Annotated in this window: 51 protein-coding genes (2 of these 51 cut by a window edge); 24 read left to right on the forward strand and 27 right to left on the reverse strand. The window is 72.1% G+C overall.

The genetic code is table 11. The features are described 5' to 3' along the window. Positions 1-133: the 3' end of an FxSxx-COOH system tetratricopeptide repeat protein gene (gene fxsT / locus AB0B20_RS21240; protein WP_357472730.1), read on the forward strand. Its footprint begins 4,136 nt before the window's first position; the window shows 133 of its 4,269 coding nt (coding positions 4,137-4,269); its start codon lies off the left edge, out of view; the stop codon is at positions 131-133. A gap of 49 nt (positions 134-182) precedes the next feature. On the opposite strand, the gene AB0B20_RS21245 is transcribed toward fxsT, so the two are convergent. After that, positions 183-2,021 carry an HEXXH motif domain-containing protein gene (locus AB0B20_RS21245; RefSeq protein WP_357472733.1) on the reverse strand — a complete coding sequence of 613 codons (1,839 nt, stop codon included), beginning with the start codon at positions 2,019-2,021 and terminating at the stop codon, positions 183-185. Between the two features lie 25 nt (positions 2,022-2,046). Beyond that, positions 2,047-2,226, reverse strand: coding sequence for a hypothetical protein (locus tag AB0B20_RS21250; RefSeq protein ID WP_354869538.1), 180 nt, complete (start codon positions 2,224-2,226; stop codon positions 2,047-2,049). Positions 2,227-2,344: 118 nt separating this feature from the next. On the opposite strand from AB0B20_RS21250, the gene AB0B20_RS21255 reads away from it, so the two are divergent. Further along, entirely contained in the window at positions 2,345-3,364 is a 1,020-nt protein-coding gene (locus AB0B20_RS21255) for a hypothetical protein (RefSeq protein ID WP_357472736.1), read from the forward strand. Between the two features lie 7 nt (positions 3,365-3,371). Here the strand turns inward: AB0B20_RS21255 and AB0B20_RS21260 are convergent, their stop codons facing one another. Both AB0B20_RS21260 and AB0B20_RS21265 read right to left on the reverse strand, forming a co-directional pair. Continuing rightward, on the reverse strand, positions 3,372-4,481 hold the full coding sequence (locus tag AB0B20_RS21260; protein ID WP_357472739.1) for a Xaa-Pro peptidase family protein: 1,110 nt from the start codon (positions 4,479-4,481) through the stop codon (positions 3,372-3,374). A 9-nt stretch (positions 4,482-4,490) separates the two neighbouring features. Next, entirely contained in the window at positions 4,491-5,303 is an 813-nt protein-coding gene (locus AB0B20_RS21265; protein WP_357472741.1) for an FUSC family protein, read from the reverse strand. A gap of 116 nt (positions 5,304-5,419) precedes the next feature. Here AB0B20_RS21265 and AB0B20_RS21270 point away from each other — a divergent pair, with 116 nt between their 5' ends. The 9 genes from AB0B20_RS21270 (at position 5,420) to AB0B20_RS21310 (ending at position 15,664) form a co-directional block, all read left to right on the forward strand. After that, positions 5,420-5,800, forward strand: coding sequence for a YccF domain-containing protein (locus AB0B20_RS21270; protein WP_357384592.1), 381 nt, complete (start codon positions 5,420-5,422; stop codon positions 5,798-5,800). A gap of 357 nt (positions 5,801-6,157) precedes the next feature. Continuing rightward, a complete protein-coding gene (locus AB0B20_RS21275) occupies positions 6,158-6,880 on the forward strand; it encodes an FkbM family methyltransferase (protein ID WP_357472835.1) in 723 nt (240 codons plus the stop codon). Between the two features lie 228 nt (positions 6,881-7,108). Then, on the forward strand, positions 7,109-8,179 hold the full coding sequence (locus tag AB0B20_RS21280) for a LacI family DNA-binding transcriptional regulator (RefSeq protein WP_357384591.1): 1,071 nt from the start codon (positions 7,109-7,111) through the stop codon (positions 8,177-8,179). A 116-nt stretch (positions 8,180-8,295) separates the two neighbouring features. After that, a complete protein-coding gene (locus AB0B20_RS21285; protein WP_357384590.1) occupies positions 8,296-9,972 on the forward strand; it encodes an ABC transporter substrate-binding protein in 1,677 nt (558 codons plus the stop codon). A gap of 87 nt (positions 9,973-10,059) precedes the next feature. Then, the gene (locus tag AB0B20_RS21290; protein WP_357384588.1) at positions 10,060-11,166 is read left to right on the forward strand and encodes an ABC transporter ATP-binding protein; all 1,107 of its coding nucleotides are present in this window, start codon (positions 10,060-10,062) and stop codon (positions 11,164-11,166) included. Next, positions 11,163-12,140: an ABC transporter permease gene (locus tag AB0B20_RS21295; protein ID WP_357384586.1), complete on the forward strand. Its 978-nt coding sequence runs from the start codon at positions 11,163-11,165 to the stop codon at positions 12,138-12,140. Before AB0B20_RS21290 ends, AB0B20_RS21295 begins: the two co-directional genes overlap by 4 nt. 3 nt (positions 12,141-12,143) lie before the next feature. Continuing rightward, a complete protein-coding gene (locus AB0B20_RS21300) occupies positions 12,144-13,208 on the forward strand; it encodes an ABC transporter permease (RefSeq protein WP_357384584.1) in 1,065 nt (354 codons plus the stop codon). Next, entirely contained in the window at positions 13,205-14,212 is a 1,008-nt protein-coding gene (locus AB0B20_RS21305) for an ABC transporter ATP-binding protein (protein WP_357472744.1), read from the forward strand. Before AB0B20_RS21300 ends, AB0B20_RS21305 begins: the two co-directional genes overlap by 4 nt. A 39-nt stretch (positions 14,213-14,251) precedes the next feature. Further along, entirely contained in the window at positions 14,252-15,664 is a 1,413-nt protein-coding gene (locus AB0B20_RS21310; protein WP_357472747.1) for a GH1 family beta-glucosidase, read from the forward strand. Between the two features lie 32 nt (positions 15,665-15,696). Here the strand turns inward: AB0B20_RS21310 and AB0B20_RS21315 are convergent, their stop codons facing one another. After that, positions 15,697-16,941: an ROK family transcriptional regulator gene (locus AB0B20_RS21315; protein WP_357384578.1), complete on the reverse strand. Its 1,245-nt coding sequence runs from the start codon at positions 16,939-16,941 to the stop codon at positions 15,697-15,699. Between the two features lie 142 nt (positions 16,942-17,083). Between AB0B20_RS21315 and AB0B20_RS21320 the strand changes: the two genes are divergently transcribed. After that, on the forward strand, positions 17,084-18,457 hold the full coding sequence (locus tag AB0B20_RS21320; protein WP_357472750.1) for a glycosyl hydrolase family 18 protein: 1,374 nt from the start codon (positions 17,084-17,086) through the stop codon (positions 18,455-18,457). 45 nt (positions 18,458-18,502) lie between these two features. Here the strand turns inward: AB0B20_RS21320 and AB0B20_RS21325 are convergent, their stop codons facing one another. Beyond that, positions 18,503-19,981 carry a M1 family metallopeptidase gene (locus AB0B20_RS21325; protein WP_357472753.1) on the reverse strand — a complete coding sequence of 493 codons (1,479 nt, stop codon included), beginning with the start codon at positions 19,979-19,981 and terminating at the stop codon, positions 18,503-18,505. 82 nt (positions 19,982-20,063) lie between these two features. Between AB0B20_RS21325 and sthA the strand changes: the two genes are divergently transcribed. Further along, positions 20,064-21,467 (forward strand): Si-specific NAD(P)(+) transhydrogenase, encoded by a 1,404-nt coding sequence (gene sthA, locus AB0B20_RS21330; RefSeq protein ID WP_357384572.1) that lies wholly within the window; start codon positions 20,064-20,066, stop codon positions 21,465-21,467. A 135-nt stretch (positions 21,468-21,602) separates the two neighbouring features. On the opposite strand, the gene AB0B20_RS21335 is transcribed toward sthA, so the two are convergent. Genes AB0B20_RS21335 through AB0B20_RS21360 form a run of 6 tightly spaced genes read right to left on the reverse strand, consistent with a single transcriptional unit; the run spans position 21,603 to position 28,805 of the window. Beyond that, positions 21,603-23,390 (reverse strand): gamma-glutamyltransferase, encoded by a 1,788-nt coding sequence (locus tag AB0B20_RS21335; RefSeq protein WP_357472756.1) that lies wholly within the window; start codon positions 23,388-23,390, stop codon positions 21,603-21,605. A 10-nt stretch (positions 23,391-23,400) separates the two neighbouring features. Continuing rightward, the gene (locus AB0B20_RS21340) at positions 23,401-24,435 is read right to left on the reverse strand and encodes an ABC transporter ATP-binding protein (protein WP_357472759.1); all 1,035 of its coding nucleotides are present in this window, start codon (positions 24,433-24,435) and stop codon (positions 23,401-23,403) included. Continuing rightward, the gene (locus tag AB0B20_RS21345; protein ID WP_357384656.1) at positions 24,432-25,409 is read right to left on the reverse strand and encodes an ABC transporter ATP-binding protein; all 978 of its coding nucleotides are present in this window, start codon (positions 25,407-25,409) and stop codon (positions 24,432-24,434) included. The genes AB0B20_RS21340 and AB0B20_RS21345 overlap by 4 nt, the downstream gene beginning before the upstream one ends. Positions 25,410-25,444: 35 nt before the next feature. Next, complete coding sequence (locus AB0B20_RS21350) at positions 25,445-26,326, reverse strand: ABC transporter permease (protein ID WP_357384566.1); 882 nt, start codon at positions 26,324-26,326, stop codon at positions 25,445-25,447. Next, positions 26,323-27,267: an ABC transporter permease gene (locus AB0B20_RS21355; protein WP_357384564.1), complete on the reverse strand. Its 945-nt coding sequence runs from the start codon at positions 27,265-27,267 to the stop codon at positions 26,323-26,325. The genes AB0B20_RS21350 and AB0B20_RS21355 overlap by 4 nt, the downstream gene beginning before the upstream one ends. Continuing rightward, positions 27,267-28,805, reverse strand: coding sequence for an ABC transporter substrate-binding protein (locus AB0B20_RS21360; RefSeq protein ID WP_357384562.1), 1,539 nt, complete (start codon positions 28,803-28,805; stop codon positions 27,267-27,269). The genes AB0B20_RS21355 and AB0B20_RS21360 overlap by 1 nt, the downstream gene beginning before the upstream one ends. Before the next feature lie 178 nt (positions 28,806-28,983). Between AB0B20_RS21360 and AB0B20_RS21365 the strand changes: the two genes are divergently transcribed. Continuing rightward, complete coding sequence (locus tag AB0B20_RS21365) at positions 28,984-30,612, forward strand: acyl-CoA dehydrogenase family protein (RefSeq protein ID WP_357384560.1); 1,629 nt, start codon at positions 28,984-28,986, stop codon at positions 30,610-30,612. A 66-nt stretch (positions 30,613-30,678) separates the two neighbouring features. On the opposite strand, the gene AB0B20_RS21370 is transcribed toward AB0B20_RS21365, so the two are convergent. Continuing rightward, positions 30,679-31,233: a GNAT family protein gene (locus AB0B20_RS21370; RefSeq protein WP_357384558.1), complete on the reverse strand. Its 555-nt coding sequence runs from the start codon at positions 31,231-31,233 to the stop codon at positions 30,679-30,681. A gap of 34 nt (positions 31,234-31,267) precedes the next feature. Here AB0B20_RS21370 and AB0B20_RS21375 point away from each other — a divergent pair, with 34 nt between their 5' ends. Then, positions 31,268-32,476: a MalY/PatB family protein gene (locus AB0B20_RS21375; protein WP_357472763.1), complete on the forward strand. Its 1,209-nt coding sequence runs from the start codon at positions 31,268-31,270 to the stop codon at positions 32,474-32,476. Positions 32,477-32,506: 30 nt separating this feature from the next. Here AB0B20_RS21375 and AB0B20_RS21380 read toward each other — a convergent pair whose 3' ends face one another. Further along, positions 32,507-33,085, reverse strand: a complete 579-nt coding sequence (locus AB0B20_RS21380; RefSeq protein WP_357384554.1) for a DinB family protein — start codon at positions 33,083-33,085, stop codon at positions 32,507-32,509. Between the two features lie 96 nt (positions 33,086-33,181). Between AB0B20_RS21380 and AB0B20_RS21385 the strand changes: the two genes are divergently transcribed. Further along, positions 33,182-34,180, forward strand: coding sequence for a WYL domain-containing protein (locus AB0B20_RS21385; RefSeq protein WP_357472766.1), 999 nt, complete (start codon positions 33,182-33,184; stop codon positions 34,178-34,180). Positions 34,181-34,196: 16 nt separating this feature from the next. On the opposite strand, the gene AB0B20_RS21390 is transcribed toward AB0B20_RS21385, so the two are convergent. Together AB0B20_RS21390 and AB0B20_RS21395 are read right to left on the reverse strand one after the other, a co-directional pair. Continuing rightward, entirely contained in the window at positions 34,197-34,508 is a 312-nt protein-coding gene (locus AB0B20_RS21390; RefSeq protein ID WP_357384550.1) for an NIPSNAP family protein, read from the reverse strand. A 43-nt stretch (positions 34,509-34,551) separates the two neighbouring features. After that, complete coding sequence (locus AB0B20_RS21395; protein ID WP_357384548.1) at positions 34,552-35,343, reverse strand: TetR/AcrR family transcriptional regulator; 792 nt, start codon at positions 35,341-35,343, stop codon at positions 34,552-34,554. 224 nt (positions 35,344-35,567) lie between these two features. On the opposite strand from AB0B20_RS21395, the gene helR reads away from it, so the two are divergent. Further along, positions 35,568-37,739: an RNA polymerase recycling motor ATPase HelR gene (gene helR / locus AB0B20_RS21400; protein WP_357472769.1), complete on the forward strand. Its 2,172-nt coding sequence runs from the start codon at positions 35,568-35,570 to the stop codon at positions 37,737-37,739. Between the two features lie 40 nt (positions 37,740-37,779). On the opposite strand, the gene AB0B20_RS21405 is transcribed toward helR, so the two are convergent. The 3 genes from AB0B20_RS21405 to AB0B20_RS21415 all read right to left on the reverse strand — a co-directional run bounded on the left by AB0B20_RS21405 (position 37,780) and on the right by AB0B20_RS21415 (position 40,513). Beyond that, positions 37,780-38,589 (reverse strand): ABC transporter permease, encoded by an 810-nt coding sequence (locus AB0B20_RS21405; RefSeq protein ID WP_357384544.1) that lies wholly within the window; start codon positions 38,587-38,589, stop codon positions 37,780-37,782. Further along, positions 38,586-39,554, reverse strand: a complete 969-nt coding sequence (locus tag AB0B20_RS21410) for an ATP-binding cassette domain-containing protein (protein WP_357472773.1) — start codon at positions 39,552-39,554, stop codon at positions 38,586-38,588. Before AB0B20_RS21410 ends, AB0B20_RS21405 begins: the two co-directional genes overlap by 4 nt. Positions 39,555-39,631: 77 nt before the next feature. Beyond that, positions 39,632-40,513 (reverse strand): alpha/beta hydrolase, encoded by an 882-nt coding sequence (locus tag AB0B20_RS21415; protein WP_357384540.1) that lies wholly within the window; start codon positions 40,511-40,513, stop codon positions 39,632-39,634. A 97-nt stretch (positions 40,514-40,610) separates the two neighbouring features. Between AB0B20_RS21415 and AB0B20_RS21420 the strand changes: the two genes are divergently transcribed. Further along, a complete protein-coding gene (locus AB0B20_RS21420) occupies positions 40,611-42,560 on the forward strand; it encodes a BTAD domain-containing putative transcriptional regulator (RefSeq protein WP_357472775.1) in 1,950 nt (649 codons plus the stop codon). Between the two features lie 9 nt (positions 42,561-42,569). Here AB0B20_RS21420 and AB0B20_RS21425 read toward each other — a convergent pair whose 3' ends face one another. Further along, positions 42,570-42,872: a hypothetical protein gene (locus AB0B20_RS21425; protein WP_357384535.1), complete on the reverse strand. Its 303-nt coding sequence runs from the start codon at positions 42,870-42,872 to the stop codon at positions 42,570-42,572. A gap of 43 nt (positions 42,873-42,915) precedes the next feature. Next, a complete protein-coding gene (locus tag AB0B20_RS21430) occupies positions 42,916-43,839 on the reverse strand; it encodes a hypothetical protein (protein ID WP_357384533.1) in 924 nt (307 codons plus the stop codon). A gap of 177 nt (positions 43,840-44,016) precedes the next feature. On the opposite strand from AB0B20_RS21430, the gene AB0B20_RS21435 reads away from it, so the two are divergent. From AB0B20_RS21435 to AB0B20_RS21460, 6 genes are all read left to right on the forward strand, one after another. Then, the gene (locus tag AB0B20_RS21435) at positions 44,017-45,408 is read left to right on the forward strand and encodes a pyridoxal-dependent decarboxylase (protein ID WP_357472778.1); all 1,392 of its coding nucleotides are present in this window, start codon (positions 44,017-44,019) and stop codon (positions 45,406-45,408) included. Between the two features lie 5 nt (positions 45,409-45,413). Continuing rightward, complete coding sequence (locus AB0B20_RS21440) at positions 45,414-45,731, forward strand: hypothetical protein (protein ID WP_357472781.1); 318 nt, start codon at positions 45,414-45,416, stop codon at positions 45,729-45,731. 85 nt (positions 45,732-45,816) lie between these two features. Beyond that, complete coding sequence (locus AB0B20_RS21445) at positions 45,817-46,218, forward strand: YbaB/EbfC family nucleoid-associated protein (protein WP_357472783.1); 402 nt, start codon at positions 45,817-45,819, stop codon at positions 46,216-46,218. Further along, positions 46,205-46,525 (forward strand): type VII secretion target, encoded by a 321-nt coding sequence (locus AB0B20_RS21450; RefSeq protein WP_357472786.1) that lies wholly within the window; start codon positions 46,205-46,207, stop codon positions 46,523-46,525. Before AB0B20_RS21445 ends, AB0B20_RS21450 begins: the two co-directional genes overlap by 14 nt. Continuing rightward, the gene (locus AB0B20_RS21455; RefSeq protein WP_357472789.1) at positions 46,522-47,811 is read left to right on the forward strand and encodes a hypothetical protein; all 1,290 of its coding nucleotides are present in this window, start codon (positions 46,522-46,524) and stop codon (positions 47,809-47,811) included. Before AB0B20_RS21450 ends, AB0B20_RS21455 begins: the two co-directional genes overlap by 4 nt. Positions 47,812-47,825: 14 nt before the next feature. Further along, complete coding sequence (locus AB0B20_RS21460) at positions 47,826-48,299, forward strand: hypothetical protein (protein WP_357384521.1); 474 nt, start codon at positions 47,826-47,828, stop codon at positions 48,297-48,299. A gap of 128 nt (positions 48,300-48,427) precedes the next feature. On the opposite strand, the gene AB0B20_RS21465 is transcribed toward AB0B20_RS21460, so the two are convergent. The 6 genes from AB0B20_RS21465 to AB0B20_RS21490 all read right to left on the reverse strand — a co-directional run. Then, complete coding sequence (locus AB0B20_RS21465; RefSeq protein ID WP_357384519.1) at positions 48,428-49,111, reverse strand: DUF6308 family protein; 684 nt, start codon at positions 49,109-49,111, stop codon at positions 48,428-48,430. Positions 49,112-49,143: 32 nt separating this feature from the next. Next, a complete protein-coding gene (locus AB0B20_RS21470; RefSeq protein ID WP_357384517.1) occupies positions 49,144-51,663 on the reverse strand; it encodes a DUF262 domain-containing protein in 2,520 nt (839 codons plus the stop codon). A gap of 415 nt (positions 51,664-52,078) precedes the next feature. Further along, positions 52,079-52,234, reverse strand: a complete 156-nt coding sequence (locus AB0B20_RS21475; protein ID WP_357384515.1) for a hypothetical protein — start codon at positions 52,232-52,234, stop codon at positions 52,079-52,081. Positions 52,235-52,239: 5 nt separating this feature from the next. Further along, positions 52,240-53,862: a protein kinase gene (locus tag AB0B20_RS21480; RefSeq protein WP_357472792.1), complete on the reverse strand. Its 1,623-nt coding sequence runs from the start codon at positions 53,860-53,862 to the stop codon at positions 52,240-52,242. A gap of 46 nt (positions 53,863-53,908) precedes the next feature. Next, complete coding sequence (locus tag AB0B20_RS21485; protein WP_357472795.1) at positions 53,909-54,655, reverse strand: hypothetical protein; 747 nt, start codon at positions 54,653-54,655, stop codon at positions 53,909-53,911. A gap of 64 nt (positions 54,656-54,719) precedes the next feature. Further along, a protein-coding gene (locus AB0B20_RS21490; protein WP_357472798.1) for a type I restriction endonuclease crosses the window boundary here: on the reverse strand, positions 54,720-57,487 show its 3' portion. 178 nt of this gene lie beyond the right edge of the window; the window shows 2,768 of its 2,946 coding nt (coding positions 179-2,946); the start codon falls outside the window, past its right edge — the gene reads right to left on this strand; it ends in the stop codon at positions 54,720-54,722.

Raw genomic sequence — 57,487 nt, forward strand, 5'->3', positions numbered from 1 at the left:
GGAAGGCCGGGCGCTGCTCGACGAGATCGGCCCGACGTTCCGCCGGACCCTCGGCGACACGCACCCGGCGACCCGCGCCGGTCTGGACCCGACGGTCCGCGGTGACTGCGACCTGGATCCGATGCCGCTGTAGCCCGGGGGTCCACGGTGGCGGTGACGGCCCGCCACCGTGGACTGTGGCGTCAACCCGCGGAGGGTCCCACCCAGGCCGCCAGGTCCACCGGGTCGACGGGCGATCCGGCGCGGAGCAGACGGTGCACGGCCCGGACCAGCTCGGGCCGGCTTCGCAGCGCCTCGGCCGCCGGGGCGAGGCCCAGCGCGGCTGTGGTAAGCCCCAGCCCGGCCCACGCCGACGGGCTGGCCGAGCCGGTCGACAGCTCCGCCAGATAGAGCTCGTGTGCCTGTCCGACCTCACCGGCGGCGTAGGCGAGGTCGGCCGCGGACGCGCCGCTGACCTGCTCGCCGACGCTCGACGGGTCCTTGCGCAACCGCGCGAAGCCCTCCGGGTCGGTGAGCCGCCACAGCAGCAGCACCGCGCGGGTGTCGAGCCGGCGCGCGCCGGCGTCCGCCTCGACCGGCGGCTCCGGGTAGCCGCCGTCCGGGCGGGCGTCACCGGCCTCCCGGGCCGCCGCGAACGCCTGCGCCACCGCCGGGTCGGGACGCCGGTGGTGCAGCCGCCACTGGGCCCGGTGATCGTCCACAGCGGCGTCGGCCGCGGCGAGCACCTCCGCCGGCACCGGCTCGGACCACCAGGTCGCGGCGGTGTCGGCGAGGCCGGCCAGCAGGCGCCGGCCGACGTCGGTCAGCTCGGGCCGGGTCCGCAGCTCCGCCAGGGTCGCGGTGACCTGCCGCCGCCACCTGGCGAACTCGAAGTGCGCCACGGTCCGTGCCGCGCCGCCGGCCACCGGACGGTACGCCCGCCAGAACTCGGTGATTCCCACGAAGGCGTACACGCCCTGGAGGAGACCGCCCAGTGGGCGCGGGTCGTCCCGCCACGGCGCGTACAGCCTGTGCCGCGGCTCGGCGATCAGCAGCGGGGTCAGGTGCAGCAGGCCGCCGAGCTTGATGTGCTGGAACTCGTGGACCAGTGTGACAGCGAGTTCCGGCGCGTCCTCCGGCTCGGAGATGAGCATGCTGCCGAACGCGTCCCCGGCCGACGCGCTCATGGTGCGGAACCGCTCCGCGGGGCGTTGCGGCACCACCGAGAACAGGCCACGGGCGATGGGCGCCGCACGTTCCGGGCACACCCGGACGAGCAGTTCCCACGCCTGGGTGAGCAGTGTCCGCCAGCGGTCGATCGCCGCGACCGTGTCCAGGTCCGGCGGGGTCGGGCTGCGCAGATTCCGGTACGGGTCGAGGAAGTCCAGCCCGACCGTCAGCTCCTGCCCTCCGGCCTCGGCCCGGACGGTGGGCAGCGCGAACCAGCCGTCCGTGCCGCCGCCCGCGCTGTCGAACGCGACCTGGTGGCCGTCCAGCGCGACCGTCGCCTCGCCGTCGGCGGCGGCGACCTCGGCCACCGCCCACCGCTGCCCGGCCGGCAGCACGGCGCCACCGAGCGTCGGCAGCGCGGCGAACCCGTCGCGCACCGGCACCCGTAGCGTGAACGACGGCAGGCCCGCGCGTACGCCGGCCGCGGCCGCGAGCGCGTGCAGGTACCCGAGGTCCACCCAGAGTGGACCCTCGGCGGTGACTGTGGAGCCGCGCAGCCGCCGCAGGACGTAACCGGCCCAGGTGCCGACGTGCGGATGCGCGAGCAGCCGGTCGACGACGGCCGGGGCGTGGCGTTGCGCGGCGACCAGCAGCGCCCAGGCGTCGGCCACCGGCGGCAGCGGACCCGCCGCCTCCGGTGTCTCGGCCACCGCGTCCAGCACGGCGCGCAGTTGCAGGAGCCGCCAGCTGTGCTCGGCGGTCAGGAGCTCATCGACGGTGCCGGCGTCGCCGCCGCCCGCCGCCAGGGCCCCGAAGTGGTGGCGGCCGAGCCGGTGCCGCACCGGCTCGTCCAGCGGCAGCGTGACGGTCATGCGTCCTCCACCCGGACGGCCGAAATCAGTCGAGTCGTTGCGGATTGTAACCACTGGTGATGCTCTCGGGATCGTCGACACGGCGCAGCAGCCGGCCCATGACCGGACCGAGAATCTCCTGGTCAAGCTCAGGAAGGCGGTCCAATGAGACCGCTCCAAGATCGACTAACTCCGAGTCGACGTCGATTGCGTACGGTTGATTCACGGGGAGTCATTATCCATATTGGCGGCCCTCGACAGCGCCCGGCTTGCCGAATCGCCACAACGTGGCGCGACGGCTTTCGGACCATCCCCGGCGAGCGGCGCGGTGCTAGCGTGACGGCGTGGCCACAACCACTGTGGTGTTCGTCCACGGCTTCCTCTCCTCGGACGAGGTGTGGTCGGCCTGGCGCGATCTGATCCGCCGCGATCCCGCGCTCGCCGACGTGGAGACACACGCCTTCCGCTACGCCACGTCGTTGCTGTCCGTGCACCCGCTGCGGCAGGTGCCGACGTTCGACGAGGTGGCCGACGGGCTGCGCACGTTCCTGCGCCACGATCTCGCCGGTTGTCCCCGGCTGGCGTTGGTCACGCACAGCCAGGGCGGCCTGGTGGCGCAGCGGGCCCTGGCCCGGATGCTGACCGACGACGATCCCGACCTGGCCCGCATCCGCCTCCTGCTCATGTACGCCTGCCCGACGGCGGGTTCCGACCTCGGCCTGCCGGCCCGCCGGGTGCTGCTGCGCGCCAACCCGCAGGAGCGGGAACTACGGCCGCTCAACGCCGCGGTGCTCGACGCCCAACGCGCCGTGTTGCACCGGATCGTGCACGTGCCCGAACCGTCGATGCGGGTGCTGGCGTTCGCGGGCGAGAGCGACGCCGTCGTGTCACCGGCGTCCGCCCGCAGCGTCTTCCCGGACACCGGAGTGCTGCCCGGCGACCACTTCGGCATCGTCCGGCCCGACTCCCCGCGGCACCGGTCCTATGTCGTCCTCCGGCAGGCGCTGCTGCACCTGGCCGCCGAGCCGCCGCGGGCGACCGTCGTGCCCGCGCCCCGCACCGCCACCGGTTCGCCGTCGTCCCTGAACGACGGCGAACTGGTCGATCTGCTTCTCGAGGTGCCCGGGATGACCGACCCGGCGTTCCGCGCGCAGGCGTACGCGCGGTTGCCGCCGCGCGTACGCGAGCAGTTGTCCCGGCCCGGGCCGGTCCGGCTGGAACTGCTCGCGGCGCTCGACACGCTGCGCGACTACCGGCACCTGGCCGCCGGCCGGGCGTTCGCCGACGCCCTGGCGGCCCTGGTGCCGGAGCATCCCGTCGTGGCCGAGGTGCGGGAGCGGCTGGTGGCCCTCGACGCGGGGTGACCGGCGGTCACAGCGTGACGAGTTCCGTGGTGGTGGTGTTGAGCCGTCGTACGCCGTCGCCCGTGCAGACCACGATGTCCTCGATCCGGGCGCCGTGCCGCCCGGCCAGATAGATCCCGGGCTCGATCGAGAAGGCCATGCCGGGCTCCATCGGCCGGGGGTTGCCCGTCACCACGTACGGCTCCTCGTGGCCGTCGAGGCCGATGCCGTGCCCGGTGCGGTGCAGGAAGGCGTCACCGAAACCGGCGGCGGCGATGACGTCCCGGGCGACCGCGTCGAGGGCCTCGGCTGTCACGCCCGGCGCGACAGCGGCCACCGCTGCGCGCTGCGCCTCCCACAGCACCGCGTAGTAGTCGGCGAACTCGGCCGGGGCGCTTCCACCGGCGACGTACGTGCGGGTGCAGTCGGAGCGGTAGCCCGACGGCATGGTGCCGCCGATGTCGACCACCACCGGCTCGCCGGCACCGATCGGGCGGTCCGAGGTGCCGTGGTGCGGGCTCGCGCCGTTCGGGCCGGCGGCCACGATGACGAAGTCGACAGCGGCGTGCCCGGCCGCCCGGATCGCCGCGGCGAGATCGGCGGCGACCTCCCGCTCGGTGCGACCGGGGCGCAGCCACTCCCCCATCCGCAGGTGCACCGCGTCGATCGCGGCGCCCGCCTCGGCCAGCGCGGCCATTTCGGCCGGCGACTTGCGGATCCGCATCTCCCGCAGCACGTCGGAGGCGAGCCGCTGGGCCGCGCCGGGCAGCGCGTCGCGCAGCGCGAGGACCTGCTGGGCCCACATCCGGTCGGCCAGGCCGACGGCACGGACCGGGCCGGGCAACGCCGCCCGCACCAGCGGCCACGGGTCGGTGCCGTCGGCGTGGTCGACGATCCGGAAACCGGTGCCGGGCGCGGCCTCGGCGTCGGGGCGTTCCAGCACCGGCACGATCAGCGTCGGTTCACCCTCGGCGGGCAGCACCAGGCAGGTCAGCCGCTCCCCCTCGCGGGCGTCGTAGCCGGTCAGGTAGCGCAGGTCGGAACCGGGGGTGAGCAGCAGCGCGTCCAGGCCCGCCGCGGCGGTCGCGCGTTGCGCCGCGGGCAGCCGCGCGGCGGGGTACAGATCATCGACTCCCACCTCCGCAGATTAACGGGCGTTCGGGTCCGGGCGGGATTCCGCTCGGTGTTCGCAGACGCCGGCCATCCGGTCCGCCTCGATCTTGGTCATGCCGGATGCCTGGAGCAGCTCGCCGACCACGATGAAGAGCTGCGAGGCCACGATCGTGCCGGAGAAGCCGAGGCCGGCCGCCCGCGCCCGGGAACGGGCGATGTCCGACAGCCGCTCCAGCGCCGCCCCGGCCGTCCGCGCGTCACCCGCGGCGAGCGCGTTCGCCGTGGCGGTCAGCTCCTTGGCGAACAGGTCCAGGGTGGGCCCGGCGGCGCGGTGCACCACCCGGACCGGGTTCACCGGCAACAGCAGCAGCGCCACCACCACCGCCACCCCGCCGCCCACCAGCGCGTTCGCCGTACGCGGCACGGCCAGGTCGGGTGCGTTGGGCTCCACGGTGCCGAGCAGCACAGCGGTGCTGCCGGCCTGCACCATCACGGCGCCACTGCCCCTGATCACCACCGCGAGCGAGATGGCGAGGGCGACCACCAGGCCGGTCTGCACCGGACCCGCACCGATCAGCTTGATGATCAGGTCGCCGACCAGCACACCGACGATCACCCCGCCGAGCAGCTCGGCGGGGCGGCGGATCCGGTTGCCGATCGCCGCGGCGATGGTGCCCACAGCTGCCGCCGGTGCGAACAGCGGCTGCGGGTTCTTCAGCAGCGTGCTTGCCACGTACCAGGCCAAGCCGGCGGCCAGGCCGGCCTGCAGCGCCACGATGAAGTACCGGCGCAGCCGCTCGTACGCCTCCCGGAACTCCCGCCGTGCCGCTGGAGCGACGGGGGTCACGGCACCGCCCGCCCGGGCGCCACGGGCACGCCGACTCGGGCTCGATCACGTCCTCCTCTACCCGGCGCTCGCGCCGGTATTCCCGGGCCCTTGCGGACGCGAGGGATCATGGAGTGGTGATCCGCTTTCTGCTGAACCTGCTGTGGCTCGTCTTCGGTGGCGGTTTCGTCCTGGCCCTGGGCTACGGCGTGGCCGCGCTGATCTGCTTCCTCCTGGTCGTCACCATCCCGTTCGGCGTCGCCTCGCTGCGGCTCGCCCTGTACTCGCTGTGGCCGTTCGGCCGCACGATCGTGCCCAAGCCCGGCGCCGGCCTCCCCTCCGGCCTGGCCAACGTGCTCTGGGTGGTGCTGGCCGGCTGGTGGCTGGCCCTGTCGCACATCCTCGCGGGCATCGCGCTCTGCGTGACGATCATCGGCATCCCGTTCGGGGTGGCGAACTTCAAGCTGGTTCCGGCGGCGCTGTGGCCGCTCGGCCAGGAGGTCGTCGAAACCCCGTAACGGCTTCCCGGCGCCAGCGAACGAGGGCGGCTCCTAATGGGCGGGATCCGCGTTCCGGTCACCGTGATCGCAGGAGATCTTGGTACGAGAGGGCCCCCATGCGGGCAGCCCCCATGCGGGCAGCCCCCATGCGGGCAGCCCCCATGCGGGCCGCTTCGTACCAAGATCTCCCAGGCATTGTCATCGCGGGCTCGCATGACGCGCTCAGCGGGCGTGGCACGCCACAACTTCTACTGCATCCTAGGAGGATGGGGTGCTTGCCTCAAGGATACGAATGACGCTCGCGGGGCGGGCTCGCTGGCTAGCGTCGGAGGGGTGCGGGACGGGGTGGTCGAGGCGCTCAGGGCGGACCCGGCGATGGCCGGCCTGCGCCGGTCGCTGGACTTCTACCACGGGGATCCGAAACGCGACGCCGCCCTGGACGCGTTCTACGCCCCGCTGGTCCGCGCCGGTGACCTGGCCTTCGACGTCGGCGCGCACGTGGGCGACCGGCTGGGCAGCTTCCGCCGCCTCGGCGCGACGGTGGTGGCGGTCGAGCCGCAGCCGCTGTGCGCCCGGGCGCTGCGCGAGATCTACGCGGGCGACGGTGCGGTGACAGTGGTGGAGGCGGCCTGCGGGCGTACCGCCGATGCGGTGCGGCTGCACGTGAACTCGGCAAACCCGACCGTCTCCACCGCCTCCCCCGGGTTCGTGCGTGCCGCCGTCGGGGCACCCGGGTGGGCGGACGAGACCTGGGACGCGCAGATCGAGGTGCCGGGGACGACCCTGGACACGCTCGTGGCCGCGTACGGCGTGCCGGCGTTCGTCAAGATCGACGTGGAGGGCTTCGAGGACGCCGTGCTGGCCGGACTGAGCCGGCCGGTCCCGGCGTTGTCGTTCGAGTTCACCACCATCGCCCGCGAGTTGGCCGCGCGCTGCCTGGACCGGCTCACCGCGCTCGGCTTCACCGGTTTCACAGTGGCGCTCGGGGACGAGATGCGGTTCGCGCTGCCGGGCTGGCGCCCCGCGGCCGAGGTGGCCGCGTACCTGCGCGCGCTGCCGGACGAGGCCAACTCCGGCGACGTGTACGCGCGCGCCTGAGCATCCATTTCGGACGACGGCGCGCCCGACGACGAGGCATCGACCCTGCTCATCACCGTGATCGGCAGACCCCCAGCCCGGGCGCTTTTTTCAAGGCTCGAACTTAGTAATACATCGTTATCCATCTGTGATTGACGTGACCGACGCCACTTGGGTTGACTGCCACGGAACCGCTTCCGCAACCGGTTCCGAAACACCCCGCACATCCCTGCGACCCAGGAGCGTCACGTGCCGATCACCATCGCCGACGTGGCCACCCGCGCCGGGGTGAGCAAGACGACGGTCTCCCGGGTCCTCAACGGCAAGGGTGAGGTCCACGTGCGCACCGCCGACCGGGTCCGCGCCGTGATCAGCGACCTCGGGTACGTGCCCAGCGCCCGCGCGGTCGGGCTGGCCCGGGGGCGTACCCGGGTGGTCGGCATGCTGGTGCCGGCGCTGACCTGGCCCTGGATGAGCGAGGTGCTCCAGGGCGCGGCCGACGTGGTCGAGGCGGCCGGCTACGGCATGCTGCTGTTCACCTGCACCCACGGCGACGAGTCGATGCGCCGGTTCGCCTCCCAGGTGTCGGCCAAGTCGTTCGACGGCCTGCTCGTGGTCGAGCCCGAGGGCACGCTGGACTACATCACCGGACTGCACCGCCGCGGCCTGCCGGTGATCCTCATCGACGACCGGGGCCACCAGCCGGGCTTCCCGTCGGTGCGGACCACGAACGAGGCAGGGGCGCGGGCCGCCGCGACGCACCTGTTGGCGCTCGGGCGACGACGGCCGCTCGTCGTCACCGGCCTGCGCCGGTTCGGCTGCACCCGGGAGCGGCTCGCCGGGTTCGCCGGCGCGTACGCCGAAGCCGGCCTGGAGATCGAGCCGGAACGGGTGGTGGAGGGCGACTTCACCGTCGAGTGCGGGCGCGCGGCGGTGCGGCGGCTGCTCGCCGACGGCGTACCGTTCGACGCCGTCTTCGCCCACAACGACCTGTCGGCCGCCGGGGCGTTGCAGGCGCTGCGCAACGCCGGACGGCGCGTCCCGCAGGACGTGGCGGTGGTCGGCTTCGACGACCTCCCGCTGGCCGGGCACACCCACCCGCCGCTGAGCTCCGTGCGCCAACCCCTGCGGGAGATGGGTACGGCCGCCGCCCGGCTGCTCATCGGCCACCTCGCCGGCACCCCGCTACCTGACACCCCGACCGTCATCCCCACCGGCTTCACCGCCCGCGACTCCACCGGCGTGAGCGGGAACGCGAGCGACCCGACCACACAGGACCCGGCGGACACACGGGAGCCGACGGGCGCCCGCGTCACCTGACCCACCCCGCGTACCCGGCGACCGTGCCGGCGGGTCCGCCCGCCGGTGGCACCACCGCACACCCTCCATCCACCACATCCCGCCCGAGGAATGCGGGATTACCGAGGGAGACCTCCATGAGAAGACGGCAACTCCTCGCCCTCGCGCTGGCCGGCGCGATGGTCACCGGCGCCGCCGCCTGCGGCGACAGCCCGAACGCGAACAAGAAGAACGGCCAGGCCGCGACGGTGCTGAACGTCGGCATGCCCAACGGCCCGCAGGCGGAGAACAACAACCCGTTCCTCACCACCTCGGCCGCCGCGTCGCTGGGCTACCGGTGGCAGATCTACGAGCCGCTGATGATGTGGAACCCGGTCAAGCCGGCCGAGCCGTTCAAGCCGTGGCTGGCCACCAAGGCCGAGTGGTCGTCGGACTACAAGACGGTCAAGGTGACCATCCGGGAGAACGCCACCTGGTCGGACGGGCAGAAGGTCACCGCCGAGGACGTCGCGTTCACCTACAACCTGGTGAAGAAGTTCCCGGCCCTCAACGACCAGGGTGTGCCGTACACCGACGCCGTGGCCAGCGGCAACGAGGTCACCATCTCGATGTCCAGCCCGCAGTTCGTCAACCAGCAGAAGGTGCTGTGGCGGGTGCCGATCGTGCCCAAGCACCTGTGGGAGAAGATCGCCGACCCGGCCACCGACCCGGTGAAGCAGCCGGTCGGCAGCGGCCCGTACACGCTGAAGTCGTTCACCCCGGCGACCACGACGCTCTCCGTACGCGACAGCGGCTACTGGCAGGACCCGCCGAAGGTCAAGGAGCTGCGGTACACGTCCTACACGGACAACAGCGCGCAGACCACCGCGCTGGCGAACGGCGAGTCGGAGTGGAGCTTCGTCTTCATCCCGAACTACCAGACCGTGTTCGTGGCCAAGGACCAGAAGAACCACAAGATGTGGGCGCCGCCGGTGCTGGGCATCCACGGCCTCTACCTGAACACCACGAAGAAGCCGTTCGACGACCCGACGCTGCGCAAGGCGATGAACATGGTCGTCGACCGGGCGGACATCTTCACCACCGCCGAGGCCGGCTACTTCCACCCCGAGGTCAAGAGCGTGACCGGTCTGCCCAGCCCGGCCGGTGACTCGTTCATCGCGCCCGAGTACAAGGGCCAGGAGCACAAGGTCGACGTCGAGGGTGCCAAGGCGCTGCTCACCGGCGCGGGCTACAAGCTGGACGGCAACACGCTCAAGGACAAGAGCGGCAAGGCCGTCACGATCCGGCTGACCGACCCGGCCGGCTGGTCCGACTACCAGACCAGCCTGGAGATCGTGAAGGGCAACCTGGCGAAGATCGGCATCGCGGCGACGATCGACAAGGCCAACCAGGACGCCTGGTTCCGCAACGTCGAGCAGGGCAACTTCGAGGCCACGTTCCGGTGGACCGAGTCCGGCGCCACGCCGTACGACATCTACCGGACCGTCATGGACGGCCGTGTGCTCAAGCCGGTCGGCACCGCCTCCCCGGCGGGCAACTTCGGCCGGTTCCAGAGCAAGGATGCCACCGACGCGCTGGTGTCGTACGCCAACGCCACCGACGACGCCACCCGTACCACCGCGCTGGCGACCCTGCAGAAGATCTTCGTCGAGCAGGTGCCGATGATCCCGGTCGGCGCGGACAACATCGGCGGCGCGTACAGCACGAAGAACTGGACCGGCTGGCCGGACGACTCGAACCCGTACGGCGCGCTCCAGCCCACCCAGCCCAACGCGGTCGACGTGGTGCTGCACCTCAAGCCGGCCGCCGGCTGACCCGGTGCCGCCGGTCCGGCCACGATCGCGCGGCCGGGCCGGCGGCGCCCACCCCTCGCTACCGGCAACCCCAGACAGGAATGCGGCATGACGTTGACCGAGAGCGCACCGGCGCCGACCGACGAGGTGGTGCTGGAGGCCGTCGGCCTGACCAAGCACTTCCCCGTCCGCCGGCGGCTGCGTGACCTCCTCTCCCGCACCCCGGCGGTGGTGCACGCCGTCGACGACGTATCGATCGCGTTGCGCCGGGGACGGGTGACAGCGCTGGTCGGCGAGTCCGGCTCCGGCAAGTCCACTGTCGCCCGGCTGCTGGCCCAGCTCTATCCGCGCACCGGCGGCGACATCCGGCTGCACGGCGAATCGACCCGGGTACGCGGCGGGCGACGGTTCCGGGCGTACGTACGCCGGGTGCAGCTGATCCTCCAGGACCCGTTCGCCTCGCTGAACCCGGTGCACACGGTCCGCTACCACCTGACCCGGTCGCTGCGCGTCCACGGCAACGCCGGTACCGGGCCGGACGGGCTGGAGAAGGCGCTGGCCGACCTGCTGACCCGGGTCGCGCTCACCCCGCCGGAGCGCTACCTCGACGCGTTCCCGCACGAGCTGTCCGGCGGGCAGCGCCAGCGCGTCGCGATCGCGCGGGCGCTCGGCGCCGACCCCGAGGTGCTGCTCGCCGACGAGCCGGTGTCCATGCTCGACGTGTCGATCCGCCTCGGCGTGCTCAACCTCCTCCAGGACCTCAAGGACCGGCTCGACCTGGCCATCCTCTACATCACCCACGACATCGCCTCGGCCCGCTACTTCGCCGACGAGACGATCGTCATGTACGCCGGGCGGATGGTCGAGGGCGGCGACAGCGAGACTGTCACCCAGCGGCCGGCCCACCCGTACACCCGGTTGCTCATCGAATCGGCGCCGGACCCGGAGCGGATCACCGGCGCGGGCGGCGACGGCGCGGCGGCGGGCGAGCGGGGCCACGGCGAGCCGCCCAGCCTGATCCGCCCGCCGGCCGGCTGCCGTTTCCACCCGCGCTGCCCGGCGGCGATGCCGCGCTGCGCCACCGACCTGCCATCGCCGATCCCGGTCGACGACGCGCCCGGCCACTGGGCCGCCTGCTGGCTGTACGACGCGGACACGGTGGCGGCCGCGCGGGCCAACGGCGTGACGGCGGCGGGAACGGAGGCGGCCCGGTGAGGTTCCTGCTGCAACGGGTGGCCTTCTACCTGTTCACCGCCTGGGCGGCGATCACGCTCAACTTCTTCATCCCGCGGATGGTCCCGGGCGACCCGGTGCAGTCGCTGATCTCCCGCAACCAGGGCCGGATCAGCGCCGACGCGGTCGCGTCGCTGCGGGTGCTGTTCGGGCTGGACTCCGACAGTTCGCTGTGGGAGCAGTACGTCGCCTACTGGGGGCAGCTCCTGCGCGGCGACCTCGGGCTGTCGTTCACGTTCTTCCCCGCCCCGGTGTCGCAGGTGATCGGCGACAGCCTGCCGTGGACGGTCGGCCTGGTCGGCGTCACCACGATCGTCAGCTTCCTGCTCGGCACCGCGCTCGGCGTCGGCGCCGGCTGGCGGCGCGGCTCGTGGATCGACGGGCTGCTGCCGGCCACCACGTTCCTGTCCTCGATCCCGTACTTCTGGCTCGGACTGGTCGCGATCGCCCTGTTCGCCGGTCCGGGTAGCTTCTTCCCCTCCTCGGGCGGCTACGAGCCGGGGCTGGTGCCCGCGTTCGACGCGTACTTCGTGCCGAGCGCGATCCAGCACAGCATCCTGCCGGCGGCGACCATCCTGGTGTCGTCGATGAGCGGCTGGATCCTCAGCATGCGCAACATGATGGTGACCGTCGCCAGCGAGGACTACATCACCGTGGCGCACGCCAAGGGGCTGTCCGAGCGCCGGGTGGCGCTCAGCTACGCCGCCCGCAACGCGCTGCTGCCGAACGTGTCCGGGTTCGCGCTGTCGCTCGGTTTCATCGTCGGCGGCACGCTGCTCGTGGAGATCGTCTTCTCGTACCCCGGCCTGGGGTTCCAGCTCTTCCAGGCCGTCGGCGCGAAGGACTACCCGCTCATGCAGGGCATCTTCCTGATCATCACGATCTCGGTGCTGGTGGCGAACCTGCTCGCCGACGTGGCGTACCTGCTCCTCGACCCACGGACCCGAAAGAGCTGAACGATGACACTCTCCCCGTCCAGCATCGAGCAGGTCATCCCCGGCCAGGGCGCGATGGCGCAGCCCGCGGCCCGGGCCCGCCGCCGCCGGTTCCGCTTCGTCGCCAACGGCAAGGCCGCGACCGGCCTCGCCGTCCTCGGGGTGTACGTGCTCCTGGCGGTGATCGGGCCGTGGATAGCGCCGTACGACCCGGACGCGCGCAGCGCCGACGTGCTCCAGGCGCCCTCGGCCCGGCACTGGTTCGGCACCACCCACCTCGGGCAGGACATCTTCAGTCAGATCCTGGTCGGCGCGCGCAGCGTGATGGTGGTGGGCCTGACCGCCGGCGTGCTCGCCACGATCCTGTCGATCCTGATCGGCGTGACCGCCGGCTACCTGGGCGGTGCTGCCGACGAGGGCCTGTCGGCGGTGTCGAACGTGTTCCTGGTGATCCCGGCGCTGCCGCTGATCATCATCGTCACGTCTCTCGTCGACCAGGCGAGCGACATGCTCGTGGCGCTCATCATCGGCCTCACGTCGTGGGCGTGGGGCGCCCGGGTGCTGCGCGCCCAGACGCTGTCGTTGCGCCGCCGTGACTACGTGGAGGCCGCGCGCGCCACCGGCGAACGGACCTGGCGGATCATCGGGTTCGAGATCCTGCCCAACCTGACCGCGATCATCGCCTCCGGCTTCGTCGGCACCGTCATCTTCGCGGTGATGTCGGAGATCACCCTGGCGTTCATCGGCGTCTCGTCGATGACGTCGTGGAACTGGGGCACGATCCTGTTCTGGGCCCAGGGACAGCAGGCCCTGGCGCAGGGCGCCTGGTGGTGGTTCGTGCCGGCCGGGCTGGCCATCGCGCTGCTCGGCACCGCCCTCGCGCTGATCAACTTCGGCATCGACGAGTTCGTCAGCCCGCGGCTGCGCACCGGCGGCCGCACCCGGATCCGTACCGCCGACGGTCGGGCCGTCCGCATGCGGGTCGGGTTCACCCCGGTGCTCGCGCCGGTCACCGCCACGGTGCCGATGCGGGCGCGGGGCACCGACGGGCCGCCCGCCGACGCCGACGAGAGAGGGACGCGCGCATGAGCGACCAGGTGCTGGAGATCCGCAGGCTGTGCGTCGACTACGGCGTCGGCGCGGAAGCGGTCCGCGCGGTCCGCGACGTCGACCTGACGCTGCACCGCGGCGAGGTGCTCGGCCTGGCCGGAGAGAGCGGCAGCGGCAAGTCCACGCTCGCCTACGGGCTGACCCGGCTGCTGCCCCCGCCCGGCGTGGTCAGCGGCGGTCAGGTGATCTACCACCCGGCGGACGGCCCGCCCGTCGACGTGCTCACGCTCAGCCCGGCGCAGCTGCGCGAGTTCCGCTGGGCGGAGGCGTCGATCGTGTTCCAGGGCGCGATGAACTCGCTGAACCCGGTGCACAAGGTCTCCACCCAGCTGCTCGACGTGATCCGGGCGCACGACCCCAAGAGCACGGCGACGGGCCGGCTCGCCCGGGCGAAGGAGCTGCTGCGCCTGGTCGGCATCTCCGCCGACCGGCTGGACAGCTACCCGCACCAGCTCTCCGGCGGCATGCGGCAACGCGTCATGATCGCGATGGCGCTGGCGCTGGAGCCGCAGGTGGTCATCATGGACGAGCCGACCACCGCGCTGGACGTGGTGATGCAGCGGCAGATCCTCGGCCAGCTCGCCGAGCTGCGCGACCGCCTCGGCTTCGCGGTGCTGTTCATCACCCACGACCTGTCGCTGCTGGTCGAGTTCTCCGACCGGATCGCGATCATGTACGGCGGCCGGATCGTCGAGGAGGCGCCCGCCGCACGGCTGTACCGGGAGCCGCTGCATCCGTACACCGAGGGGTTGCTGCACTCGTTCCCGGCGCTGCACGGGCCGCGCCGCGAGCTGACCGGCATCCCCGGCTCCCCGCCGGACCTGCGCGCCATGCCGTCCGGCTGCGCGTTCCACCCCCGCTGCCCGAAGGCGTTCGACGGGTGCGACGAGCAGGTGCCGGTGCTCGGCGCGCCGCGCGTCGACGACCCGGCGCGGGCCGTCGCGTGCCGGCTGCACCCGGCAGTCGCGCCCGTGTCCCGCTGACCCGCCCGACACCACCACCCGCTACCCGCGAGGAGAACCATGGACACCGACCTCACCCGCCCGTCGCCGGCCGCCGGTACGGACCCGATCGACACGCTGCCGCCGACCTTCCGGTGGGGGGTGGCGACGTCGTCGTACCAGATCGAGGGCGCGGTGGCCGAAGACGGCCGGACGCCGTCCATCTGGGACACCTTCTGCCGGGTGCCCGGCGCGGTGGCGAACGGCGACCACGGCGACGTGGCCTGCGACCACTACCACCGGATGCCGCAGGACGTCGCGCTCATCGCCGACCTGGGGCTGGACACGTACCGGTTCTCGGTGGCCTGGCCCCGGGTGCAGCCGGGCGGGCGCGGTCCGGCCAACGTGGCCGGGCTCGCCTTCTACGACCGGCTGGTGGACGAGCTGCTCGGCCGCGACGTCGAGCCGTGGGTGACGCTCTACCACTGGGACCTGCCGCAGGAGCTGGAGGACGCGGGCGGCTGGCCGAGCCGGGACACCGCCCACCGGTTCGCCGACTACGCGGAGCTGGTCTTCGCCGCGCTCGGCGACCGGGTCCGCACCTGGACCACGCTGAACGAGCCGTGGTGCTCGGCCATGCTCGGGTACGCCTACGGCGACCACGCCCCGGGCCGGCGGAACCTGGGCGACGGTATCGCCGCGGCGCACCACCTGCTGCTCGGGCACGGGCTGGCGACGCGGCGGCTGCGCGAGGCGGCCCGGTCCCCGATCGAGCTGGGCCTGACGCTCAACCTGGCCACCGCCGACCCGGCCACCGACAGCGCCGCCGACCGGGACGCGGCGCGGGCCGCCGACGGGCTGGGCAACCGGCTCTACCTCGACCCGGTGCTGCGCGGGGCGTACCCGCAGGACGTGATCGCCGACCTGGCCGCCGAGGGGGTGGAGATTCCGGTCCAGGACGGCGACCTGGACGTCATCGCCACCCCGATCGACGTGCTGGGGGTCAACTACTACTTCGGGCAGCTGCACTCCGGCGTGGACGAGCGGGGCCGGGACCGCGACGACGACGGCAGGCCGGTACGCCGGGTGGTCCGCCGTGACCTGCCGCGTACCGCGATGGACTGGGAGATCGTGCCGGAGTCCTTCACCGACCTGCTGGTGCGGCTGCACCGCGACTACCCGGGCGTGCCCATGGTGATCACCGAGAACGGCGCCGCGTTCGACGACGAGCCGGACGCTGACGGGTTCGTCGCCGACGACGACCGGGTCGGCTACCTCACCGAGCACCTGCGGGCGGTGGCCCGGGCCCGGGCGGCCGGCGCCGACGTGCGCGGCTACTTCGCCTGGTCGCTGCTGGACAACTTCGAATGGGCGTACGGCTACGACAAGCGGTTCGGCATCGTCCGGGTCGACTACGACACCCAGCGCCGCACCCCCAAGCGCAGCGCGCTCTGGTACCGCGACACCGTCCAGCGGGTACGCGGGCAGCGCTGACGTCGTCCGGCGTGGGGGCAGGGCCGGTCAGGTCAGTGACGGCGGCCCGGCCCCCACGCCGGGCCCGGGCGGGCGGCCGGGTCGCGGGGCACGCCGCCGTCGCGCAGCAGCCGGGTCATCGGCAGGGTGGCCGCGCCCATCGCGACCGCGTCCGGGCCGAGCCGGCACAGCTCGATCGAGGTCTGCGCGTACGGCTGGCGCAGCGCGTGCCGCGCGGTGGCCTCGCGGATGGCGGGCAGGTGCCGCTCGCCCAGGGCCAGTCCGGCCCAGCCGCCGAGCACCACCCGCTCCGGGTTGAACAGGTTCACCAGGTTCGCCACCCCCGCGCCCAGGTAGCCGACCGTCTCGTCGATCACCGTCGCGGCGGTGCGGCCGGTGGAGCGCAGCAGCTCGCCGAAGGCGGTCTCCTCGTCCGCGCCCGGCGCCGGGCGGCCCCGGTTGGCCTGGCGGAACCGGTCCAGCACCGCCTCCGCCCCGACGTACGCCTCCAGGCAGCCGAGGTTGCCGCAGCGGCAGCGGCGGCCCCCGTACACGATGGTGGTGTGGCCCCACTCCCCGGCGCTGCTGTGCGCGCCGCGGTAGCCGACGCCGTCGGCGACCACGCTCGCGCCGACGCCGGAGCCGACCAGGGCGACCACCGCGTGCCGGACGCCGCGGCCTGCGCCGAACCACATCTCGGCCTGGCCGAGCGTCTTCGCGCCGTTGTCCACGTGCACCGGCACGTCGGTGCCGGCGCGCAGCATCGCGCCGAGCGGCACGCCGTCCCAGCCGAGCGTCTGGGCGTGCACCACGGCGTCGGCGGCGCGCTCGACGGTGCCGGCGACGGCGACGCCGAAGCCGAGCACCGCGGCCGGGTCGACGCCGGCCTGCTCGGTGACGGCCGCGAGGCCGTGCCGCAGGTGCCCGGCGACCCGCTCGGGGTCCGGGTCGGCGGCGTCGATCGGGTACTCGGCCTTGGCCAGCGCGGTCATGCTCAGGTCGAACAGCTCCACCTGGACGCGGGTCTCGCCGACGTCGGCGCCGACCAGGTAGCCGTAGCCGGGCGCGACGCGCAGCAGGACGCGGGGACGGCCGCCGTCGGACTCGACCGAGCCGGCCTCCTCGACCAGGCCCTCGTTGATCATCTCGCCGACCAGGTTGCTGACGCTGGCCAGGCTGAGCGCTGTGGACTGGCCCAGCTCGTGCCGGCTGAGCGGGCCGTCCAGCCAGATCCGGGTGAGCAGGACCGAGCGGTTGGCCCGGCGCATGTCGCGCACCGTGGTGCGTCTGGCGTCCACGTCCGCCGCCGTCCTTCCCGGCCGCCCGAGGGCGGCTTTCGTTCCTGCTTCACGCCCTGAGCGGGGTGGTGACAGGGTACGCCGCATTTACACTTAACAAAGTTAACTGATAACCTCCGGCGCATCGATGAGGAGGTATGTCATGCGACTTCGACGTGGGATGACCGCTCTGCTCGGTGGCGTCGCGCTGCTCGCCGCCAGCGCCGCCGCCCTGCCCGCCACCGCCGCCACACCGACCGGCGCCGTGGGCGCGCTCGTCGCGTGTGACGCGCCGGTCTGGGCCGAGGGCGTCACCTGGACCGCCGGCAGCCGGGCCACCTATGCCGGCCGGCTCTACCAGGCGCTCGTCACGCACACCCCGCCGGCCGGCGCGGGCTGGACCCCGGCCGCCGTACCGGCGCTCTGGACCGACCTCGGCGCCTGCACCGGTGGCACGCCGTCGCCGAGCCCCACCACCCGGCCGCCATCGCCCACGCCCTCCGCCTCTCCGTCCGCCTCCCCCACCCGGCCGCCATCGCCCACGCCGACCGTGTCGTCCAGCCCGACCACGCCCGGCGGGGACACCTGTGCGTTGCGGTCCCGGCCGTCCGGGAAGGTGCTCCAGGGCTACTGGGAGAACTGGGACGGTGCCGCCAACGGCGTACACCCCGGGCTCGGGTGGATCCCGGTCACCGACTCCCGGATCACCGGGCACGGCTACAACGTGGTGACCGCCGCGTTCCCGGTCATCCGCGCCGACGGCACCGTGCTCTGGGAGGACGGCATGGACGCCGGCGTCAAGGTGCCCACCCCGGCGCAGGTGTGCCAGGCCAAGGCCGCCGGGCTCACCGTGCTGCTGTCCATCGGCGGCGCCACCGCCGGCATCGACCTCAGCTCCAGCGCTGTCGCCGACCGGTTCGTCGCCACAGTCGTGCCGATCCTCAAACGGCACAACTTCGACGGCATCGACATCGACATCGAGACCGGCCTGACCGGCAGCGGCAACATCAACCAGCTCTCCCCCTCGCAGGCCAACCTGATCCGGATCATCGACGGGGTGCTGGCCCAGATGCCGGCCGGCTTCGGGCTCACCATGGCGCCGGAGACCGCGTACGTCACCGGCGGCAGCGTCACCTACGGCTCGATCTGGGGCGCGTACCTGCCGATCGTCAAGAAGTACGCCGACAACGGGCGGCTGTGGTGGCTGAACATGCAGTACTACAACGGCTCGATGTACGGCTGCGCCGGTGACTCGTACCCGGCCGGCACGGTGGCCGGTTTCGTCGCGCAGACCAACTGCCTCGACGCCGGCCTGGTCATCCAGGGCACCACCGTCCGCGTCCCGCTGGACCGGCAGGTCCCCGGGCTGCCCGCGCAGGTCGGCGCCGGCGGCGGCTACATGAGCCCGGCGCTGGTGGCCCAGGCGTGGAACACCTACCAGGGGCGGCTGAAGGGCCTGATGACCTGGTCGGTCAACTGGGACGGGTCGAAGGGCTGGACGTTCGGCGACAACGTCCGCGCGTTGCAGGGCCGCTGAGACGCGGCGCGGGGCCCCGCCGGACGGGTGGGGCCCCGCGATGCGTCAGCCGATCTTCTTCGGGGTCATCTTCTTCGGGGTGGTCGGGGAGTCCAGCCAGGCGTTGATCAGCGCGGTGAAGTCCCGGCCGGTCTGCTTGTTGACGAAGGCGATGAACGAGGCCCGGTCCTGCGGCGTGTTGCGCTGCTCCTGGACCCAGGCGCGGGCCAGCGCGAAGAACGCCTTGTCGCCGAGCGTCCGGTGGATCTCGCGCAGCATCGCCGCCGGGCACAGGTAGACGTTCCCCTCGGCGAACCGCTTCGGGTCGGGCCGGCCGGGCGGGCCCAGCTTCTTGCGCAGGGCGGCGTCACCCTCGCGCAGGTACCGGTCCAGGCTGGCCTCGCTGAGCTTCATCCTCTCCTTGGTGTGCAGGTCCTGGATGTACGTCGCCCAGCCCTCGTTCAGCCACAGGTCCCGCCAGGTGGTGGGCGTGACCGAGTTGCCGAACCACTGGTGGGCGTACTCGTGCATCAGGTCGCTGCCCCAGCGGTCCCGGCGGGCCGCGGTGTTCTCGATCTTCCGGCCCATCGTGATCATCTGCTGGGTCTCCATGCCCGACGCCGAGTCCACCACCACGACGCCGCCGGAGGGGAACGGGTACGGGCCGAACTTCTTCTCCAGCCAGGTCAGGTACTGCGGGGACTTCTTCAGGTACGGCAGCAGCTTGTCGTCGGTGCCCTTGCGGTACCAGTAGGTCAGCGGCACTCCGCGCGGCCCCGCCACGGTCAGCTTCTGGTACCTCCCCACCGCGAGCGTGGTCAGGTAGGTCGCGACCGGGTCGGTGCTGCGGTAGCTGAACGTGGTGCCGGACTGACCGGCGGGCGTGCCGCCGGCGATCGCGGACCAGCCCGCCGGCACTGTCACCCGGATGTCGTAGAGGGCCTCGTCAGAGGGCTGGTCGTTCGCCGGGTACCAGGTGAACGCCCCGAACGGCTCCTGCATGGTCCAGAGGCCGCCCTCTTTGCTGACGGTGAGACCCAGGGCTTCGGTGTCCTTGCGGTGCGACGGCATCGGGGTCGTCTTCGGCCGGCCGTGGTAGGTGACCACCAGGGTCACCGGCTTGTCCGCCGCCACCGGGGCGGAGACGGTCAGCTTCTCCTTGGCCACCGCGCCGGGAACCGTCGCGCCGTCCAGCGTGACGCTGTCGAGCTGGTAGGGCATGAAGTCGAGGACCAGGTCCGGCGCGTCCTTCACCGGCCGGATCCGCAGCGTGGCGGTGCCGGTGAGGGTGGTGGTCGACGGCGCCCACTCCAGCGCGAGGTCGTAGTGCAGGACGTCCAGCGCGTCGGTGCCCCGGGCCGGATAGACCGGGTCGGCGACCGGCGTCGACCGCCCCGCCTGCCAGGCGGCGTAGTCGACGGCGGGCGCGGTCGGGCTCGGCGGGGTGGAGGCGGAGGGGGTCGCGGCCGGGGCGGCGGGAGCGGTGGTGCACCCGGCGACGAGCAGCGGTCCGAGGATCATGATCAGGGTTATGGGGCGGCGCACCAGCGCACCCTACGGCAGTAATCGATCTTCGTGGGGGCGTCCCGGCTGGCACAGGTTGCGAGACCCTGCGAGGCTGGCGCTCGTGTATGACTACGACCTGCTGGTGCTGGGCTCCGGACCGAGTGGACAGAAGGCGGCGATCGCCGCGGCGAAGCTGGGCCGCCGGGTGGCGATCGTGGACCGCCGCGACATGCTCGGCGGAGTGTGCATAAACACCGGCACCGTGCCCTCCAAGACGTTGCGTGAGGCGGTCCTCTACCTGACCGGGCTGAGCCAGCGCGACCTCTACGGCAGCAGCTACCGGGTCAAGGAGGAGATCACCGTCGCCGACCTGGCCGCCCGCACCCAGCACGTGATCACCCGGCAGACCGACGTCATCCGCAACCAGCTGGCCCGCAACAAGATCTCGCTGATCACCGGCACCGGCCGGTTCGCCGACGCCCACTCCGTCTGGGTGGACGCCGGCTCCGGCCGGGAGACCCGGGTCAGCTTCGACAAGGCCGTCATCGCCGCTGGCACCCGCCCGGCCCGCCCGGACAGCGTCGACTTCGACGACCGCACGATCGTCGACTCCGACGGCGTCATCAACCTTCAGGCCGTCCCGGGCAGCATGGTCGTGGTCGGGGCCGGGGTGATCGGCATGGAGTACGCGTCCCTGTTCGCCGCGCTCGGCACCAAGGTGACGGTGGTCGAGCGACGCCCCCGGATGCTCGACTTCTGCGACGAGGAGATCGTCGAGTCCCTGAAGTACCACCTGCGGGACCTGTCGGTGACCTTCCGCTTCGGTGAGGAGGTGGCCTCCGTGGAGAAGCACCGCAGCGCCGCGCTCTGCGTCCTGCGCAGCGGCAAGAAGATCGTCGCGGACACGGTGATGTACTCGGCCGGGCGGCAGGGGCAGACCGACGACCTCGCGCTGGAGGCGGCCGGGCTCACCGCCGACCACCGGGGCCGGATCACCGTGGACGCCGACTACCGCACCGCCGTCGACAACATCTACGCCGTCGGCGACGTGATCGGCTTCCCCGCGCTGGCGTCCACCTCGATGGAACAGGGCCGGCTGGCCGCCCAGCACGCCTGCGGCGAACCGGCGCGCGGCATGTCGGACCTGCAACCGATCGGCATCTACACGATTCCGGAGATCAGCTTCGTCGGGAAGACCGAGGAGGAACTGACCGAGGCGTCAGTACCGTTCGAGGTGGGCATCGCCCGCTACCGGGAACTGGCCCGGGGGCAGATCGTCGGCGACTCCTACGGGATGCTGAAGCTGCTCGTCTCACCCGAGGACGGGCGGCTGCTCGGGGTGCACGTCTTCGGCACCGGTGCCACCGAGATCGTCCACATCGGGCAGGCCGTGATGGGCTGCGGCGGCACCGTCGACTACCTGCTCGACGCCGTCTTCAACTACCCCACCCTGGCCGAGGCGTACAAGGTCGCCGCGCTGGACGCCGCCAACAAGATCCGCAACATAACCCGGATCGACACCTGACCCCGTCCGCGCACTCGCCCTCACCCCGTTGATCTTGCACTTTCGGCCCGACTCGCGCCCGTTATGCCGACTATGCCCGGGCAGCAAGTGCAAGATCGACGGGGAGAGAGCGGGGAGAGGGGGCGGGAGGGTGGGTCAGCGGCCTGTGGCGTAGCCCTGGGCGCCTCGGGGGTTCGCCGCGGCGGAGAGCACTCCGGTGCGCGGGTCGCGTGTCACGGCGCACATGCGGCCCAGGCTCCACGGGCCGGACAGGCGGACGGTGTGGCCCCTGGCGCGCAGGCCCGCCAGCACATCCGCGTCGATCCGGTCCTCCAGCACCAGCACGCCCGGCTCGACCTCGCGCGGATAGAACGACGCGGGCAGGCTCGTGGTGTGCCACATCGGGGCGTCGATCGCCTCCTGCAACTCCTGCCCGCCGGCCAGGTGCCGCAGCAGGAACAGCAGCTGCCACTGGTCCTGCTGGTCGCCGCCGGGCGTCCCGCACGCCATCACCGGCTCGCCGTCGCGGAGCACGAGCGTCGGGCTGAGCGTGGTACGCGGACGCCGCCCCGGCCGCAGCGTCGAGGCGAGCCCCTCCTCCAGCCAGCACATCTGCAACCGGCTGCCGAGCGGGAACCCCAGCTCCGGGATGGCGGGTGAGCTCTGCAGCCAGCCGCCGCTGGGCGTGGCGGAGATGATGTTGCCCCACCGGTCCACCACGTCGACGTGGCAGGTGTCGCCGCGGGTCACGCCGTCCGCCCGTACCGTGGGTTCGCCGGTGCTCGGATCCTGCGGGACGGCCCGGCGGTCGAGGTCGGCGCGCAGGTGGGACGGGAGCCGGGGCGGCACACCCACCGGGCTGCCGGGGCGCAGCGTCGTGCCGGCACGGTCGCCGACCAGCGCGGCCCGCGCACGGGCGTACCGCGCCGACAGCAGCGCTGAGCCCGGCACGCCGGTGTCGCCGTACCACGCCTCCCGGTCGGCGAACCCGAGCTTCAGCGCCTCGGCCTGCGCGTGGATGCCCTCCAGGCTCGACGGGTCGTGGACGGCCGGGTCGTCGAGCGCGTCCAGGATCGACAGGGTCTGGAGCAGCACCGGGCCCTGGCCCCAGAAGCCGGTCTTGGCGATCGTGTGCCCGTGCCAGTCCAGCGTGACCGGCGCCTCCCAGGTCGCCGACCATCCGGCCAGGTCGTCGCCGGTGACCAGCCCGGCGTGCGCGCGCCCGCTGGAGTCGCGGAACGGCAGCCGGCTGAACGCGTCGATCGCCTCGGCGACGAAACCCTCCCGCCAGGCGCGCCGGGCCGCCTCGATCTGCGCCTCCCGATCCGCACCGGCGGCCCGTCCCGCGTCGACGAGGCGGCGCAGCGTGTCCGCGTACGCCGGGTTGGTGACCATCTCCCCCGGCGCGGGCGGGCGGCCGTCGCGGAGCCAGAGGCGCGCGGAGGTCGGCCAGTGGCCGGTGAACAGCGACCGGACCCGCGCGACGGTCTGCCCGGCCGCGCCGACGAGCGGGTGGCCGGCGGCGGCGTAGCCGATCGCCGGTTCCAGCACCTCGGCGAGCGTGCGGGTGCCGTGGTCGCGCAGCAGCAACAGCCAGGCGTCGACGGCGCCCGGCACCACGGCGGCGAGCGGGCCGGCACCGGGCACGAGGTCCAGGCCGAGCGACCGGAAGTGCGCGACGGTGGCGGCGGCCGGAGCCGGGCCCTGGCCGCACAGCACCCGCGGTGTGGGGTCGGTCACGGTGGCGAGGATCGCCGGCACCTCACCGGCCGGGCCGTTGAGGTGCGGCTCCACGACGTGCAGCACGAAGCCGGCGGCCACCGCGGCGTCGAAGGCGTTGCCGCCGCGTTCCAGCACACCCATCGCCGACTGGCTGGCCAGCCAGTGCGTGGAGGAGACCATGCCGAACGTGCCGCGCAGCGTCGGCCGGGTGGTGAACGCCATGGGCGCGAGCCTACGGCGTGCCGGCGTCGGCCCGTGTCGTCGCGCCGTCCTCCCCCAGGCCACCGTCGCGCTCGCCGTCGAGCGGGAACAGGCACGCCGCGTGGTGACCCGGGCCCACCTCGGCCGGCGCCGGGTCGGTCTCGGCGCACGCGGGGCGGGCCTGCGGGCAGCGGGTACGGAAGCGGCAACCGCTGGGCGGGTCCACCGGGCTGGGGATGTCGCCGGTGAGCACGATGCGGCGGCGCTCCCGCTCGACGCGGGGGTCGGCCACCGGCACCGCCGACAGCAGCGCCGCCGTGTAGGGGTGCGCCGGGTGCTGGTAGATCCGCTCGGGCGGGCCGGTCTCGACGATGCGGCCCAGGTACATCACCGCGATCCGGTCGCTCATGTGCTCCACGGCGGCCAGGTCGTGCGCGATGAACAGGTAGGTCAGCCCGAGGTCGCGTTGCAGGTGCCGGAGCAGGTTCATGATCTGCGCCTGGACGCTCAGGTCGAGCGAGGCGATCGGCTCGTCCAGGACGATCAGGTCCGGTTCCCCGGCCAGCGCGCGGGCCACGCCGACCCGCTGGCGCTGGCCGCCGGACAGCTCGTGCGGGTACCGGCCGGCGGTGTCGGCGCGCAGGCCGACCAGGTCCAGCAGCTCCGCGATCCGGGCCTTGCGGGCGGCGGCGGACCTGGCGAGCCGGTGCACGATCAGCGGCTCGGCGATGCTGTCGCCGACCGTGCGACGCGGGTCCAGCGACGCCTGCGGGTCCTGGAAGACCATCGCCACGTGGCGGCGGGTCGCGCGCAGGCGGCGGCGGGACCAGCGGGTCACGTCCTCGCCCGCCACCCGGACCCGGCCGGCGGTCGGGTCGACCAGTCGCAGCAGCGCCAGACCGGCAGTGGACTTGCCGCTGCCCGACTCGCCGACCAGCCCGAGCGTCTCGCCCCGGCGTACGGCGAGGCTGACGCCGTCCACCGCGCGGACCGTTCCCGCCGGGGTCGGGAAGTGCACCTTCAGGTCGTCCAGCTCGGCCACCACGTCCGGGGTGTCGGCGCTCATCCGGTCTCTCCACTGTAGAAGGTGCGGACCGTGTGCCCCTCGCCGACCGGGGTCAGCGGGGGAAGTTCGTGCTCGCAGCGGGGATCGGCACGGACCGGGCAGCGCGGCCAGAACGCGCAGCCGGGCGGCAGGTCCAGCGGGCTCGGCGGCGAACCGGGGATGGCGACCAGGTCCTCGCCGCGCCGCGACGGGTCCGGCCGGGCCGCCAGCAGCGCCCGGGTGTACGGGTGGGTGGGCGTGTCGAACACCGCGTCGACGGGGCCCTGCTCGACGATCCGTCCCCCGTACATGACCGCCACGGTGTCGGCGATGCCCGCCACCACGCCCAGGTCGTGGGTGACCCAGACGACCGCGGTGCCGAGCCGGGCCTGGAGGTCGGCGACCAGTTCGATGATCTGCGCCTGCGTGGTGACGTCCAGCGCCGTGGTCGGCTCGTCGGCGATCAGCAGATCCGGCTCGCAGGCCAGCGCCATGGCGATGGCGACGCGCTGGCGCATGCCGCCGGAGAACTGGTGCGGGTACGCGTCGACGCGCCGCGCCGCCGACGGGATGCCCACCAGCTCCAGCAACTCCACCGCCCGGTCGCGGGCGGCGCGGCGGGTCAGCCCGAGGTGCTCCTCGGCCGCCTCGGTGACCTGCCGACCCACCGGCAGCACCGGGTTGAGCGAGGTCATCGGGTCCTGGAAGACGAACCCGACGTGCCGGCCGCGTACCTTGCGCCGACGCTCGTCGGGCAGCGCGGTCAGCTCGGTGTCGAGCAGCCGGACCCGGCCGGTGACGGTGGCGGCGCGCGGGGCGAGACCGGTGGCGGCGAGCAGGGTCATGCTCTTGCCGCTGCCCGACTCGCCGACCAGCGCGAACGTCTCCCCCTGCCGCACCTGCCAGGACACCCCGGCCACCGCACGGGCCGGGCCGCGGCGGGTGCCGATCGTCACGGTGAGGTCGTCCACTGACAGCACTGTCGAGTCGGTCATGCGCTCGTGGCTCTCGGTTCGCTCGGTGCGCTCGCTCATGGGGTGCTCCTGCGGGCCTCGCCGAGGGTGAGCTGGCGCGGGTCGAGCACGTCCCGCAGCGCGTCGCCGACCAGGTTGAACGCCAGCACGGTGAGGAAGATCGCCGCGCCCGGGAACACGCCCAGCCACCACGCGTCGGTGACGAAGCCACGCCCGTCGAACAGCATCCGGCCCCAGGCCGGTGCGGGCGGCTGGATGCCCAGGCCGAGGAAGGACAGCGCGGCCTCGGAGAGGATCGCGAACGCCAGCGACAGAGACGTCTGCACGATCAGCGGCGCGGCGATGTTCGGCAGCACGTGCCGGCGCATGATGCGCAGGTCGGACGCGCCGATGGAGACGGCGGCCCGGACGAACACCTGCTCGCGTACGGAGAGCACACCGGCGCGGGTGATCCGGGCGAAGATGGGCGTGTAGACCACGCCGATGGCGACCATGGCGGTGAGCAGGCCGGGGCCGAGCACCGCCACGATGGCCACCGCCAGCAGCAGCACCGGGAACGCGAACAGCACGTCCATACAGCGCATGAGCACGCTGTCCAGCCAGCCCCGGTAGTAGCCGGCGAACAGCCCGAGCGTCACGCCCGCGACCAGCGCGATGCCGACGCTGACGGCGCCGACCTGAAGCGACACCCGGGCGGCGACGAGCACCCGGCTGAGCACGTCGCGGCCCAGCTCGTCGGTGCCGAAGGGGTGCGCGCCGCTGGGCGGGCGCAGCATCTGGTCCACGTCGACGTCGTTGACGCCGGCCGGGGCCAGCCACGGGCCGGCGATCCCCACCACCACCAGCAGCACGAGCACGATCGTCCCGCCGACGGCGAGCGGGTCGCGCCGCAGCGCGTCCAGGACGCGGCGTCCGGTGCTCTCGGTCGTGGTGCTCACTTGACCGTGATCCTCGGGTCGAGGCGGGCGTAGAGGATGTCCACCAGGAGGTTCACCAGCAGGAACAGGGCCGCCACAAGGAGCACCGCGCCCTGCAGGACGGGGTAGTCGCGGGCCTGCACGGCGTCGAAGGTGAGCCGGCCGATGCCCGGCCAGGCGAACAGCACCTCGATCACGATGACGCCGCCGAGCAGGCTGGCGAGCTGCACCGCGACCACGGTGACCACCGGGATCAGCGCGTTGCGCAGCACGTGCCGCAGGATCACCACGCGGTTGCGCAGCCCTTTCGCCTCGGCGGTGCGCACGTAGTCGGCGGAGAGCACCTCCAGCACCGAGGAGCGGATGAACCGGGTGAGGATCGACGCGGTGACCAGGCCGACGGTGACCGCCGGCAGCGCCACGTGGGTGGCCCACCGGCCGGGGTCGTCGGTCAGCGCCACGTAGCCCGACGGGGGCAGCCAGCCGAGCACCCCGGCGAACAGCAGGATGCCCATGATGCCCATCCAGAAGTCCGGCACGGAGACGCCGAACTGGCTGAACACGCGGGCGGCGTGGTCGATCGCGGAGCCGCTGCGTACCGCCGCGACGATGCCCAGCGGGAACGCGACGAGCAACGCGAACACCACGGCGGTGACTGCCAGCGACAGCGTGGCGGGCAGCCGCTCCAGCACGATGTGGCTCACCGGCTGGCCGGTGCGGAAGCTGACCCCCAGGTCACCGGTGAGCGCGTGGCCGAGGTAGCTCACGTACTGCACCGGCAGCGGCTGGTCGAGCCCGGCGCGCTCCCGCAGCGCCTCGTAGGTCTGCGGGTCGAACCGGGTGCCGAGCGCCACCCGGACCGGGTCGCCCGGCACCAGTTGCAGCAGCAGGAACACCACAAGCGTGACGCCGACCAGCACGATCGCCGACTGGAGGACCCGCCGCAGGACGAAGCGGGCCATCACTTGGCCAGGGCGACCGACCGGAACCGGATCGCCCGATCGGTGCGCACGTCGTAGCCGGAGACCTTCTTCGACCAGCCCTGCACCACGTCCGGGTTGTAGAGGTAGAGGTAGCTGGCGTCGTCGACGATCTGCTTCGCCGCCTGCTCGTACGCCTGCTTGCGGGCGCCCTGGTCGGTCTGGGTACGGGCGTCGTCCAACAGCTTGTCCACCGCCGGGTTCTTGTACTTGTGGAAGTTGAACGTGCCGCCGCTGTGGTGCTGGGCGTAGTAGAACTCGTCCGGGTCGATGTTGCCGAGCCAGCCGAGCATGAACCCGTCGAAGTTGCCCTTCGCCTGCTCGTCGAGCCACTGGGCGAAGTCCAGCGTACGGATCTTGACGGTGATTCCGACGTCCTTGAGCTGCGCGGCGATGACCTGGGCGGCGGTGACCGTCTCCGGGTACTCGCTGGTGACCATCAGGTCCATGGTCAGGTTGCTCACGCCGGCCTGGCCGAGCATCTGCTTCGCCTTGGCCGGGTCGTGGTTGTAGGGCGCGTAGTCGAAGTAGAAACCGCTGGCCTTCGGGATAGCGGTCTGGTTGACGGTCGCCAGGCCGAACTTCGCGGCCTTGGTGATCGCCTCGCGGTCCAGCGCGTAGCCGATCGCGCGCCGCACCTCGGGGTTGTCGAACGGCTTGCGGGCCTCGTTGAGCGCCACGTACCAGTAGTCGGTGGAGGCCGCCGACTTCACCACCGGGTCGTCGCCGTCCTGCAACGACTTCACCTGCTGCGGCGGCAGGTTGTCGGTCCACTGCACCTGGCCGCTGCGCAGGTTCTGCAACGCCACCGTCGGGTCCTTGACGAAGGTGAACGTGACGCCGTCCAGCTTCGGCTTGTCCCCCCAGTAGGCGTCGTTGCGGACCAGCTTGACGCTGTCGCCGGAGGTGTAGCCGGCCACCTTGAACGGCCCGCTGCCCACCGGTGCGGTCTTCACCGCGCCCGACTCCACGTTGGCCTTCTGCACGATCGCCACACCCTTGAACCCGCCGAGGTTCGCCAGCAGGTTCGGTGTGGGCGCGGTCAGCGTCACCACCACTGTGGCCGGATCGGGGCCGGTGACCGACTTGACGGTGGCGAACTTGTACGCGTTGTTCAGCTTCTCCTTGATGATCCGCTCATAGGAGTAGACGACGTCGGCCGAGGTCAGCGGCGAGCCGTCGGAGAACTTCACGCCCTCGCGCAGCGTGAACGTCCAGGTGAGCTGGTCGGCGCTGGTGGTCCACTTCGTCGCCAGCGACGGCACCATCTTCAGGTCGGCGTCCGGCTCGACGAGCGTGTCGTAGACGTTCTCCAGCACCTGGAAGCTGTAGTACGCCGAGGTCTTGTGCGGGTCGAGCTGATCCGGCTCGCCGCCGATCGCGGCGTTGAGGACACCACCGGCGCCGCCGGCGTTCCCCCCGCCGCCGACGTCGACCGCCTCGCCGCCGGTGCATCCGGACAGGACGCCGACTGTCAGTGTGAGTGCGGCGCCGAGCACGCCGAGCTTCTTCCTGGACACAGGCCCCCCTAGCCACTTCCCGGACAAAAGAAAGTTTCGGCGAGTCTTATCTCCGAGCCGGATGATGTCAAACGAAACCAGTCAAATTGACAGGTCGGCGGGTGCTTGCCGGTGCGGACTGAACGATGGTTCAATCCGGGCCCCGACCTGATCCGCCACCGCGCTGGGAGTTGCCGCCGTGACCACACACGAGGTCGTCAACCAGGTCCCCCCGATGGTCGGCCACGACACCGCCGACGACCCGGCGCTGTGCGACGGCGTGACCCGGGAGGGCGCCGGCTGGGCGCTGCCCGGGCTGCGCGAGCTGGGCCGGCTCGCCGGTGGCGAGGAGGCCGCCGAACACGGGCGGCTCGCCAACGAGCACCCGCCGGTGCTGCGCACCCACGACCGGTACGGCCACCGGATCGACGAGGTGGAGTTCCACCCGTCCTGGCACGAGCTGATGCGTACCGCGGTCGGCCACGGCCTGCACGCCGCGCCGTGGGCCGACGACCGGCCGGGCGCGCACGTGGCCCGCGCGGCCGGCTTCTACCTGTGGCGGCCCGACGCCGGGCACGGCTGCCCGATCTCGATGACCTACGCGGCGGTGCCCGCGCTGCGGCACAGCCCGGACTTGGCGGCACGCTACGAGCCGCTGCTCACCACCCGCGAGTACGACTTCGGGCTGCGCCCGCCGCAGACCAAGCGCGGCCTGCTCGCCGGCATGTCGATGACGGAGAAGCAGGGCGGCTCGGACGTCCGCGCCAACACCACGACGGCCCGGCCGGAGCCGGACGGCGGCTACCGGCTGGTCGGGCACAAGTGGTTCACCTCGGCGCCGATGTGCGACCTGTTCCTCACCCTCGCCCAGGCGCCCGGTGGCCTCACCTGTTTCCTGGTCCCCCGGGTGCTGCCCGACGGCACCCGCAACCCGATGCGGCTGATGCGGCTCAAGGACAAGCTCGGCAACCGCTCCAACGCCTCCGCCGAGGTCGAGTACGAGCACGCGGTGGCGTGGCGCGTCGGCGACGAGGGCCGGGGCGTGCGCACCATCATCGACATGGTCAACCTGACCCGCCTCGACTGCGTGATCGGCGCGGCGGCCGGGATGCGCCACGGCGTCACCACCGCCGTGCACCACGCCACCCACCGGCGGGCGTTCGGCGGCTACCTGGCCGACCAGCCGCTGATGCGCAACGTGCTCGCCGACCTGGCGGTGGAGTCGGAGGCGGCCACCGTCCTGATGGTCCGGCTGGCCGGCGCGACCGACAGGTCGGCGCGCGGCGACGACGGCGAGACCGCGTTCAAGCGCCTCGCCCTGGCCGTCGGCAAGTACTGGGTCTGCAAGCGCTGGCCGGGGCACGCCGCCGAGGCGCTGGAGTGCCTGGGCGGCAACGGCTACGTGGAGGAGTCCGGCATGCCGCGGCTGTTCCGCGAGTCGCCGCTGAACTCGATCTGGGAGGGCTCCGGCAACGTCGCCGCGCTGGACGTGCTGCGCGCCCTGACCCGGGAACCGCAGGTGCTCGCCGCGTACGAGGCGGAGGTGGCCGCCGCGGCCGGCGCGGACGCCCGGCTGGACGCCGCGGTGCGCCGGGTCCGCGACGAACTGGCCGACCACAGCGACCTGGAGCTGCGCGCCCGGCGGGTGGTGGAGCGGCTGGCGCTGGTCCTCCAGGGCGCGTTGCTGGTGCGTCACGGCCACCCGGCGGTCGCCGACGCGTTCTGCGCGTCCCGGCTCGACGGAGACCACGGGCAGGCGTACGGGACGCTGCCGGGCGGGCTGGACCTCGCCGCGATCATCGACCGCGCCACCCCCAAGATCGGCTAGGGTGCGGTGATGCGGCTCACCGGCGAGATCCACGTCGGCGATCCGGTCGCCGTCTCCTGACCCGGCTCAGCGGGACCGCCACTCGTCGGCCAGGATCGCGTAGACGAGCTGGTCGGCCCAGCCGCCCCGGAACCGGTAGCTGCGCACGTGCCGCGCCTCCCGCCGCATGCCGAGCCGGGCCATCAGACGTGCCGAGGGCTCGTTGTCCGCGTGGCAGCGGGCGATGACCCGGTGCAGCCCGAACTCGCCGAAACCCCAGTCCAGCAGTGCGCCGGCCGCCTCGGTGGCCAGGCCACGGCCGCCGTGGTCGGGGTGGAACACGTACCCCAGCTCGGCGGTGCGGTCGGCGCGGCTGCGCCAGACCAGCTCCACCGCGCCGACGACCCGCTCGCCGCCGACCACGGCGAGCGTCAGGCAGTCGCCCTCCGCGCGCAGCGCGTCCTCGCCGGCCATCGCGGTCACCGACGACCTCGACCCCGCTCGGGTACGCGGCGCGGCGCCGGCCATCCAGCGGACCACGTCCGGCCGGCGCTGCCAGGCGTGCACGTCGTCGAGGTCGCCGAGCGTCACCGGGCGCAGCAGCAGCCGGGACGTGCGCAGCGGGTACGCCGGGTGGGCCATCGGCCGATGGTAGGTGCCACCTAGGGTGGGCCGCATGACGGTTTCCGCCGACGAGGGCAACCCGCTCACCCAGCTCACGCTCGACCAGCTGCGGCAGCGCACGAGCGTGAAGTGGCGGCTCTACCCGCCGGACGTGCTGCCGCTGTGGGTGGCCGAGCAGGACGTGCCGCTGGCGCCGCCGGTGGCCGAGGCGCTGCGCCGGGCGGTCGAGCTGGGCGACACCGGCTACGCGTTCGGCACCGGGTACGCCGAGGCGGTCGGCGGGTTCGCCGCGCAGCGCTGGGGCTGGGCCGACTTCCCGGTCGGCCACACCTCGCTGGTGCCGGACGTGATGATGGGTACGGTCGAGGTGTTGCGCCTGGTCACCGGCCCGGGCGACGCCGTGGTGGTCACTCCCCCGGTTTACCCGCCGTTCTACGCGTTCGTCACGAACGCCGGGCGCCGGGTGGTCGAGGCGCCGCTCGGGGCAGACCTGCGGCTCGACCCGGCCGCGCTGGACGAGGCGTTCCGCCGGGCCCGCGCGCTCGGCGACCGGCCGGCGTTCCTGCTCTGCAACCCGCACAACCCGACCGGTGTGGTGCACCGCCCCGACGAGCTGGCCACCGTCGCCGAGCTGGCCGCCCGGCACGGCGTACGGGTGGTGGCCGACGAGATCCACTCGCCGCTGGCGCTGCCCGGCGCGCGGTTCACCCCGTACCTGACGGTGCCCGGCGCGGAGAACGCGTTCGCGCTGCTGTCCGCGTCCAAGGCGTGGAACCTGGCCGGGCTCAAGGCGGCGCTGGCGGTCGCCGGGCCGGACGCGGCGGACGACCTGGCCCGGATGCCGGAGGAGGTCAGCCACGGCCCCAGCCACCTCGGGGTGCTCGCGCACACCGCCGCGTTCCGGGCCGGCGGGCCGTGGCTGGACCGGCTGCTCGACGCCCTGGACGCGAACCGGGCGCTGCTCGGGTCGCTGCTGAGCCAACACCTGCCCGCTGTGTCGTGGCGGCCGCCCGAGGGCACGTACCTGGCCTGGCTGGACTGCCGCGCGCTCGGCGTACCCACCGAGGCGGGCGACGGGCCGGGAGTGGCCAGCGACCTGGCCGGTCCGGCGCGGATGTTCCTCGACCGGGCCCGGGTGGCGCTCAGCTCCGGGCACGTCTTCGGATCCGGCGGCGCCGGTTTCGTGCGGCTCAACTTCGCCACCTCCCCGGCGGTGCTCACCGAGGCGGTGACCCGGATGGGCCGGGCGGCGGTCGCCTGACCGCCGCCCGGCACGGGTCTGCGGGGCGGCTCAGGTGGTGGTCTGCCCGTCGATGCTCTCGCGCAGGATGTCCGCGTGCCCGGCGTGCTGGGTGGTCTCGGCGATGACGTGGATCAGCACGCGCCGGATGCTGCGGACCGAGCCGGGCTCGTTCCACGGCGCGTCCGGCACCGGCCACGTCGCCGACAGGTCCTCGACGCCGGCGACGACCTCCTCGGTACGGGCGGCGACGCGGGCGTACCGGTCCAGGATGGCCGGCAGCGTGTCCTCGGGCAGCATCTGGAAGTCCCGCCCCCGCTCGATCGCCCACTCCGGCAGCTCACGCGCCTTGCCCGACATGAAGTCCTCCCAGGTCACGCCCTCGGGCAGGGCGAAGGACATCACCGACGGGCCCTCGACCACGAACCGCAGCCACGCCTCCTCGGTGGACGCGACGTGTTTGATCACGCCGCCCAGGCAGAGCGCGCTGGCGGTCGGCCGCAGCCCGGCCTGCTCGTCGGTGAGGCCGCGCACCGTGTTGATCAGCATGTTCCGGGCGTCGGCGAGCTCGGCGAGCAGGTCGGCCCGCTCGGCGTCGAGGGTGGTGGAGGTCGTGGTCGTGCCGGTCATCGTCATCTGTTCCTTCCGGTCCTGATCGGGTACGGAGACCACACTCGCAGGCGTAGCGGTCAGTTTCTGTCCTCTTCTCGCGGCAGAATGCGTGTCGTGCCGACGACCTCCGCGCGACTGCTCTCCCTGCTGTCCCTGCTCCAGGCCCGGCGGGACTGGCCGGGCGCGCTGCTGGCCGAACGGCTGCGGGTCAGCCCGCGTACGGTGCGGCGCGACGTCGACCGGCTGCGCGAGCTGGGCTACCCGATCGAGAGCGCCAAGGGCCCGGACGGCGGCTACCGGCTCGGCGCCGGCTCCGCGCTGCCGCCGCTGCTCTTCGACGACGAGCAGGCGGTCGCGCTCACCGTGGCGTTGCAGACCGCCGCCACCGGTGTCACCGGCATCGAGGAGGCCGCCGCCCGGGCGCTGACCACTGTGCGGCAGGTGATGCCGGCGCGGCTGCGGCACCGGGTGGACGCGCTGCGGGTGATCGCCGTGGAACGGACCGGCACGCCCGCCGCGTCCCGGGTGGACGCGGGTCTGCTGATGACGTTGAGCGCCGTCGTGCACGCCCGCGAGGAGCTGCGCTTCGACTACGAGTCGGTGTCGACGTCCGCCGCCCGCACACCGGATGCGCCGCCGCGCCGGGTGCAGCCGCACCACCTGGTCACCTGGGGCGGACGCTGGTACCTCGTCGCCTGGGACCTCGACCGGGCCGACTGGCGCACGTTCCGGGTCGACCGGATCAGTCCGCGTACGCCCACCGGCCCCCGGTTCACGCCGCGCGAGCTACCCGGCGGGGACGTCGCCGCGTACGTCACCGGGCGGTTCAAGGGCGCCACCGGGCCCGGTGACTGGCCCTGCCGGGGCGAGGTGACCCTCGACCTGCCCGCCCGGACGGTGTCCGCGTGGACCCGCGACGGCATCGTCGAGGAGCTGGGACCGGACCGCTGCCGCCTGGTCCTGGGCGGCTGGTCGTGGGCCGGGCTGGCCGCCGTGCTCGGCCGTTACGACGCCGACATCGAGGTGGTCGGGCCGCCCGAGCTGCGGGCGGCGTTCGCCCACCTGGCCCGCCGGTACGCCGCCGCGGCCGAGAGCCCGCACCCGGCTCGGTAGCCGCCCGGCCGGGGGATCAGTCGCCGGGCAGGAGCGGGCGCATGAACGTGCGCTCGTACCGCAGGACGCAGCCCGACTCGTCGCGGATCCGGTCGGCGGCGACGAACTCGGGGTCCACTCCGAACCGGGCCCGGTACCGCTCGTACGCCGCCAGGCTCTCGAAGCTGAAAAGCGCCTCGGCCCGGTCGCTGGCGCCCTCGGCGGGCAGGAAGTAGCCGTGGTGCACACCGCCGTGCCGTGCCACCAGCCGCATCCAGGCACGGGCGAAGCGCTCGAACGCCTCGATCTGTGCGGGGTCGATCGTGTAGTGCACGACGCAGGTGATCACGCGGCCACGATAGCGACGGCGATTTCCGACGTGAACAGCCGGACTACGAGGTCGTCCCGGGCGCCGTCCCGTCACCGGCACGCTCGGCGACCACCACCGAGATGCCGTCGAGCACCCGCTGGAGACCGAACTCGAAGGCGTGGTCCGGCCCGTACGCGGCGCCGTGCGCCATGCCGGCGGCGGTGCCGACCCGCGCGGCGAGCGGGAAGCTGCCGGCGGTCATGAACTTCTCCAGCCACGGCCCGTGCGTCTGCCACCACTGGTCGTCGGTCATCCCGGTCTCACGTTCCAGCTCGGCCACGTCCAGGGCGGCCCGGGCCGCGCTCTTGACGTGCCCCAGCACGAGCGTGAGCACCGCGTCCATCTCCACGTCGTCGAGCCCGATGTCCGCGACGGCGTGCAGCTCGTAGTCGTACTTGGCGAGCACGTTCGGGCCGAGCACCGGCCGGGTGGTCTCGGCGCGCAGCAGCCACGGATGGGCCCGGTAGAGCGCCAGGTTGTCCCGGGCGATGCGTTCCAGCCGGCCGCGCCACCCACCCGGCACGTCGGCCGGGCGCGGGAGGTCACCGAGGACGGTGTCCACCATGACGTCGAGCAGTTCCGCCTTACCGGGCACGTACGTGTAGACGGACATGGTGCCGACGCCGAGCGCCTCACTGACCCGGCGCATGGTGAGCGCGTCGATGCCCTCGGCGTCGGCGATCTCGACGGCCGTGCGCACGATCCGGTCGACGCTGAGGGAGGGACCGGCGCCCCGGCTGGCCGGCTCCCGGGTGCGCCAGAGAAGGGCCAGGCTGCGGGCGGGATCGGCCTTGCGCCGGCGCTCCTTCGACATGGTGCCGTCATCCTACCGACCACGCCGGTCACCGGCGGGCGGCGGGACACCCGGAATGGGTACGAGAATTGTTCGCGCAAAAAGAATGGCGGGTTCTCCCGCCACTACCAACATATAGCGCACCCCCGGTCTTGCCGCAAGGCCCGGGTAATGGCGCAGAATTGCCGCCCGTAACCCCATTGCCGAGGTATTCGGCCGGAGCCGCGAAGAGCGGAGGCCCGGCCGTGCCCGTGATCGGAGACGAGTTGAACCTGCCTGCCACCAGCGTTTTCGATCTTCCCGATCGTCTGTCGGCGAAGGCCGACCCGAAACTGATCGCCGCCGACGAGCGGCACTTCGCCGCCATCGCGGACAGCCTGCGCCGCTCGATCGCCGACCTGACCGACCGGCTCGACGAGACACGCCGGGCCGCGGGCGGGCGGGGCCGGCAGGCGGTGGACCGGGACCAGGAGGTCCGGCGGCTGAGCGCGCGCCTGCGTACGCTGCGCCGTTACGGCCTGGACCTGTGCCTGGGCCGGATGGTCGGCGCGGACGGTGCCGAACCGGTGTACGTGGGCCGGCTCGGCCTGACCGACGGCGCGGGCGGCCGGCTGCTGCTGGACTGGCGCTCCCCCGCCGCCGAGCCGTTCTTCGGCGCCACCCACGCCGATCCGATGGGCCTGGCCAGCCGCCGCCGCTACCGGTGGAGCGCGGGCCGGATCACCGACTACTGGGACGAGGTGTTCACCGCCGACGCCCTGGCCGGGCACGCCGCGCTGGACGACCAGTCGGCGTTCATCGCCAGCCTGGGCGCGACCCGGTCGGCCCGGATGCGCGACGTGCTCGGCACCATCCAGGCCGACCAGGACGCGATCATCCGGGCCGGGTCGCGGGGCGCGCTTGTGGTCGACGGCGGTCCCGGCACCGGCAAGACGGTGGTGGCGCTGCACCGCACCGCGTACCTGCTGCACGCCGACCCGAGGCTGGGCGAGCGCCGGGGCGGGGTGCTCGTCGTCGGGCCGCACCAGCCGTACCTGAACTACGTGTCCGACGTGCTGCCCAGCCTCGGTGAGGAGGACGTGCAGATCTGCACCCTGGCCGACCTGGTGCCCGAGGGCGCGGCGGCGATGCCGGAGATCGAACCCGAGGTGGCCCGGCTGAAGGCGTCGGCGGATCCGGTGCGGACGGTCGACGCCGCGGTCCGGTTCTACGAGGAGCCGCCCGCCACCGGGATGACTGTCGGTGTCGGGGACGACGAGCTGCGGCTTACCGCCGACGACTGGGTGACGGCGTTCGAGGCGGCCGGACCGGGCGTCCCGCACAACGAGGCCCGCGACGACGTGTGGGAGGAACTGCTCACGATCCTGGTGGAGAAGTACCGCGGCGACGAGCCGGAGGAGACGGTCCGCCGGTCGCTGGCGCGCGACCGGGAGCTGGTCACCGCGTTCGGCCGGGCGTGGCCGCTGCTCGACCCGCTCGACGTGGTGGCCGACCTGTGGTCGGTGCCGGCCTACCTGCGCCGGTGCGCCCCCGGGCTGGGCGTGGAGGAGATCCGTACCCTGCGGCGGGCCGACCCCCGGGCCTGGACGGTGGCGGACCTGCCGTGGCTGGACGCGGCCCGGCGCCGCGTCGGCGACCCGGAGGCGTCCCTGCGGCGGCGGCGCGACGAGGCGGTGCTGGCCGCGCAGCGCGCGCAGATGGACACGGTGGTCGACGCGCTGATCGCGTCGCACGCCTACGACGACGGCGAGGGTCTGATGACCATGCTGTACGGCGAGGACATGCGCACCAGCCTGGTCGACTCCAGCGCGCTGAGCGCTGCCGACCCGGACCTGCTCGCCGGGCCGTTCGCGCACGTCGTGGTGGACGAGGCGCAGGAGCTGACCGACGCGCAGTGGCAGATGCTGCTGGCCCGCTGCCCGTCGCGCAGCTTCACGGTGGTCGGCGACCGGGCGCAGGCCCGGCACGGGTTCACCGAGTCGTGGCAGCGGCGGCTGGCGCGGGCCGGGTTCGACCACGTCGCGGTGGCGACGCTGTCAGTCAACTACCGCACGCCGGCGCAGGTGATGGCGGCCGCCGAGCCGGTGATCCGGGCCGTGCTGCCGGACGCCAACGTGCCCACGTCCATCCGCGACGGCGCACCGGTGCGGTACGGCGACCGCGCGGAGTTGCGCGCGGTGGTGGACGGCTGGCTCGACGCCCACAGCGAGGGCGTCGCGTGCGTCATCGGCGACCCGGCGTTCCCGGCCTCGGACCGGGTCCGCTCGCTGAGCCCGGTGCTGGCCAAGGGGCTGGAGTTCGACCTGGTGGTGCTTGTCGCCCCGGAGTCGTTCGGCGACGGGGTCTCCGGCGCGGTGGACAGGTACGTCGCGATGACCCGGGCCACCGGCGAGCTGGTCGTGCTGACCGGGCCGTGACCCGTGCCCGGGGGCGGCGCACACCGCCCCCGGGTTCGGCTCAGCGGCTCAGCGCCCGGTAGCGGCGCAGCGACAGCGGCAGGAACACCGCGACCAGCGCCAGCGGCCAGAGCACCGCCAGCAGCGGGTGGTGCGCGGCCACCCACGAGTCGCCGCCCCACCCGGGGTTGCCGAACAGCTCCCGGGTGGCCCCCACTGTCGCGGACAGCGGGTTCCACTCGGCTACCGCGCCCAGCCACGCGGGCATCGTGGACGGCGCCACGAACGCGCTGGACAGGAAGCCCAGCGGGAACTCCAGCGTCTGCACGGCGGTGACGGCGCTCTGCCCCTTCACCGTCAGGCCGAGGAAGACGCCCACCCAGACCAGCGCGAACCGCAGCAGCAGGATCAGCCCGAGCGCGGCGAACGTGTCGCCGGCGTCGCCGCGCGCCCGCCACCCGACGGCCAGGCCGGCGAGCAGCATGACGGCGAGCGTCACCACCGCGAACATCAGGTCGGCGACCGCGCGGCCGAGCAGCGGCGCCAGCCGGGACACCGGCATGGACCGCAGCCGGTCGGTGACGCCGCGCTCCAGGTCCGCCGAGACCGCCATGGTGGTCATGCTGATGCCGAAGACCATCGTCATGGCGAACATGCCGGGCATCAGGAACTCCCGGTAGTCGCCGCCGCCGGGCACCTGGAGCGCGCCGCCGAACAGGTAGGCGAACATCAGCACCATCAGGATGTCGAAGCCCAGCGAGCCGATCAGCGGGCCGGGCTCGCGCCGCCAGTGCGCCAGCGCGCGCCCGGTCAGCGTCAGGCCGTCACCGGCCAGCGACGCGCGCCGGGCCGGGGTCACTGTGGCGGTCACGCGGTCACCTCCACGCCGGTCCGGCCGGCGGCCGGCCCGTCGGTGAGCTGGAGGAACACCTCGTCCAGTGTGGGCCGGCGCAACGCAATGTCGGCCACGCCCACGCCGTCGGTGTCGAGCGCGCGCAGCACCTCGGTCAGCGCGCCCGCCCGGTCGCCGACCTGGGCGCTCACCGCCCGCCGGTCCCTGTCGACTGCCGGTTCGGCGACGGCGACGGCGCGCAGCCGCCCGGCGGCGGCGGCCAGGTCGGCGGCGTCGCGGACGACCAGCTCGATCCGGTCGCCGCCGAGGCGGGACTTGAGCGCGTCAGGGGTACCCTCGGCGATCACCCGCCCGGCGTCCAGCACGCAGACGCGGTCGGCGAGCTGGTCGGCCTCGTCCAGGTACTGCGTGGTCAGCAGCACCGTGGTGCCGTCGCGGACCAGGTCGCGTACCGCCTCCCACACCTCGTTGCGCCCGCGCGGGTCGAGCGCCGTGGTCGGCTCGTCGAGGAACAGCACCGAGGGCGCGAGGATCATCCCGGCGGCCAGGTCGAGGCGGCGGCGCATGCCACCGGAGTACGTGCGCACCGGCCGGTCACCGGCGTCGGCGAGCCCGAACCGGTCGAGCAGTTCGCCGGCGCGTCGCCTCGCCCCGGCCCGGTCCAGGTGGAACAGGCGGCCGAAGAGGACAAGGTTCTCCCGCCCGCTCAGCGCCTCGTCCACCGCCGGGTGCTGGCCGACCAGGCCGATGCGGTGGCGTACCCGATCGGCCTGGCCGGCCACGTCGTAGCCGGCGACCTCGGCCCGCCCGGCGTCGAAGCGCAGCAGCGTGGCCAGGATGCGGACGGCAGTGGTCTTGCCGGCGCCGTTCGGCCCGAGCAGCCCACACACGGTGCCCGCCGGCACCCGCAGGTCGAACCCGTCCAGCGCGGTGGTGTCCCCGTACCGCTTGCGCAGGCCCTCCGCGAGGATCGCGTGTTCCACGTCTGTGCCCCCTCCGTTGACGACGGCCACTAACGTACAACGTACGGTAAGGCGTTCGCCAACGAAGTCCGGCCCGGCTAGCGCTTCAGCAGCGCGCGCAGCGCTCCGGCGATCTCGCCCGGCGCCTCCTCTGCCATGAAGTGCCCGGCAGTGGTGGTGCGGTGCTCCAGGTCCGGGGCCCAGGCCCGCCACACGGCTGCCGCGTCGTAGCCCAGCGCGGCGCCCCAGTCCTGCTGGATGACGGTGACCGGCATGGTCAGCCGCCGCCCGGCGTCCCGGTCCGCCCGGTCGTGCGCCACGTCGATCCCGGCCGACGCCCGGTAGTCGGCGACGATCGAGTCGACCGCCTCCCGGGAGGCCCGCAGGTACTCGGCGCGCACCTCCGACGGCATGGCCGCCGGGTCACCGGCCCAGGCGTCCAGGAAGTGCCCGAAGAACGCGTCGGCGCTGGCCGCGATCATCGTCTCGGGCAGGCCGGGCGGCTGCGCCATCAGGTAGAGGTGGAACGCCACCGAGGCGGACGCGCCGTGCAGCACGTCCCACATGTCGAGGGTGGGCAGCACGTCAAGCGACGCCAGGTGGGTGACCGCGTCCGGGTGGTCCAGGCCGGCCCGGACCGCCACCAGCGCGCCCCGGTCGTGCCCGGCGAGCGCGAACCGCTCGTGTCCGAGCGCGCGGGCCAGCGCCACCACGTCGGCGGCCATGGTCCGCTTGGCGTACGTGTCCTCGGTGAGCGCGGCCGGCTTGTCGCTGGCGCCGTAGCCGCGCAGGTCCGGGCAGATCACCGTGTGCTCGCCGACCAGGTCGGCGGCGACGTGCCGCCACATCAGATGCGTCTGCGGGAAGCCGTGCAGCAGCACGACCGGGCTGCCCACGCCGCCCACCGCCACGTTCAGCGTCACACCCTCGGCGACCGGAACGCGCTGGTAGTCGAATCCCGCGATGGTGGTGCTCATCATGATCCCTCTTTCGTCTCGTCGTACCGGTCCAGCGTGGCGGCGCCGGATGAGCAACCGATGAGCGCGATACGGTGACCAGCGGGTCGAGGAGGGGTCGGTGCCTGTCGGTTTCGGTGTGCTGGGTCCGGTCACGGCCTGGGACGACGCGGGTGTGCCGGTCGACCTGAAGGGGCCCCGGCACCGGGCCGTGCTGGCCCGGCTGGTCGCCGCCCGGGGCCGGACCGTGCCGGTCGGGCAGATCGTCGACGACCTGTGGGACGACCCGCCGGCCGGCGCGGTGGGCGCGGTCCGCACGTTCGTCGCGGCGCTACGCCGCCGCCTGGAACCGCACCGTCCGCCCCGCGAGCCCGCCCGGCTGCTGGTCACCGAGGGACCGGGGTACGCGCTGCGCGCCGAACCGGAGAGCGTCGACGCCTGGCGGTTCGAGGACACAGTCACCGCTGTCGCGGACGCGCTGCCCCGGGCCGCCCTGGACCGGCTCGACGAGGCGCTGGGCTGGTGGCGCGGGCCTGCGTACGCCGACTTCGACCAGCCGTGGGCGCACGCCGAACGGACCCGGCTCGACCAGATCCGGCTCACCGCCGTCGAGCGGCGGGCCGAGGCGCTGCTGGCGCTGGACCGGGCCGCCGACGCCGTGCCCGATCTCGACGCCCACGTCGCGCAGTACCCGTGGCGGGAGGACGGCTGGGCGCTGCTGGCGTCGGCGCTCTACCGCGCCGGGCGGCAGGCCGACGCGCTCGCCGTGCTGCGCCGCGCCCGGGAACTGCTGCGCGACCAACTCGGCCTGGACCCCGGACCGCGACTGCGGCGCCTGGAGACGGACCTGCTGCGCCAGGCCGAACCCGAACCGACCGGCCCGGCGCGCGTCTGGGCCGAGACGGCGGCGGCGTACGAGCGCAGTGTGGTGCCCGGCGCGCGGGCCCGGCTGGAGTCGACAGTCGGAATGCTGCGCAGCCTCGCGGTGACCGGGCCGGGCGGCTTGGAGGCGGCCCGGGACCAGCGCGAGGCGGCTATCAGCGCGGCCGAGCAACTCGGCGACCCGGAGTTCACCGCGCGGGTGATCGGCGGGTACGACGTACCGGCGATCTGGACCCGCTCGGACGACCCGGCGCAGGCGACCCGGGTCGTCGCGGCGGCGGAGCGGGCCCTGGCCGGGCTGGTTCCGGACGCGCCGGAGGCGACGCGCGCCCGGCTGCTGGCCACCGTCGCGATCGAGTCGCGCGGTACGGCGTCGCCGCGCCCCGCCGAGGCCGCGCGGGAGGCGGAGGCGATCGCGCGGCGGGTGGCCGACCCGGCGCTGCTGGCCCAGGCCCTCAACGGCGTGTGGATGCAGACGTTCCAGCGGGCCGGGCTGGCCGCGCGGCGGGACTCGATCGGCGCGGAACTGGTCACGCTCGCCGCCCGGCAAGGCCTGGCCACGGTGGAGATCCTCGGACACCTGATCCGGGTGCAGGCGCGGAGCGCGCTCGCCGACTTCACCGCCGCCGACGCACACGCCGAGGCGGCGGACCGGCTCGCCGCCCGGCACGAAAGCCCACTCGTCGGCGTGTTCACCGGCGGCTACCGGGCCATGCGGACCGCCGCCACCGGTGCCGCGTACCCGGAGGCGGAGGCGGCGTACCGGTCGTGGGCGACCGCGCTGGCCGGCTGCGGCATGCCCGGTGTCGAACACGGGCTGACGCCGCTGGCGCTGCTCTGCCTGCGGGTGTGGCACGACCTGCCGGCCGACTATCCCGCCGACACGGACTGGGGGCCGTACGCGCCCTGGGCGCGCCCGCTGGAGCTGCTCGCCGGCGGCCGCCGCGACGAGGCCGCCGCCGCGCTGCGCCGCACCCCGGCACCGCCGCGTGACCTGCTCATGGAGGCGCTGTGGTGCCTGACCGCGCGGGCCGCCGTCGCGCTGGACGACCGGGACGCGATGCTCCGGGCGCGGTCCTCGCTCGCCCCGGCGGCGGGCGAGGTAGCCGGGGCGGGCAGCGGGCTGCTCACCGCCGGGCCGGTGGCCGCACACCTGGACCGGCTCGACGCCGCCCTCGGCGGCGGCTGACCGGGCTGCTCACCGGCCGCAGTCGATGAGGAGCACCGGCGCGTGGGCCTGGTCCCGGGGACACTGCCACACCACCGAATCGCCCCGCCGGACCAGCCGGCGGGGATGACCGTGACCCGGGCACGGCGGGACCGCCTCGTCCCAATCGTCCATGCTCATCTCGTCGGCCAGAACGGTCGCGAGCTCACCGGTGATCACGCGGAGGCTCTCCCCCGCGTCGACGAGACAGGCCGGACGTCCGCACAGGACGGTCAGGGCGGCGGCGACCGTCTCGGCTGCCACCCTGACCGCGGCGGTTTCGTAGACCGGCATCTGGAGAGATGATCAGGTCGATCCTCCGGATTCCCGGGTAGGATCACCGCCGTCCGGCCGGGGAATCCGGGCTGATGTCGTGCTCGGGCTCGGTCGTAGCACCGGCGGATGCCGAACCCGGGCGCCGGCGGGTCGGCGGCTCGGGCCACCGCCACCAGATGCCGTACGCGCATTCGCGGTCCGGACGCTGAAAGGTCATCTCATAGACCACCTTCCCCGCCAGGTGGTTACCGCTCGGCTGGCAGCGGGTACGGGCGATCTCCTGGCGGCTCGATCCCGACCGCGTCCTCCGCCACACGACCTGCCACGCCTCGGCTGGCGAATCCGCCCGATCGAACTGGACACGTACCGACAGTTTTCCCACCCGCCGTTCCTCGCAGCTCTCGCGGTAATAGGGCTTCATAGGGGCGTAGACATCCTCAAACACCTGTCTGATTCCGACGTTGACGCGACGACCGCGGGCAAGCGGACCGAGCAGATACAACCACCGGTAGACGCGCCCGTCCTCCTCGGCCACTGCGCCGTCGAGAAGCCGATGTTCGGGAAACAGCGACGTCGCCCCCTCGATCACCCGAGTCTGTCCGCTCCAGTGGGAACGGATGCCTACGAGACGGATCTGCCGGGTGGCCCGGACACGTTGCTGTCGCGTGTAGGCGTATCGGTGATGATGGCGGCCATCCTCACCCTCGACCCTGGTGACGACCAACGATCCGTCGAGTTCCTCGATGACGAAGTCAGCCGGGTGGTGAACACACCGGACGTAGTAAACGACCATGGCTGCAACGGCCAGCAGCACCAGCGGGGTGGCGAGCGTCCACGACGGGAGGTGCAGCGCCACCATCCACGCACGTCCGATGCCGAACATCGCCACGAGCGCCGTACCCGTCAGGACGACGAGCTGAAGCAGATCGGAACTCTGGCGGGCGAGACGGGCGGATGCGCTGTCAAGCAGTCTTCTCAGAATCATCGGTCCTCCGGGTTCCACCTCTCAGTGGGAAAGCCACAAACGGTTTTCTGCAATCCACACAAGCGCAGGAACGATGGGTGAGCCAGCGGTCACGGACGTCACTCAGCACTCACTCCACGTGCGCCCGGACAGCCCGCACAGGCCCCACCTCCGGGTGGCTGCGGCTAGGGTGCGGCGATGGACGAGCTGAGGCACCTGTTCCGGCGCGCCGCCGACCACGCGGCCGACTACCGGCTGTCGCTGCCGGACCGGCCGGTCGGCGTACCCGTCGACCAGGCCGCGCTGAACGAGGCGTTCGCCGGGCCGCTGCCGGACGCGCCCACCCCGCCCGGACGGGTCCTCGCCGACCTGGTGGCCGCCGCCGAACCGGGGCTCGTGGCCACCGCCGGGCCGCGCTACTTCGGCTTCGTCGTCGGCGGCGCCTCCCCGGCCGCCACCGCCGCCGACATGCTGGCCGCCGGGTGGGACCAGGTCGCGTTCAACGCGGTCACCTCCCCCGCCGCGGTGGCCGCCGAAGCGGCCGCCGGGACCTGGCTCAAGGACCTGCTCGGCATCCCGGCCACCGCGTCGGTCGGGTTCGTCACCGGCGGGCAGGCCGCCAACACCGCCGGGCTCGCCGCCGCCCGCCACCAGGTGCTCGCCGACGCCGGCTGGGACGTGGAACGACGCGGCCTGTCCGGCGCGCCCGAGGTACGCGTGTTCGCGGGCGCGGAGCGGCACGCCACCATCGACAGGTCACTGCGCCTGCTCGGTCTCGGCACCGACGCGCTGCGGGCGGTACCGGCCGGCCCGCAGGGCGCTGTCGACCCGGACGCGCTCGCGGCGGCGCTGCGCGACGCCGGTCCCGGACCGACGATCGTCTGTCTTCAGGCGGGCAACGTGAACACCGGCGCGTGCGACGAGCTGCGCCGCGCCTGCGACCTGGTCCACCGGCACGGCGGCTGGGCGCACGTGGACGGCGCGTTCGGGCTGTGGGCGGCGGCGAGCCCGTCGACCCGGCACCTGGTGGACGGGCTGGAAAACGCCGACTCGTGGGCCTGCGACGGCCACAAGTGGCTCAACCTGCCGTACGACACGGCGTTCGCGTTCTGCGCCCGGCCCGACGCGCACGCGGCGGCCATGTCGTACGCGGCCGCGTACCTCGTGGGTTCCGGTGGTGTGCCGGCGGGCGCGGACCTGACCGCGGAGTCCTCCCGCCGCGCCCGTGGCTTCGCGGTCTGGGCCGGCCTCCGGGAGCTGGGCCGCGACGGCGTCGCCGCGCTCGTGGAGCGATGCTGCGCGCTGGCCCGGCGGTTCGCCGACGGGCTCACCGCAGCCGGGTTCGAGGTGGTCAACGACGTGGTGCTCAACCAGGTGCTCGTCGGGTTCGGCGACGACGCGCGCACCGACCGGGTGGTGGCCGCGGCGCAGGCCGACGGGACGTGCTGGGTGGGCGGGACGACCTGGCGGGGACGGCGGCTGATGCGGATCTCGGTGTCGAACGCGACCACGACGGAGGCGGACGTGGACCGGTCGGTGGCAGCCATCGCCGGGCTGGCCCGCAGGGGCGGCGGCGGAGTGGTTCACTGAGGACCGTGACGTGGCGGCGGGCGGCTTCGACGGTGGCGGTGCTGGTCCTGGCCGTGGCAGCCGCCGGTGGCTGGCGCTGGTGGCACCAGCACCCGCCGTACGGGCCGGAGGCGCTCCATCTCCGCTCGTCGCTGGAGTTCGTCGGCTACGACGGGGCGCAGGCCGCGCTCGGGCGGGCGTACCAGGCGCCGGTGGCCTACGACGGTGACCAGCGGGTGCACCCGATCGCCACCGCGCCGGTGTCCTTGCCGGACCTGCTGTTGGCGCTCGTCTACATGGGACCTGACGGTCAGGTGTACTGGGCGCGGCGGCTGCAGGGCTGACCCGCTCCGTAGCCTCGACGGGGCATACACGCACCGCGATCGGTTGGTAGCGTGGCGCTGTCGAAGTCCTCCGGGGAGGGTCGTGATGTGGGCGGACGAGGCCGCGCTGGACGCGGCGGCACGCCGGCTGGACGAGTGGGAGTCGTCGCTGGCCGACCGGGGGGCGCGCGCCCGCGAGCTGTCCGCCCGCACACAGGCGTTGACCGGCATCGCCCGCAGCGCCGACGGGCTGGTCGAGGTCACCGTCGACGCGTCCGGGCTGCCCACCGACGTACGACTGGACGAGCGTGTCCGGCAGCACTCCGCCGTACACACCGCCCGGCAGATCCTGACGGTCACCCGGGATGCGCGGGCGGACCTGCTGCGGCAGCTCGTCGAGGCGACCACCGAAATGCTCGGCGCGGACGACCCGGCCGCGACGGCAATAGTCGAGTCGCACCGGCGACGGCTCGGCCCCGATCCGGGCCCGCCGGATGCAGCCCGGTGACGGCCTCCGGGTCGACCCGGACGACCTGACCGCGCACGCCGCCCACCTCGGCCGCCACGCCGACAGCATCGACACCGCGCGCCAGGCCGGACAGCACGTCATGCTCAGCGCCGACGCGTACGGACAGCTCTGCGCGATCATGCCGGTCCTGCTCGACGGCCTCCAACGGACCCTGACCGACGGCATCGGCACCGCCGCCGCCTCGGTCCGGGACACCGCCGACAGGGTACGGACGAGCGCCGAGCGCTACCGCGCCTCGGACGCCCGCGCCGCGCACCTGCTCGACCGGGTGCGGCAGCAGAGGTGAGCACGAACCCGCTGGTCGCCGCCACGGCGGACACCGCACCGAGCCCCTGGGCGGGCGTGTGGATCTGCGAGGACATCGAACTCATCGCCCAGGGCGTACGCACCGGCAGCTGGATCGACAGCAGCCTCGGCGTGGTCAGCGCCGGCCTCGACGCGCTCGCGCTCGTCTCCGACCCGGCCGGGGCCCTCCTCCAGTACGGCATCGCCTGGCTCATCGAACACGTCAAGCCACTCAGCGAGGCTCTGGACTGGCTGGCCGGCGACCCCGCCGAGATCACCGCACACGCGCAGACCTGGCGCAACGTCGCCGCGTCACTGCGCGCGGACGCCGCCGAGCTGACCCACGCCGTACGCACCGAGGTAACCGGCTGGACCGGCGCCGCCTCCACCGGCTACCGCCGCTGGGCGGGCGAGCAGCAGCAGGCCATCACCGGGCTCGCACAGGCCGCCGAGGCGATGGCGGCGATCACCGAGGGCGCCGCCGGCCTGGTCGCGGCCGTGCGGCTGCTGGTCCGCGACGCCATCGCCGCCTGCGTGTCCCGCCTGATCGTGTACGCGACCGAACTGGTCGCCACGGCCGGGCTGGCGACGCCGCTGGTGGTCGAGCAGGTGACCACGACAGTGGCGTCGTGGGCGGCGCGGATCGGGCGGTTGTTGCGGGGGTTGCTGGCGAGCCTGCGGCGGCTGATGCCGGAGGTACGGCGGCTGGGTGAGCTGATCGAGAAGCTGAAGGAGGCGCTGAGCCGCCTTCTGGGTCGTCGCTCCCCTGAGGTTCCAGGTGGCGGATCCGCCAAACCGGACGGCCCGCACGGGTCGAGGCCCGCCGACTTCGATCCGGGCCGACACCACGGCCCGCTCGGTGACGAGTTCCACCCGGGGGTGCACGATCCTCGGGCGCTTTTCGAAAAGAAGGAGCGGGCGATCGCGGACCGTCTCGCCGGCGACGGTGAGATGGTCCATCCGAGGGAACGAATAGACGACGCCCACAAGATGAAGAATCCCGATGCGATGGTGCGGACTGGTCCGGAGGATCCCGGTGTGATCACCGAGTTCAAGACACTGGTCGGGTCAGGCAGCAGTAGCGTACGGCGGAATATCCTTGAGGCGGGTGAACAGGCAGGATCCGACGGGGTCGCGGTCCTCGACGGTCGTAACGTCGGTTTGACGGAGGAGGATGCGCGCCGCGGCTACGGCCGGGCGGCCGGACAGGCCCGTGTTCATGACCAGCAGATGCCGGCGACGGTACGCATCATCCTCGGCGACGGCCGCATCATCGATCTTCCCTAGGAGCCGGACGGCGCATGTCCACCTTCGAGCACATCTTCATCCACACCAATCTGACGCCCGAGGGTGTGGCGGCTGAACTCGCCGCCCGCATGCACGTGGAGTTCAGCCGAGACGACGAGGGCAAGGTGTACCTCAGTCGACCGGCCTCGGACGGACGGCCCGGCGTCGTCGGCGGCGAGTTGTCAGCCAACCCTTACAGCTACCCCTTTGACGAGCCGGAGGAGGAGTCCGTCATCGACGGCTACAGCCTCGTGTGGGACCTCGGCTACAGCCGACGGGACGGCGAGGTGCAGCGTGACGAGGCACGACGTTTGTTCATCGAGTTGACCGCGGTGAGCCCCTGGCCGGTGCTTCTCCTGCATGGCCTCGACCTGCTTGTCGCGGCCTGGGACCCCCGGTCGGGTTACCGGGACTTCCCGCCCGGCACCACGCCCGATATCGCAGACCGTGCGCTCTGGGAGAAGCACCGCCGGCCGTCGGGAGCCTGAAGGGAGGCGGTACGGCATCGCAGCCAGCATAGTTACAGCGCACCGGATCGAATTCCTCAGTCTACGGACGCCATTCACCGTCGTGGTCGGGACAGTCGAACCGGACCGTGATCTCACGCATCTCGTCCCTACACGGGGTCGGGCGTTCGTAGCCCAGAGCAGTCGCCGGGAACGTGATCGCTTCGGTGCCGCATCCAGAACACGACGTCGAGCACCCGCAGCCGACTGACCAGGGCCGGCAACTCGGCGTCCCGACGCAGGGTGTCGAGCTTCTCCCTCAAGACTCCGCCCTCTTCGCCGAGCTTGCCGTGTAGCCACCGCCAAAAGCCGGTCCGTGTGCCGTAGGCGCAGGAGACGACGGTGTCGTAAACCGGCACGAGCGACGGCCGTTTCCGGGCGAGCAGTTTGCCAGCGGTCACCCAACCGATGCCGTCCGCGGCACAGAGGCGATTCCACAGGGAGCTCGCAGCACCAGCATCGACGATGTACTGCAGCGCCGCCGCGTTCCCCAGTTCGACATCATTCGGGATGTCGACCAATTGGGCGGTCACTTCCCGGCCGAGTTGGCCCCGCAGCAGGTTGAGCCGCTGTCTCGCCGGGATGCACACGCCGAGCAACTCGACCGCGACCACGTCTTCAGCGGTGACCACGTACGCGACCTCGGGACGGGACCCGCCCCCGCCGAGCACATCGAACTGCCCGCCGGTGAAGGCCGACTCGCCGGCTGAGTGGAAGTACCGACGAAGGTCATCGACCGAAGCCGGGGCATTCAGCACGGCGAGGATCTCATGCAAGGTGAGGGGTTGATTCACTTCTCTTTTCCTCTCAGGCACCGGCGGGCGTATCACGCTTCACTCGTCAGGGCCTGCGCGTAGAACCATCGGAGGTGCTCGACCAACGTCTCGCGGGCGGCCGCGTCCGCGAGTACGTCAAGGGAGAAGCCCGGACGCAGCGCGAGCTTTGCGGCGGCGATCTTCACGCCCGGCAGCTCGTTCAACCGCTGACGGAACTGTTCCCGCAGTGTTATGTCGTCGAATGGAGTTCGGATGGTCAGGTATTGAAAGACAATCTCAAACTTTCCACTCGGATAAATGGTGGAAGGCCAGATGTTGCCAAGTGGATGGGCCTTGTCGCGGGCCATAAGAAAGCATGACGTCTCGCCCCCGGTGCCGTAGAAGAGCTGACCACCCATTCCGACCCACGCCTCGAGCACCGCAACCGTCCCATGCGCGACCTGCGCGTCCTGCAGGTCGGTCAACTGCTCAAGGAAGCGGTCATCCAGCGAGTTGTTCCGCCGGGACCGAGGCCGAAGCAGTTGATCTGACGCGTCCTGCTGGGGCAGTCCGGCGAGCTGGGCCAGCTCCTCCACTCCGATGCGCTGGGCCTGGCTGGCCCGACCATACTTGTCGAATTCCACGCCCTCGTCACGCAGCAGGTCGCGTGGATCGTCATTTCGGCCCTCATCGAGCCAGCGGAAATTAGGAGCCACCACGCCTTCTGCCTGAAGCACCCGGTGTGCGTTGGGCGCACGATGGTTGGCCAGCCGCGCACCGACCGAAACGGGGTGGCTACCGATGAGCGCGGCGAGGTCGCCGTACGCGGTCCAGGAGCCGGCGGGCAGCGCGGCGAGTGCCGTGTTCATGATGTCCCAGGGCACCTCCGACTTGCCGCCTGCCTGTTCAGTCGGCCCGGGCCAGGTGGCGATGATGCGATCTGCGAGGGCATCGGCGCGGGCATGGATCTCGGGGCGACCCCAACGCTTCTGCTCGGCGATCTCCCGGCTGAGCGCGATCCCGCTCTTACCCAGTTGGGCCCGCTTCACCAGGAAAGAGCTATTACTCAGCTCCGCGTTGTAGCCGGTCAGGGTGAGATTACCCAAGGTGTGCACCAGTGCCTCATGCACCTCGGCGAAGCTCTCCTCACCTCGCAGGTCCTCGCCGAGCATCTGCTTCCACTCGGCGGTCGGGCTCTGCGGCATGACGTGTTCGATGGTCAGCGTCGTCGGCGAGACTGGCTCCTTGCTGCCGTATGATTCTTCGAGCCATTGCAGCACCAACTTGCGCTGGGTGGCGCGGCCATTGAGGTAGAACGGGATCGACCGAACAGCGTCCCGCAGGTTGGCGTCGGTGGCGAAGTACTTTCGTCCCACCGACAGATAGGCGCGTACCGCCTCGTCGACCGACAGGTCCTTCCGCATGTCGGTTACGATGCGCAGCAGCACCCGGTTGATGCTCGCGGTGGCCCGGCCGATGAGCAGACGCCGGACGAAGTAGCTCTCGACATAGAGCATCGCAGAGGCGATCTGGCCGGAGGTCGCGGTCCCCTCCTGCCGACGGTCCAGCAGGTGCAGCAGCAGTGGCAATACGGTGGTGGTGTCCCACGCGTTCAGCCTGGTCAGGCGTCGCCGCACTTCCGGGTCTTGTTCCTCCTCGGGATGCAGGATGGCCCGCAGGAGGGCACCGAGGCCGCAGAATCTGCGCACCTCGTCCTCGATCTCCGTCTCGGTGCGCAGGCCGTTGAGCCGTTCCTGCTGACCAACGTAGGTGTCGGTCTGCTTCGCCTCGGGGTTGCGGTGCACCAGATCGAGCCAGAACAACTGTTCCAGTTCCCCAGAGTCCAGCTGCTTCTGCAGGGGGAACCACAACGAGTCGTAGACCGCTTCGCCACGGGTCGGTAGCCGCATGAACAGGTAATTTCGGAGCAGGTCGGCCTGGGTGAGCTTCAGGCCGGTGTTGTTGAGCGACTCGAAGATCCGATAAACGTTGTCGCCGGCCTTCGCCACGACCGAGACCAGGGACATCCCGGAAATGACGGCATCCTCGATGCGTTCGATGTCCAGCGGATCGTCCGGATCGTCGACGGCGACAAGTTGGGCGGCGAAGAATCGGTACGCCGCGCCCACCTGGTCACTGCCCCCAGCCTGTGGCGTCGCCTCCAGGCACGCCTCGTAGGCAGCCCGGTCTGCCTGAGTGGGAACGAGCTTCAATCGGTGGGCGGGCTTGTACTTGTTGATGAGATATTCCTGGTCGATCCGGTCTCGGTGGCCGAGGTCCTCGTGCTTGGCCCGGTGGTCGCGGATCGCACAGAGCAGGATCGACAGGGTGGTCAGCCGCTGCTGACCGTCCACGACAAGGAACTCCGATACCGAAGGCCCATAAGTGGGGCTGGGCGCGAGCACGAGCGAGCCGATGAAATGCGTGAGGTCCGGGCTCTCGACACGCTCCTCGGCCAACTTGCGGATATCGTCCCACAGTCGCTTGAGCTGCGAGTCAGTCCACGAGTAGGTCCGTTGATAGAGCGGCACCCGATACTGCTTCGCACCCTCGAGCAGCTCACGCAACGTCGTCTCGTGCGCCGAAACCATGCGCCGACTCCTCATCCTCGAAGCTGCATTCTGCAGCCGGCCGCCCGCCTTTGACACAGAGCAGCCACGATAGGCGCGATGTGGAGGAAATCAGCACGACCGCTCTGTCGTACTTGCGACAGGGACGAGTCGGGGCCGCGCCCAGACACAGCGGGCAGGTGTGTTCCTCCCGCAAGCAGGCCCGCTGGGCTGGCCAGCGAGCAAGAGCTGGGCGACCTCCTGCGCTCAGTTGCCGCAGATTGAACTCCAAGCCGAGCTCGCAGGTGAAACGGGTATGGCAGGACCGGTGGTCGATGGCGAGGTTCCAGGTAGAACAGGTGTCGACCAGAACTCGAAGCTGGCCGGCTCGTGTGCGCTTCGCTGGCGCCGCCTGGTGCGGCACCACACGATCTGAACGCCGCACGCGGCCACGGCATTACGTGTGTCGCGTAACGTTCTCCTTGCTGTGCAAGAAGAACTGGTGTTCGCGCCGGAAGCGCGCCAACCGGTCAAGGCATTGCTCGAGCCGGTCCCGGCCGTGCGGGAGACGGCCGAGGCCGTCCCGGCTGACGGCGTCTTCCAGTTCGAACATGCTCCTCATCTTTCACGCTGTGTTGCCCCGGACGAAGTCTGGCCCGTCGATCCGGGCATCTCTTCCCCCAGCCGATGCAGATGGCTCAGCAGCGCTTCGATCTCGGCCGACGGCGCAGACCCTGAGCCGTAGAGCGCGCTGATGTCGCGCCGTAGCCCCTCCAGCAGTTGCCGCGCCTCGGGCACGTCGCCCAAGCCGGCGACAAGCATGGCGATCTGCTGCCGTAGCGGAAAGAGCTCCGGCGAGTCCGGCGGCATCACCCGCTGTTCTTCGGCGAGGAGCGCCCGCAGTTCTCGCAACGCCTCGGTCGCCTCGCCCAGCTCCGCCTGGCAGCTCGCCGCCTGCTGCCGGCACTGCCAGATCAATTCCTCGTCCGGCACGGGACGCTTGGCGAGATCGACGACGAGCCGCTGAAACTCCGGAAGCGCCTGCCGGAACGCCCCGGCCAGGACGTACAGGTTGGCCAGGTTGAGCCGCAGCTCCAGGATTCGCGGTTGCCTGGCGGCGTGCGCGCCGCTGATCGGCCGCAACACCGATTCGAGCAGCTCGGCGGCCTGGGTGAACCGCTCTTCCTCGGCAAGCTCCCAGGCCCTCTCCTCCACCTCGGCGAGCTGGTCGAGCGACGGCGGCTCGACGATCTCTGCCGCTGCTCGTGGACGGACGATGTCGATGCGCGTCGGCGGCAGCGGTGAACGGGGCGGCAACGGCCCGAACGGATACCGGTACGGCATTGTCGGGTCCACCCGCTGCCCGTCCGCCACAGTCGGGGCAGCGTCGGCTGCCTTCTCGGCATCGACCGCTCCGAACGGCGCCAGCAGCTCGTAGACCTCGGCCGCCGACTCGGGCCGGTGCTGCGGGTCCTTGGCAAGCAGCCGTACGAGGAGGTGCACCAGGACGTCCGGCACGCCCGCGCGGTGCTCCTGCACTGACGGGACGGGGTCGTTCAGGTGCCGGTGCAGCATGCCGAGTGGGTTGTCGGCCCGGTACGGCGGCTTGCCGGTGAGCAGCTCGAACAACACGCAACCGAGTGCGTAGAGGTCGGTGCGGGGACCTACGGCACTGTTGAGCGCCTGCTCGGGAGCCATGTAGGTGGGCGTGCCCAGCGTGTGCCCGGTGGCGGTCAGCCGGGGTACGTCCGGCCCAAGCAGGGCGGCCACCCCGAAGTCGAGGACCTTGACGGCGCCGCTGGGGGTCACCATGACGTTCTGCGGCTTCAGGTCACGGTGCACGAGCGAGGCCGCGTGCGCCACCGCCAGTACCGAGCAGATCTGTGTGCCGATGGCGGCGGCCCACGGCACGGCGAGCCATCCGCGTTCGGCGATCAGATCGGACAAAAGCACGCCCGGCACGAGCTGCATGACGATGTAGAGGTCGTCGCCGTGGTGGCCGACGTCGTGCACGCTCGGCACCCCGGGGTGGTCCAGGCGGGCGGTGACCCGTGCCTCACGGATGAACCGGTCGACAGCGGTGTCGCGGTCGCCATCGGGTACGGCGAGCTTACGCAGGAACTTGATGGCGACGGGCCGGTCCAGCTTCTCGTCGAAGCCCGCCCACACCTCCCCCATACCGCCGTGACCGATCGGATACGTCAGTTCGTATCGATCGGCTACTCGTTCCTGCGCCTGCATTCGTCTCCCCCGGCAGTCCTGTCAGATGACACCGACGAGTCGTCGGCTAGTACCGCTCGCCATAGATGTCGAGCAACTCCTGGTAAGCCTCTCGGACCGCATCGTCCGCACCGGGATCGTGTGCCGCGTTCTCGGCAGCCACGGCGGCGAGTTCGAGCGCGTTACGCACCCGGGTCAGTTCCGACTCCGTCTCGTCCCACAGCGTTGTCACGCGCTGCCGCTGTTCCGCCAGCGCCTTCCCCACGCTGCTCGTCGAATCCTCCGCCGCCGGGCCGGGCTGCCGGCGCCCCATCTGGGTACGCAACTGCTGGCGGCGGCTGAGCACGTCGCTCGCCTCCCAGAGCGCCTGCGCCAGGATCTGCCCACCCTCTGCCGCATCCATCACGCGGTCCACCTCGGGCAGTGCCCGGCCGGCCCGCTCCGCCAGCTCCACCAGGTCGAGGAAGTCTCGCCGGTCGTCGGCGTCGGTCAGGGTGCGGTGCAGGGCCGGAAAAGCCGCCTGGTCGGGCGCCTCGATCTGCGGTGGCGGCTTCGTCAACGTGATCGCGGCTAGCCCGCAGACCAGCAGAAGCGCGACCAGAAACAGCACGACAGGCAGTGGTGCGCCCGCGAAGAAGAGCACGGCGGAGAAGATCACCGTAGCGGTGCAGAGCACGAGGACGCCGGGCAGTTTCGACGACTCCGGGGTGGCCGGGACCGCTCGCAGGTCGGTGATGCTGCCCCATTCGTGCCGGCGTGACGAGCGGGTCACTTTCAGCGCAGTGAGCGCTGTCGTGACCTGGGACTCGTTCACGGCGATCCAGAGGTGGAAGGTGGACGTGGACGGGGACAACCGTCCTCCTCTCGGCGAGTCTCGGTTATGCGATGCCCTTGCGGCGGCGGATCATCTGGTACGCCTGCCGGCGTGCGAACTGGTTGAGCTGCGACCGCAGGCTCTCGTCGTCGAGGTAGCGCTGCATCAGCTTGCCGTTGTCGTCGTGGCGGGACAGGATCACGTCCTCGATCCGCTTGTCGCAGACGACGCCGAAGTTGCTTTCGTCGTTGACCAGCGCGGCGGCTTCCAGCGTGCCGTCCTCCGCGAGGGCGACGATCTGCTGCTCGACCCAGACCTTGTCGGCCTCGCCCAAGCCGATACCGAACCGGTCGTTGAACACGTCGATCAGCTCCGAGAGCGCGACCTTCTCCGGGTCGTGCTGCGAGCCGACGCCACCACCGACGAAGCCGGGCAGCATCTGTTCCCCCTCGGGGGTCAGCGAGGCGTCGTGCTCACCGGTCTTGCTGACCCGCAGGTGGGTCAACTGCACCTCGCCGATGTCGACGGACGGGTCCTGCCGTCGCGGGAGCCGGTTGAGCAGCGCCCGACCGTACAGGTAGAGCCGCTCCAGGTCCTCGTCGTGGTAGGGCACCACCTGGCTGAGGAACGCGTACATCCGGGTGTAGTCGCGCAGCGCGGACCGGAAGCCGTCCGCGGCCTCCGGGTCGTCGGCGGCCAGGGCGTTGAAGCGCTGGACGGCCGGCTCGGTGAAGCGGTAGAGGGCGGCGTGGGCCCGCTGGAGGCCCGTCTCCGTGGTCGCCTTCCGCTCCGCCGCGAGCAGGGCCTCGGCGTACGCCTGCATCTCCGAGTCGACGAGGACCGGGTAGCCCGTGACCGAATTCTGCGCGGTGTAGAGCAGGTTGGGGTCGGTGGGGGTGGTGGCGGCGGTCTCGAAGTACGGCTTGAACTGCTCGGCGATGTCGCCGGCCTCGTTGACGAAGTCGAGGACGAACACGTCACCCTGGCTCTTGAGCGGGTGGGTGCGGTTGAGCCGCGACAGGGTCTGCACGGCGGCGACGTTCTTGAGCAGCTTGTCGACGTACATGGTGGTGAGCAGCGGCTGGTCGAAGCCGGTCTGGTACTTCTCGGCGACGACCAGGATCTTGTACTCGGTGTCCTGCTTGGCCTTCGGCGTACCGGCGTGCTTGTCGTCGGCGGCGGTGTAGCCGAACCTGCCGGGTAGCTCACCCTCGCCGAAGCCGTTGATCCGCGCCTCGGTGTGCTCGACGCCGTCGACCTCCAGGTCGCCGGAGAACGCCACAAGGGAGTCACAGCCGACGTAGCCCTGCATCTCGACGTACTTCTTGATGGCGGTGTGCAGACGGACGGCGGCCTCGCGGGACCCGGTGACCACCATGGCCTTGGCGCGCCCGCCGAGGCGCGGCGCGGTGTGCTTGCGGAAGTGCTCGACGATGATCTCCGCCTTCTGCGCCTGCATGGTGGGGTGCAGGCTGGCGAAGCGGGCGAGCTGGGCGCCGGCCTTCTTCGGGTCGACCTCCGGGTCGTCGGGGTTGGCGTTGGCCAGCTTCCAGTACGACTTGTAGGTGAGGTAGTTGCGCAGCACGTCGAGGATGAACCCCTCGTCGATGGCCTGCCGCATGGAGTAGGTGTGGAACGGGTGCGGGTTGCCGGTGACCGGGTGCGGCGTGCCGAACAGTTCGAGCGTCTTCGGCTTCGGAGTGGCGGTGAACGCGAAGTACGACAGCGTCTCGTGCCGGCCTCGGGCCAGCGCCGACGCCGTGAGCAGGTCACCGGACTCGTCAACGTCGTCGCTGCCCAGCTTGAGCAGCACCTTCTTCAACGCAGCCGCCGAGTCGCCGGACTGCGACGAGTGCGCCTCGTCGACGATGACCGCGAACCGCTTGCCCTTGAGCCCCTGCACCTGCTTGAGCACGTACGGAAACTTCTGCATCGTGGTGATGACGACCTTGGCCGTCTCACCCTGAAGCGCGGCGGCGAGCTGCGCGGAGTCCTTGTCGATCCGCTGCACCACGCCGGGCACGTGCTCGAACTGGAACACGGTGTCCTGCAACTGCCGGTCGAGGACGACCCGGTCGGTGATGATGATGACCTTGTCGAAGACCGGCTCGTTGGGGCGCAGCCCGTCCTTGGCGATGTCGGGCGCGGTGTGCAGGCTGGACAGCCGGTGCGCCAGCCAGGCGATGGTGTTCGACTTACCCGACCCGGCCGAGTGCATGACCAGGTAGTTGTGACCCGATCCGTGCCGGGCCGCATGGTCGGTGAGCTGGGTGACCGCGTGCCACTGGTGGTAACGCGGGAAGATCAGCGCCTTGGATTCCTTGTCGTAGTGCAGGAACCGCCGGACCAGGTCCATGAAAACGTCGGGGTCCCAGATCTGCTCCCAGAGATAGGAGCTGCGGTAACCCTTGTCCGTAGCCGGCGGGTTGCCGGCGCCACCGGACACGCCGGGCCCGTTCGACCCGGTGTTGAACGGTAGAAACCGGGTCTTCTCCCCCGCGAGCTTCGTCGTGACGAAGACCAGGTCAGGGTCGACGGCGAAATGTACGAGGGTACGCCGAGCGAAGATCAGTTCCTTCGGGTCGCGGGTCTTGCGGTACTGCTCCTTGGCGTCCTCGACGGTCTGGCCGGTGAGCGGGTTCTTCAGCTCGGCGGTTGCCAACGGAATGCCGTTGACGAAGAGAACCAGGTCGAGGGTGTTGTTGTTGCTTGTCGAGTACGCGAGCTGACGGGTGACGGTGAGACGGTTGGCGCGGTAGAGCTTGAGCGCGTCGTCGGTGATGGCGTGGGCGGGCTTGAAGTAGGCGAGGCGGATGCGCACGCCCTTGTCCT

The sequence above is a fragment of the Micromonospora sp. NPDC049151 genome (assembly GCF_040648395.1).
In the GTDB taxonomy this organism is placed as follows: domain Bacteria; phylum Actinomycetota; class Actinomycetes; order Mycobacteriales; family Micromonosporaceae; genus Micromonospora.

Excerpts from the sequence above, each read along its gene's own strand:
- AB0B20_RS21345 (WP_357384656.1), bottom strand. The coding sequence starts at position 25,409 with ATGACCGACTCGACAGTGCTGTCAGTGGACGACCTCACCGTGACGATC.
- AB0B20_RS21470 (WP_357384517.1), bottom strand. The coding sequence starts at position 51,663 with ATGGTTTCGGCGCACGAGACGACGTTGCGTGAGCTGCTCGAGGGTGCG.
- AB0B20_RS21435 (WP_357472778.1), top strand. The coding sequence starts at position 44,017 with ATGGACGAGCTGAGGCACCTGTTCCGGCGCGCCGCCGACCACGCGGCC.
- AB0B20_RS21300 (WP_357384584.1), top strand. The coding sequence starts at position 12,144 with ATGACACTCTCCCCGTCCAGCATCGAGCAGGTCATCCCCGGCCAGGGC.
- AB0B20_RS21370 (WP_357384558.1), bottom strand. The coding sequence starts at position 31,233 with ATGGCCCACCCGGCGTACCCGCTGCGCACGTCCCGGCTGCTGCTGCGC.
- AB0B20_RS21375 (WP_357472763.1), top strand. The coding sequence starts at position 31,268 with ATGACGGTTTCCGCCGACGAGGGCAACCCGCTCACCCAGCTCACGCTC.
- AB0B20_RS21285 (WP_357384590.1), top strand. The coding sequence starts at position 8,296 with ATGAGAAGACGGCAACTCCTCGCCCTCGCGCTGGCCGGCGCGATGGTC.
- AB0B20_RS21305 (WP_357472744.1), top strand. The coding sequence starts at position 13,205 with ATGAGCGACCAGGTGCTGGAGATCCGCAGGCTGTGCGTCGACTACGGC.
- AB0B20_RS21355 (WP_357384564.1), bottom strand. The coding sequence starts at position 27,267 with ATGGCCCGCTTCGTCCTGCGGCGGGTCCTCCAGTCGGCGATCGTGCTG.
- AB0B20_RS21340 (WP_357472759.1), bottom strand. The coding sequence starts at position 24,435 with ATGAGCGCCGACACCCCGGACGTGGTGGCCGAGCTGGACGACCTGAAG.
- AB0B20_RS21415 (WP_357384540.1), bottom strand. The coding sequence starts at position 40,513 with ATGATGAGCACCACCATCGCGGGATTCGACTACCAGCGCGTTCCGGTC.
- AB0B20_RS21480 (WP_357472792.1), bottom strand. The coding sequence starts at position 53,862 with ATGCAGGCGCAGGAACGAGTAGCCGATCGATACGAACTGACGTATCCG.
- AB0B20_RS21320 (WP_357472750.1), top strand. The coding sequence starts at position 17,084 with ATGCGACTTCGACGTGGGATGACCGCTCTGCTCGGTGGCGTCGCGCTG.
- AB0B20_RS21395 (WP_357384548.1), bottom strand. The coding sequence starts at position 35,343 with ATGTCGAAGGAGCGCCGGCGCAAGGCCGATCCCGCCCGCAGCCTGGCC.
- AB0B20_RS21245 (WP_357472733.1), bottom strand. The coding sequence starts at position 2,021 with ATGACCGTCACGCTGCCGCTGGACGAGCCGGTGCGGCACCGGCTCGGC.
- AB0B20_RS21445 (WP_357472783.1), top strand. The coding sequence starts at position 45,817 with ATGTGGGCGGACGAGGCCGCGCTGGACGCGGCGGCACGCCGGCTGGAC.
- AB0B20_RS21335 (WP_357472756.1), bottom strand. The coding sequence starts at position 23,390 with ATGGCGTTCACCACCCGGCCGACGCTGCGCGGCACGTTCGGCATGGTC.
- AB0B20_RS21475 (WP_357384515.1), bottom strand. The coding sequence starts at position 52,234 with ATGTTCGAACTGGAAGACGCCGTCAGCCGGGACGGCCTCGGCCGTCTC.
- AB0B20_RS21425 (WP_357384535.1), bottom strand. The coding sequence starts at position 42,872 with ATGCCGGTCTACGAAACCGCCGCGGTCAGGGTGGCAGCCGAGACGGTC.
- AB0B20_RS21310 (WP_357472747.1), top strand. The coding sequence starts at position 14,252 with ATGGACACCGACCTCACCCGCCCGTCGCCGGCCGCCGGTACGGACCCG.
- AB0B20_RS21275 (WP_357472835.1), top strand. The coding sequence starts at position 6,158 with ATGGCCGGCCTGCGCCGGTCGCTGGACTTCTACCACGGGGATCCGAAA.
- AB0B20_RS21430 (WP_357384533.1), bottom strand. The coding sequence starts at position 43,839 with ATGATTCTGAGAAGACTGCTTGACAGCGCATCCGCCCGTCTCGCCCGC.
- AB0B20_RS21450 (WP_357472786.1), top strand. The coding sequence starts at position 46,205 with ATGCAGCCCGGTGACGGCCTCCGGGTCGACCCGGACGACCTGACCGCG.
- AB0B20_RS21290 (WP_357384588.1), top strand. The coding sequence starts at position 10,060 with ATGACGTTGACCGAGAGCGCACCGGCGCCGACCGACGAGGTGGTGCTG.
- AB0B20_RS21380 (WP_357384554.1), bottom strand. The coding sequence starts at position 33,085 with ATGACCGGCACGACCACGACCTCCACCACCCTCGACGCCGAGCGGGCC.
- AB0B20_RS21460 (WP_357384521.1), top strand. The coding sequence starts at position 47,826 with ATGTCCACCTTCGAGCACATCTTCATCCACACCAATCTGACGCCCGAG.